This is a genomic window from Psychrobacter sp. DAB_AL32B (genome assembly GCF_002224105.1).
Classification (GTDB): Bacteria; Pseudomonadota; Gammaproteobacteria; order Pseudomonadales; family Moraxellaceae; genus Psychrobacter.
This window is the reverse complement of sequence record NZ_NEXU01000052.1, coordinates 1-57,671: the sequence shown is the minus strand read 5'-3', so window position 1 is coordinate 57,671 and position 57,671 is coordinate 1. Positions and strand designations below refer to the sequence as shown.

45 protein-coding genes (1 of these 45 running past the window's edge) are annotated in these 57,671 nt (G+C 42.0%); 19 read left to right on the top strand and 26 right to left on the bottom strand.

The features are described 5' to 3' along the window. From CAN34_RS06110 to CAN34_RS06090, 5 genes are all read left to right on the top strand, one after another. A protein-coding gene (locus CAN34_RS06110) for a metallophosphoesterase (RefSeq protein WP_089554894.1) crosses the window boundary here: on the top strand, positions 1–569 show its 3' portion. 376 nt of this gene lie to the left of the window's left edge; only the last 569 of its 945 coding nucleotides appear in the window; its start codon lies beyond the left edge, outside the window; it ends in the stop codon at positions 567–569. Positions 570–689: 120 nt separating this feature from the next. Beyond that, on the top strand, positions 690–1,250 hold the full coding sequence (gene purE / locus CAN34_RS06105) for a 5-(carboxyamino)imidazole ribonucleotide mutase (RefSeq protein WP_089554893.1): 561 nt from the start codon (positions 690–692) through the stop codon (positions 1,248–1,250). Positions 1,251–1,460: 210 nt separating this feature from the next. Further along, complete coding sequence (locus CAN34_RS06100) at positions 1,461–2,795, top strand: 5-(carboxyamino)imidazole ribonucleotide synthase (RefSeq protein ID WP_089554892.1); 1,335 nt, start codon at positions 1,461–1,463, stop codon at positions 2,793–2,795. Then, the gene (locus tag CAN34_RS06095; RefSeq protein ID WP_021814375.1) at positions 2,795–3,244 is read left to right on the top strand and encodes a YaiI/YqxD family protein; all 450 of its coding nucleotides are present in this window, start codon (positions 2,795–2,797) and stop codon (positions 3,242–3,244) included. The genes CAN34_RS06100 and CAN34_RS06095 overlap by 1 nt, the downstream gene beginning before the upstream one ends. A gap of 200 nt (positions 3,245–3,444) precedes the next feature. Beyond that, on the top strand, positions 3,445–4,083 hold the full coding sequence (locus tag CAN34_RS06090; protein ID WP_089554891.1) for an NAD(P)H-binding protein: 639 nt from the start codon (positions 3,445–3,447) through the stop codon (positions 4,081–4,083). A gap of 91 nt (positions 4,084–4,174) precedes the next feature. Here CAN34_RS06090 and epmA read toward each other — a convergent pair whose 3' ends face one another. The 3 genes from epmA to CAN34_RS06075 all read right to left on the bottom strand — a co-directional run bounded on the left by epmA (position 4,175) and on the right by CAN34_RS06075 (position 7,677). Next, on the bottom strand, positions 4,175–5,203 hold the full coding sequence (gene epmA, locus CAN34_RS06085) for an EF-P lysine aminoacylase EpmA (protein ID WP_089554890.1): 1,029 nt from the start codon (positions 5,201–5,203) through the stop codon (positions 4,175–4,177). 60 nt (positions 5,204–5,263) lie between these two features. Next, entirely contained in the window at positions 5,264–6,379 is a 1,116-nt protein-coding gene (locus tag CAN34_RS06080; protein ID WP_089554924.1) for a 4-phosphoerythronate dehydrogenase, read from the bottom strand. Positions 6,380–6,534: 155 nt separating this feature from the next. Then, positions 6,535–7,677: an AI-2E family transporter gene (locus CAN34_RS06075; RefSeq protein WP_089554889.1), complete on the bottom strand. Its 1,143-nt coding sequence runs from the start codon at positions 7,675–7,677 to the stop codon at positions 6,535–6,537. A 768-nt stretch (positions 7,678–8,445) separates the two neighbouring features. On the opposite strand from CAN34_RS06075, the gene CAN34_RS06065 reads away from it, so the two are divergent. Together CAN34_RS06065 and CAN34_RS06060 are read left to right on the top strand one after the other, a co-directional pair. Then, positions 8,446–10,149 carry an NAD+ synthase gene (locus CAN34_RS06065; RefSeq protein WP_089554887.1) on the top strand — a complete coding sequence of 568 codons (1,704 nt, stop codon included), beginning with the start codon at positions 8,446–8,448 and terminating at the stop codon, positions 10,147–10,149. 242 nt (positions 10,150–10,391) lie between these two features. Continuing rightward, positions 10,392–11,669 (top strand): hemolysin family protein, encoded by a 1,278-nt coding sequence (locus tag CAN34_RS06060; RefSeq protein ID WP_089554886.1) that lies wholly within the window; start codon positions 10,392–10,394, stop codon positions 11,667–11,669. A 166-nt stretch (positions 11,670–11,835) separates the two neighbouring features. Here CAN34_RS06060 and CAN34_RS06055 read toward each other — a convergent pair whose 3' ends face one another. Then, the gene (locus tag CAN34_RS06055; protein WP_089554885.1) at positions 11,836–12,600 is read right to left on the bottom strand and encodes a YggS family pyridoxal phosphate-dependent enzyme; all 765 of its coding nucleotides are present in this window, start codon (positions 12,598–12,600) and stop codon (positions 11,836–11,838) included. Between the two features lie 354 nt (positions 12,601–12,954). On the opposite strand from CAN34_RS06055, the gene CAN34_RS06050 reads away from it, so the two are divergent. Together CAN34_RS06050 and CAN34_RS06045 are read left to right on the top strand one after the other, a co-directional pair. Next, complete coding sequence (locus CAN34_RS06050) at positions 12,955–14,010, top strand: type IV pilus twitching motility protein PilT (protein WP_089554884.1); 1,056 nt, start codon at positions 12,955–12,957, stop codon at positions 14,008–14,010. 330 nt (positions 14,011–14,340) lie between these two features. Further along, positions 14,341–15,462, top strand: a complete 1,122-nt coding sequence (locus tag CAN34_RS06045; protein ID WP_079690793.1) for a PilT/PilU family type 4a pilus ATPase — start codon at positions 14,341–14,343, stop codon at positions 15,460–15,462. Positions 15,463–15,639: 177 nt separating this feature from the next. Here CAN34_RS06045 and fur read toward each other — a convergent pair whose 3' ends face one another. Beyond that, on the bottom strand, positions 15,640–16,074 hold the full coding sequence (fur, locus tag CAN34_RS06040) for a ferric iron uptake transcriptional regulator (protein WP_089554883.1): 435 nt from the start codon (positions 16,072–16,074) through the stop codon (positions 15,640–15,642). A gap of 325 nt (positions 16,075–16,399) precedes the next feature. Here fur and CAN34_RS06035 point away from each other — a divergent pair, with 325 nt between their 5' ends. Further along, on the top strand, positions 16,400–16,816 hold the full coding sequence (locus CAN34_RS06035) for an outer membrane protein assembly factor BamE (protein ID WP_089554923.1): 417 nt from the start codon (positions 16,400–16,402) through the stop codon (positions 16,814–16,816). Positions 16,817–16,841: 25 nt separating this feature from the next. On the opposite strand, the gene CAN34_RS06030 is transcribed toward CAN34_RS06035, so the two are convergent. From CAN34_RS06030 to CAN34_RS06015, 4 genes are all read right to left on the bottom strand, one after another. Further along, on the bottom strand, positions 16,842–17,240 hold the full coding sequence (locus CAN34_RS06030; protein ID WP_089554882.1) for an RnfH family protein: 399 nt from the start codon (positions 17,238–17,240) through the stop codon (positions 16,842–16,844). Beyond that, a complete protein-coding gene (locus CAN34_RS06025; protein ID WP_089554881.1) occupies positions 17,228–18,370 on the bottom strand; it encodes a hypothetical protein in 1,143 nt (380 codons plus the stop codon). Before CAN34_RS06025 ends, CAN34_RS06030 begins: the two co-directional genes overlap by 13 nt. A 251-nt stretch (positions 18,371–18,621) precedes the next feature. After that, the gene (locus tag CAN34_RS06020; RefSeq protein WP_089554880.1) at positions 18,622–19,290 is read right to left on the bottom strand and encodes a cytochrome c; all 669 of its coding nucleotides are present in this window, start codon (positions 19,288–19,290) and stop codon (positions 18,622–18,624) included. A gap of 324 nt (positions 19,291–19,614) precedes the next feature. Continuing rightward, entirely contained in the window at positions 19,615–19,950 is a 336-nt protein-coding gene (locus CAN34_RS06015) for a cytochrome c5 family protein (protein WP_089554879.1), read from the bottom strand. Positions 19,951–20,336: 386 nt separating this feature from the next. Here CAN34_RS06015 and yihA point away from each other — a divergent pair, with 386 nt between their 5' ends. Next, on the top strand, positions 20,337–21,110 hold the full coding sequence (gene yihA, locus CAN34_RS06010; protein ID WP_079690788.1) for a ribosome biogenesis GTP-binding protein YihA/YsxC: 774 nt from the start codon (positions 20,337–20,339) through the stop codon (positions 21,108–21,110). A gap of 89 nt (positions 21,111–21,199) precedes the next feature. Here the strand turns inward: yihA and CAN34_RS06005 are convergent, their stop codons facing one another. Beyond that, positions 21,200–21,910, bottom strand: a complete 711-nt coding sequence (locus CAN34_RS06005) for an HAD family hydrolase (RefSeq protein WP_089554878.1) — start codon at positions 21,908–21,910, stop codon at positions 21,200–21,202. 132 nt (positions 21,911–22,042) lie between these two features. Further along, positions 22,043–23,059 (bottom strand): RluA family pseudouridine synthase, encoded by a 1,017-nt coding sequence (locus CAN34_RS06000; RefSeq protein ID WP_079690786.1) that lies wholly within the window; start codon positions 23,057–23,059, stop codon positions 22,043–22,045. 1,229 nt (positions 23,060–24,288) lie between these two features. Between CAN34_RS06000 and CAN34_RS05995 the strand changes: the two genes are divergently transcribed. Next, positions 24,289–28,653, top strand: a complete 4,365-nt coding sequence (locus CAN34_RS05995; protein ID WP_089554877.1) for an Rne/Rng family ribonuclease — start codon at positions 24,289–24,291, stop codon at positions 28,651–28,653. 102 nt (positions 28,654–28,755) lie between these two features. On the opposite strand, the gene CAN34_RS05990 is transcribed toward CAN34_RS05995, so the two are convergent. Next, on the bottom strand, positions 28,756–29,685 hold the full coding sequence (locus CAN34_RS05990; RefSeq protein ID WP_089554876.1) for a DUF808 domain-containing protein: 930 nt from the start codon (positions 29,683–29,685) through the stop codon (positions 28,756–28,758). A 449-nt stretch (positions 29,686–30,134) separates the two neighbouring features. Between CAN34_RS05990 and CAN34_RS05985 the strand changes: the two genes are divergently transcribed. The 5 genes from CAN34_RS05985 to CAN34_RS05965 all read left to right on the top strand — a co-directional run bounded on the left by CAN34_RS05985 (position 30,135) and on the right by CAN34_RS05965 (position 36,084). Continuing rightward, entirely contained in the window at positions 30,135–30,989 is an 855-nt protein-coding gene (locus CAN34_RS05985; protein ID WP_089554875.1) for a DsbC family protein, read from the top strand. 232 nt (positions 30,990–31,221) lie between these two features. Further along, positions 31,222–32,565 carry a homoserine dehydrogenase gene (locus CAN34_RS05980; RefSeq protein ID WP_089554874.1) on the top strand — a complete coding sequence of 448 codons (1,344 nt, stop codon included), beginning with the start codon at positions 31,222–31,224 and terminating at the stop codon, positions 32,563–32,565. A gap of 127 nt (positions 32,566–32,692) precedes the next feature. Next, on the top strand, positions 32,693–33,874 hold the full coding sequence (locus tag CAN34_RS05975) for a thiolase family protein (RefSeq protein WP_089554873.1): 1,182 nt from the start codon (positions 32,693–32,695) through the stop codon (positions 33,872–33,874). Between the two features lie 422 nt (positions 33,875–34,296). Continuing rightward, positions 34,297–35,145, top strand: a complete 849-nt coding sequence (locus CAN34_RS05970; protein WP_079690780.1) for a DUF2382 domain-containing protein — start codon at positions 34,297–34,299, stop codon at positions 35,143–35,145. A gap of 276 nt (positions 35,146–35,421) precedes the next feature. Further along, the gene (locus tag CAN34_RS05965) at positions 35,422–36,084 is read left to right on the top strand and encodes a YsnF/AvaK domain-containing protein (protein WP_089554872.1); all 663 of its coding nucleotides are present in this window, start codon (positions 35,422–35,424) and stop codon (positions 36,082–36,084) included. A gap of 147 nt (positions 36,085–36,231) precedes the next feature. Here the strand turns inward: CAN34_RS05965 and CAN34_RS05960 are convergent, their stop codons facing one another. Both CAN34_RS05960 and secA read right to left on the bottom strand, forming a co-directional pair. Then, complete coding sequence (locus tag CAN34_RS05960) at positions 36,232–36,768, bottom strand: hypothetical protein (protein ID WP_089554871.1); 537 nt, start codon at positions 36,766–36,768, stop codon at positions 36,232–36,234. Positions 36,769–36,943: 175 nt separating this feature from the next. Then, positions 36,944–39,733 (bottom strand): preprotein translocase subunit SecA, encoded by a 2,790-nt coding sequence (gene secA / locus CAN34_RS05955; RefSeq protein WP_089554870.1) that lies wholly within the window; start codon positions 39,731–39,733, stop codon positions 36,944–36,946. Between the two features lie 357 nt (positions 39,734–40,090). Here secA and mutS point away from each other — a divergent pair, with 357 nt between their 5' ends. Together mutS and fdxA are read left to right on the top strand one after the other, a co-directional pair. Beyond that, complete coding sequence (gene mutS, locus CAN34_RS05950) at positions 40,091–43,189, top strand: DNA mismatch repair protein MutS (protein WP_089554869.1); 3,099 nt, start codon at positions 40,091–40,093, stop codon at positions 43,187–43,189. Positions 43,190–43,281: 92 nt separating this feature from the next. Next, the gene (fdxA, locus tag CAN34_RS05945) at positions 43,282–43,605 is read left to right on the top strand and encodes a ferredoxin FdxA (RefSeq protein WP_079690776.1); all 324 of its coding nucleotides are present in this window, start codon (positions 43,282–43,284) and stop codon (positions 43,603–43,605) included. Positions 43,606–43,718: 113 nt separating this feature from the next. Here fdxA and CAN34_RS14615 read toward each other — a convergent pair whose 3' ends face one another. The 12 genes from CAN34_RS14615 to CAN34_RS05885 all read right to left on the bottom strand — a co-directional run. Beyond that, positions 43,719–44,078 (bottom strand): prepilin-type N-terminal cleavage/methylation domain-containing protein, encoded by a 360-nt coding sequence (locus tag CAN34_RS14615; protein ID WP_089554868.1) that lies wholly within the window; start codon positions 44,076–44,078, stop codon positions 43,719–43,721. 137 nt (positions 44,079–44,215) lie between these two features. Continuing rightward, positions 44,216–46,069 carry an O-antigen ligase gene (locus CAN34_RS05935; protein ID WP_089554867.1) on the bottom strand — a complete coding sequence of 618 codons (1,854 nt, stop codon included), beginning with the start codon at positions 46,067–46,069 and terminating at the stop codon, positions 44,216–44,218. Positions 46,070–46,156: 87 nt separating this feature from the next. Further along, a complete protein-coding gene (locus CAN34_RS14610) occupies positions 46,157–46,510 on the bottom strand; it encodes a prepilin-type N-terminal cleavage/methylation domain-containing protein (RefSeq protein WP_089554866.1) in 354 nt (117 codons plus the stop codon). A 300-nt stretch (positions 46,511–46,810) separates the two neighbouring features. Further along, the gene (locus CAN34_RS05925) at positions 46,811–47,350 is read right to left on the bottom strand and encodes a type IV pilin protein (RefSeq protein WP_302476513.1); all 540 of its coding nucleotides are present in this window, start codon (positions 47,348–47,350) and stop codon (positions 46,811–46,813) included. Then, entirely contained in the window at positions 47,347–47,853 is a 507-nt protein-coding gene (locus CAN34_RS05920; RefSeq protein ID WP_089554864.1) for a type IV pilin protein, read from the bottom strand. The genes CAN34_RS05925 and CAN34_RS05920 overlap by 4 nt, the downstream gene beginning before the upstream one ends. Before the next feature lies 1 nt (position 47,854). Next, entirely contained in the window at positions 47,855–51,943 is a 4,089-nt protein-coding gene (locus CAN34_RS05915) for a hypothetical protein (protein WP_123891906.1), read from the bottom strand. A gap of 97 nt (positions 51,944–52,040) precedes the next feature. Next, on the bottom strand, positions 52,041–52,856 hold the full coding sequence (locus CAN34_RS05910) for a PilX N-terminal domain-containing pilus assembly protein (protein WP_123891905.1): 816 nt from the start codon (positions 52,854–52,856) through the stop codon (positions 52,041–52,043). Next, on the bottom strand, positions 52,853–53,965 hold the full coding sequence (locus CAN34_RS05905; protein WP_089554861.1) for a PilW family protein: 1,113 nt from the start codon (positions 53,963–53,965) through the stop codon (positions 52,853–52,855). The genes CAN34_RS05910 and CAN34_RS05905 overlap by 4 nt, the downstream gene beginning before the upstream one ends. Position 53,966: 1 nt before the next feature. After that, positions 53,967–54,557, bottom strand: a complete 591-nt coding sequence (pilV, locus tag CAN34_RS05900; RefSeq protein ID WP_165767619.1) for a type IV pilus modification protein PilV — start codon at positions 54,555–54,557, stop codon at positions 53,967–53,969. Next, positions 54,554–55,048, bottom strand: coding sequence for a GspH/FimT family pseudopilin (locus CAN34_RS05895; RefSeq protein ID WP_254423109.1), 495 nt, complete (start codon positions 55,046–55,048; stop codon positions 54,554–54,556). The genes pilV and CAN34_RS05895 overlap by 4 nt, the downstream gene beginning before the upstream one ends. A gap of 306 nt (positions 55,049–55,354) precedes the next feature. Further along, complete coding sequence (locus CAN34_RS05890) at positions 55,355–56,203, bottom strand: ComF family protein (protein ID WP_089554858.1); 849 nt, start codon at positions 56,201–56,203, stop codon at positions 55,355–55,357. Between the two features lie 27 nt (positions 56,204–56,230). After that, the coding region (locus tag CAN34_RS05885; protein WP_368039468.1) for a phospholipase A at positions 56,231–57,671 on the bottom strand (1,441 nt) is incomplete at its 5' end.

Sequence of the window (57,671 nt, the reverse complement as noted above, 5' to 3'; positions counted from 1 at the left end):
GGTTATATGAAATCCCATTATGGATTGAAACAGACTACGCTTGCTTTGTGCATGCCTGCTGGGATGTAGATAGTATGGCGGTACTAAAGCCGCTATTAACTGACGATAATTGCCTAACGCTGCAGGGGTTAATAGCCACGTCTAAAGAAGGTACTGCGCCATTTGACGCGCTAGAGCGAGTATTAAAAGGCGTAGAAGTACCGCTACCTGAGGGTATTGTGATGATTGATAAAGAAGGTACTAAACGCACGCGAGTACGGGTACGTTGGTGGCTTGAGGAGCTGAATAAACGCACTATTCATGAGGTTGCTCGTGCGCCTGCATCAGCCTTGGCACAAATTCCAAGTGACGTACTGGCTGAAAATATCGATTTCGCTCTCAAAACTGATAAACCAGTGTTCGTTGGTCATTATTGGCTAACAGGAGAACCTGAACCACTGAGTCCACAAGTCGTTTGTACTGATTATTCAGCAGCAGTAGACAGCGGTTATATGACCTGCTATCAGCTCGATACCGAACAGCCACTGTCATTAAAAGCCAGTAATTTTGTACAATACCTACACGATTGAGACGGTAATACAGCTCAGCAATATCATTGCTATTAACCCAGCTTCTGTATTAAACAGCAAACTTGGCTTTACGAATGCAGCAAAACTTTTGTATGATGGTCTTTTTGAGGATATCAAAGCATGAGCACCACATCAGCTACGGTTAACGCGATTGATCAAAACAGCCCTATCACCTCTCCTGCTGGGCAACCAAAAGTTGGCATTATCATGGGCTCACAATCGGATTGGGCGACCATGAGCGCCGCAGCGCAATTGCTAGCAGATTTTGATATTGCTTTTGATTGTGAAGTGGTCTCGGCACATCGTACCCCTGACAGATTGTTTGACTATGCCAAAAGTGCCAAAGGTAACGGCTTGCAAGTTATCATCGCTGGTGCAGGCGGAGCCGCTCACTTGCCCGGTATGTGTGCCAGTCAAACACCGCTGCCTGTCTTTGGTGTCCCTGTAAAATCATCGATGCTCAGTGGTTGGGATAGTCTACTGTCTATCGTACAAATGCCTAAAGGCGTTGCCGTTGGCACTTTAGCAATTGGTGCCGCAGGCGCGTATAATGCTGCCCTGCTTGCTATTCAAGTCTTAGCTTTGCATGATGAGTCGATTGCTAGTAAGCTCGATCATCTACGTCTATCGCAAACCGACACTATTCTTGCCAGCCCAACACCAGGTATTATCAATAACTAATGATCATTTGCTGCATTAAAGTGAATAGTAGCCGTCTTTATCTCTAATGACCATTGTTTGAATATACAAGTTCTCAACTCAAGCATTATTTTTAGATGAGCGGTAATAAACATAAGGTGCATACATTGCACCTTTTCCTATTTCAAGAAATTAATTGTTAGATTTTTATACCCCAAAAACCCTATTCATTTTTAATTCAAAGAGCCTGCCATGACTACAGCGAACGCTTATCCTGTTACCCAAACCATTCGTACTATCGGTATTTTAGGCGGTGGTCAGCTTGGTATGATGCTTGCCGAAGCAGCCATGCCGTTAGGCTATCAGTGCGTTTTTTTAGAAGACAGCGCTGATTGCCCTGCCAGCCTATACGGCCGTGTTTTTACTAGTGAGCAGTTAGAAGCATTTATTGAGGCTGCCGATGTCTTTACTTTAGAATTTGAAAACACGCCGACTACTACGGTTGAGCAACTGGCAAGCCTATCGCAATCTGGCAGCAAGCAAGGTATGTTTCCGCCACCGATTGCCCTTGATATCGCGCAAGACCGCTTAAAAGAAAAGCAGATGTTTAACTCGCTTGATATCGCAACTGTGCCCTTTATGGCAGTCAATTCTGAAGCCGAATTAAAGCAAGCGTGTGATGAATTGGGACTGCCTATCGTCTTGAAAACCAGTCGCGGCGGTTACGACGGTAAAGGTCAGTTTGTGATTAAGCAAGACAGTGATATCAAAGCGGCTTGGCAAGACCTCAAAGATGCCGTTAGTGGTAAAGGCTCTCTTACCGCAACGCCTGCCCCATTGATTGCAGAAGGTTTTATTAACTTTAGCCGTGAGGTTTCTATTATCGCCGCACGAGCACAAAACGGTCAGGTACGCTGTTATGATTTGGTCGAAAATTATCATCATCATGGTATTTTGGCCAAAACTCAAGCGCCTGCTGTTGGTACTAGTCATTTATTCAAGCAAGCAACCGATGCGATTACTACTGTCATGAATCATTTAGGCTATGTTGGCGTGATGGCGCTTGAGTTATTTGTGACCAAAGACGCTCGTGGTAATGACGCGTTACTTGCCAACGAGATTGCCCCGCGTGTGCACAACTCTGGGCACTGGAGTATTGAGGGCGCTGTCACCAGCCAATTTGAAAATCATATTCGTGCCGTGGTAAATTTACCATTAGGCGATACCGACAATATCCATCCAGCTATTATGGTCAATGTGTTGGGCCAGTATCCTGATATCAGTGCGGTGCTCAATATTGACGGCGTGCATTATCATAGCTACCACAAGGCTGAGCGTGACGACCGCAAAATTGCGCATATTACCTTGATGCCCAATGATGTGGCAGATTTAGAACCAGCTTTAGCAAAGCTTGTTGCCGTATTGCCCAATAAAGTTGGTCTTGATAAAAAACCAGCGGCTATTGTAGATAATAAGGTTATTACTGATACTGACCAAACCTTAGAAAACACTAAGCTAGGTATTGAAGATAGCCAAATAGATAGTGCCGTAGACGCTAAAGCAAAAGTAAATAAGGCTCAGAAATAATGCAGATTTGGGTAGATGCCGACTCGGTGCCATTAATTGCCAAAGACTTGATCATCAAAACCGCTGAGCGCACGCAAACGATGGCGATATTCGTCGCCAATCAGCCGATTAAGCTGCGTAAGTCACCACTGCTCGTCATGACAGTGGTGCCGTCTGGCTTTGATAAAGCCGATGACTATATCGTCGAACAAATACAACCAGGCGACCTCGCTATCACCAGCGACATTCCTTTGGCCAATGATATTTTAGACAAAGGCGGCATGGTCTTGACGACCCGCGGTATGGTTTATGATAAAAATAATATCAAGCAAAAGCTCAACATGCGTGATTTTATGGACACCATGCGTGGTACAGGCGTGCTCGAGCTACAAGAAATGAGCGGGCAAAAACCTTATGGCGACCGTGATAAAAAAGCTTTTGCTGACGGTCTCAATCGTTTGGTCCGCTAAACGTTGTTGGTTAAACTGACTCTAAAAATTACTCTAACCCTCTCTCTTACCTACGCGTTATTCCCTTGCAAACGGTATACATTCTATAACCAAACACTATGCAATCTGCACGCATCATAACGAAGCATGCCAGTTATTGTTGTTACGCTATCTGCAGTTTTTATACTATAAAGCGAACACATACAACAATAGGAATGATTATGAAGATTTTAGTGATTGGCGCAAGTGGTCGAGTGGGTACTGATTTGGTTAAGCAATTATTAGCAGATGATCATCAAGTTATCGGTACTACCCGTCAGGAAGAAAAATTATTTGATGACGATAATTATAGCCAACTAGACTTAGATATCACCGCCGAAAAAGACGCTATTCAAAGCCAAATTGACCAAGATATTGATACAGTGTATTTTGTCGCTGGTTCTGGCGGTAAAGACGTTCTAGAAGTCGATTTACATGGTGCGGTTAAAACCATGCAAGCAGTCCAAGATAAAGGTATCAAGCGCTACATTATGCTAAGCACAGTCTTTTCATTAGATACCAGCAAATGGAACAACCCGGGTATTGCTGATTTAAAAGAATACTATATCTGTAAGCACTATGCTGATCAGTGGTTGGTCAATAATAGCAGCCTTGACTACACCATCGTCCAAGCAGGGGCGTTAAAAGAACGCGCATCTACTGGCAAAATCACCATCAATGATGATGAAGCCGGTGAAAACTCGATTGAAGATGTTGCCAACACGCTAGCTGCTGTATTAAATAGCGATAACACCATTAAGAAAGTATTTAGTCTGCATAATGGTGAGACGGCCATTGATGAGGCTGTCGCAAAATTATAATAAAGCCAATCTCCATAAGAATTAAAGCAAAAAAAGCGAGTAAGTCGAAAGGCTTACTCGCTTTTTTTATGATGGACTGTTTAATAAATCATCAAGCCAAACCGCTTGGAAACGGAATCACCTTTTCTAAGCTCTTTACACCAGTTATAACCATGAGCAGTCTATCAATACCAACCGCAATACCGCTACAAGGTATCAAGTCATCAGACGCAGCCAATAGATGCTCATCGATAGGCATTTGTGGTAAATCGTGGCGCTGACGCAATAGATTATCCTGCTCAAAACGCGCTCTCAACGCCTGCCCATCTGCCAGCTCGTCATAGGCATTGGCAATCTCAATGCCATTGATATAGAGCTCAAAGCGCTTAGCAACTTTATTGCCGTCTTTGTCAAAATCTGTTTTTGCTAATGCGGCAGTGGCTGGCGGATACTCTATAATCAACGTCGGCAAATCGTGACCCAGATTTGGCTCGACCGCATGGCTAAATAGTAAATCTAACCAGCTTTGACGCCGATTTTCATCACTATTATCTGAGCTGCTGGCGTCAGCATTAAAATCAAAACCGGTCAGACCTTTATCTTCTGCTACCGCTTGTAAGGCTGAAAGGCTGGCTGTCAGCGGATGAATGCCGACAAAATCCATAAAGGCGTCGATATAGCGATAATGACTCATCACAATTGGATAGCCATAAAGCTTCTCCAATAACTCACCAAGCTCGGCCGCCATATTGTCTAGGCTATAATTTGGCTGATACCATTCAAGCATAGTAAATTCAATATTGTGCCGTACGCCTATTTCGTTATCGCGAAAGACGGGGCAAATCTGATAAATAGGTACTTGCCAGCTGGCCAGTAAACGCTTCATGGAAAATTCAGGTGAGGTGTGAAGATAATAAGTACAAGGTTTATCTTGATAGGTGACTTGCGCCGCAACTGACTGCAAAAAGGTATCGGTATTACCTGCTTGCGATAGGAGCGGCGTCTGCACTTCCAGCACTTGCCGATTGGTAAAAAACTGACGGATAGCGTTTATGAATTGCGCCCGCTGCTGCGCCATCGCCAAGGTCATGGTTGGGGCATAGCTGGGTTCAGATAAAGGCTGATTAATTGCTTGGCTCATTACTGTCTACTACGCCTCATGAATCCTAAAAACAGGGGTTTAAATGGTGATACTTAACTTTTAAGACTGCCATTCACGGCGTAAGCGATAGTCACGGCGCAATTGGTCAAAGTCAGCACCATTTACTTGCCCATCAGCTATTTTATTTCTTAATGAAGCATCATCTTGCCTAATGTCATAAAATTTTATCAGTCTATCTGGATGTGCCTTGAGCTCAGACCATAAAAACATATTGAGCGGTAATAAAGTATGCATAGATTGAGTGGGTATTACTGCTAATTTTTCACATAGGGCATCATAAATGATTTGCGTGCCGCGCAGCTTACCTTCAACCGTATAACCTGCGATATGCGGTGTGGCAATCGCCAGCTTGGATAATAAAGCCTCAGACACCTGCGGCTCGTATTCAAACACATCAAGTACCACTTGCCGCCCAGTATGCTCGATATCCGCTACAAGGTCACTTGCATCAATTACCGGTCCGCGTGCACTATTAATCAGCATGGTATGCGGCGACATCATTGCCAAAGACTTTGCGTTGATGAGATGACGTGTTGGATAATCGCTGCCGTTGCTGGCTTTATCCTCACCTTTTTTATCTGTTAAAGGGACGTGAAGACTGACTACATCGCTTTGGCTCAAAACCTGCTCAAGGCTAGCGTTATTAATGTCCGAAGTTGATAGCAATGGATCATAACCCAATACTCGCCAGCCCAAATCACTGGCATACTGAGCAAGCGTGCTGCCAATATTACCAAGCCCGATGATACCCAATGTTAATGGTGGCAGGGATTGCTGCCAATACTGCGGACGCAAGGTTAAGATCGCGGTCAATACATATTGCGCGACTGAATGCTTGCTACAACCAGCAGCATTGGCAAAAGTGATATTGCGTGTCGCCAAATAATCTTGATCAACATGATCGGTACCGATAGTCGCAGAACCGACAAACTTCACACTATGATTATCAGCTAATAATGCCTCCCCTACTAGGGTCACAGAGCGTATCAACAATACATCTGGCTGACATTCTGCCAGCAATTTCGCATTGATATCACGTCCAACAACACGAATTACCTTCACCTGCCGCTCAGCATCCTGTCCAAGTGTCGAAGCATTAAAAAAATCATCAAGGTTTGCGATATTACTATCAGCCACAATCGTGATATTTTTAATAGTATCTACCCTGTTTTCCATAGTATTCACAACCGTTTCATTTAATAGTGGTAAGCCTTTCTATTGATATAGGCTTTTTTATATAATCTATATTTACTGACAACTCATTTATTCATGAGAATTAATATTCTAACTGATCGTTTATTACGTCATTGTTAGTCAGCTGTTTTTTGATTCTGTTCATTGTTTTTGAGTATGTTTTGACCATCAGCTAACATCACTTCTTGCTGAGCAAACAACTCATTCTTATGCTGCGATATCCATTCACGCCATACGGCAAGTCCGATTGCTAACACCACAGGACCGATAAACAAACCCACAAAACCAAAAGCTGTCAAACCGCCCAACACACCAATAAAGATGATGATAAAAGGAATTTTGGTGGCGCCACTAATGACGATAGGACGGATAAGGTTATCAACCCAGCTAATCACTAGGATTCCCCATAGCGCTAAGCCAATACCTTCAACGGTATGTCCTTGGCTAAGTAGAAAAATCGATACGCCGCCCCAAACGAATGGTGTGCCAAATGGAATTAAGGCGATGATAAAAGTCAATATCGTCAGCAAAATAGGACTTGGTGCACCCGCAAAATAATAGCCGATACCAGCTAGCATTGCCTGAGCCAATGCAGTCAGACCAATACCATAGACTACCGCACGCGTAGTCGTACCAACAGAGTCAATATAACCATCGATACGATTGCCAATAATATTACGTAATGCTTGGCGGATTTGGCGAATCAAGCTGGTACCATCACGGTAAAAGAAAAATATCGTCATGAGCGCCATACCAAGCTTAGCAAAACCACCAAACACCACATCAAACGCGACTTTGCCATAGTATAAATGTGACTGCACCCAAAGACGAAAGGCCTCTAGCGTCCCGTCGGGATTTTTATTGATTCTCCATAGGATGTCTTTGACTTGCTGCCCTATAAATGGCAAATCTTTGATAGAGTCAGGCACATCCAAATACCCTACTTTAATACGATAGATTAAATTGCTAATTAGGCTTAACGCTTCTTGCTGCAAGATGAATATACCGACCACCAAAGGCACACCTATCATCAAAGAGATGCTCACGGTCATAATAGCCGCGCTCAAATTTGAACTAAACCTGACTCTTTGATGAAAAAAATTATAGATAGGAAAGGTGACATATGCCAAAATCGCCGCCCACAATGCCGGTACAATAAAAAACTGTACGACTTGGAAACACAACACGAACAGCACGATTAATAAGGTAATCGCCAGTAAGCGCTGAATAATAAATTCTTTTGTCCAGTTTTCAATCATATTGTATAAACCAAGGGCGGACAGCAGCAACCTAATATGGCTCTACTGTAAAGCTTATAAATGGGTCACATCAATTACCGACGAGGTCCGTAATTTTTATCCATTAGCGAGAGTTTTAAATAGTACAGGTTTGGGTAAATTTTTGCTTCGAATGTAGTTGATTTACTATCATAGTATGCAACAAAATAGCCCAAATAAATAAGGCTATGTTGTAATCTTTACTTACAACTTTCTTTATGCCGCATCTACCTCTAAATAGGTTAACTATCAATAATCGTAAAATAGCATTATCTGACCAAAAGCCTAGCCAGCCATTGCTTTTTTATTCATTTTTAGATCCGACATCTAGCCAGCTAAATCACTGGCCGGTTCTATTAGTAGCGGTAATTGATGTTATACTAAAGCAATTAATTTAAACTTTTAAATGCCGCTACGTTGGCTTGGCTTTATTTATTTTTATCTTAATAAGCCTTTAGCATTTTTAAAATTATTTCTCGCAATCCTCGTTTGTTAGCCTACTCTAGACGATAGTAATATCTAATTTTCAGAGCAGCGCTACCTATGTTGGTATTACAAATAAGCATGACATTCATGCCTATACAAGCGTTGCACTCATTATATCGATTCAATATTAAAGCATCGTATTTTGAGTGAATGATTGAAAATTCATATTTTGCGTCGATTTCGGAAAAATACTTTGATTTGGTTTTATTTGAAACCAAGACGGATTCAACAAATTTAAACAACCTATTGATAGGAACAATAACAATGTCAAAAGACACGACAAAAGACTCTGACAACCCCAACCTTACTTCTTCTAATGTAGCCAACAAGGCTTCTAAACCAAAAGATAGCGTTACTTTTGCTTTAGCACAATCACACTTTTTAGTGGGCGATATCAAAGCCAATGCCGAAAAAATGCGTACATTAGCGCTACAGGCACGTGAGCAAGGTGCCGATGTAATTATCTTTCCGGAGCTAGGACTATTAGGCTATCCGCCGCAAGATTTACTATTACGCCCAAGTTTATCAGGTCGTATCAAAAGCGCGTTATCGTCGCTAAGTGATATCGATGATATCGTGATGATTGTTGGCTATCCGCATGTCGATCATCATGGAACGTTTAACTCGGCAGCTATTTTACATAACGGTCATCAAAAAGGTTTTTATCACAAACAAATCTTGCCAAACTATGGCGTGTTTGATGAGCGCCGTTACTTTGACAAAGGTCGCAATCAAGTCTTATTTGACTATAAAGGCATGACCATTGGTCTGCTTATCTGTGAAGATTTATGGGAAAAAGGTCCTATTGCGGAGCTTAAAAAGCAAGGCGCTGACCTTATTGTGAGCTTAAACGCCTCACCGTTTGAGATTGAAAAACAAGACAATCGTAAAACGATGCTCGCCAAACGTAGCCGCGAAAATAACTTACCGATTATTTATCTTAATGCCGTTGGCGGTCAGGATGATTTGGTATTTGACGGTGGTTCTATGGCGATTCAAGCGGACGGTAGTGTCGCGCATGAAGCCTCACGCTTTATGAATCAATTGCTGCTAGCAACCTATGATGTGAAGACAGCAAAATTCGATACACAAACCAAAGCACCATTGTCATTGAGCCGTGAATCAGAGATGTATCAAGCTTTGGTCGTCGGTTTGCGTGATTATGTCAATCTTTCAGGATTTACTGGCATCATCATTGGCTTATCGGGCGGCATTGATTCAGCGTTAACATTATGTATCGCTGTCGATGCATTGGGCGCTGATAAGGTTTACGCGGTTATGATGCCGTACGAATATACCTCACAAATCAGCCTAGAAGACGCACAAGCACAAGCACGACGCTTGAATGTCTCTTATACCGTTTGTCCTATTTTCGATGCGGTCGAAGGGATCCGTCATACCCTTGCGCCACTGTTTAACAAGTCGCCTGCTGATACCACGGAAGAAAATATCCAAGCACGCGCGCGTGGTGTCGTACTAATGGCGCTATCCAACAAATTCGGGCATTTGGTTATCACGACCGGTAATAAATCAGAGCTGGCAGTTGGCTATTCAACCTTATACGGTGATATGGCTGGCGGCTTTGACGTCTTAAAAGACGTGTATAAGTCACAAGTCTATAAGTTAGCCAGCTATCGCAATCGTTTAGAAGACACACCTGTTATCCCTGAGCGCGTCATTACTCGTCCGCCATCCGCTGAGCTGCGTCCCGATCAAAAAGACCAAGACAGCTTGCCTGATTATGATGTGCTAGACGGTATCTTAATGTCATATATCGATGAAGATATGGGCTATCAAGATATTGTCGACAAAGGCTTCAATGCTGATTTGGTCGCTAAGGTTATCCAGATGGTCGATGGTAGCGAATATAAACGCTCACAAGCACCGATTGGCACCAAGATTAGCCATAAAGCCTTTGGTCGTGAGCGCCGTTATCCACTCGTCAATAAGTGGTCAATAAAAGGCTAAGCCTTGACGCTGAATTTATCATCAACAACCTTTTAGAGTGCTTTTTTAAAGGTTTGATAAATTTAAGTTTTTATATAATATAATCAAACTGTTTTATAATTAGCTGGGTGCTTGCCCAGCTTTTTTAGTTTTTGTGCATAAATAACTTCTCAACATAAAAATTCTTTTGTTTTAAAACCTTCCAACCATTATTTTCAATTGATCTACCTTATCTATCCTATCTATTTCTATCCGAGTACTTCATGAGTTTGCTAACCGCTAGTATCTTTCTCCTTTTATTGCTTGCCTTAAGCGCCTTTGTATCAGCTGCCGAGATTGCAATCGCAGCAGCGCGCAAAATTAAGCTGCAAATCATCGCAAAAGAAGGCGATGTTCGAGCATTTGACGTCCTTAAAATGCAAGAGCACCCTGGTAGCTTTATCACTGTTGTACAAGTGGTTTTAAACGCAGTCGCTATTTCAGCGGGTGCCGTGGGTGAGTCAGCAATTAGCCCATACTTACAGCTTTTGGTTAATAATGAAGCAGCATCATCGGTTATATCCTTCGTTTTGATTACCAGCTTATTCTCTTTACTCGCCGATTTGATGCCCAGACGGCTGGCAATGTCCAACACTGAGACTATCGCTATACGCCTCGTACGACCAATGATGCTATTGATTTTTATATTCAAACCCGTTATCTGGATATTTGATGGGGCAGCAAACGTCATCTTTGAGTTGTTAGGCATCTCAACTGTACGTCAAGACGATATGACGCCAGAAGACATTTATGCCGTCATGGATGCGGGTGCTGAAGCTGGCGTACTTAAAAAGCAAGAACATCATCTAATAGCCAACATCTTCGATATGCAGGAGCGTACCGTCACCTCAGTGATGAATCCACGTGAACATATTGTTTATTTCGATACCAAAGCCAGTACCGAACAGGTGGTTCAGGTGATGATTAAGCAGCCGCATAATAAATTCTTGGTCTGTAACGACGATGATTTAGAACATATCATTGGTTATGTAGAATCACGCAGCTTTTTAGCTTCGGTACTTGAGCAGCAAGAAGTTTGTCTAACGGACAAAGCGTTGCTAAAACCTGCCCTGTTTATTCCCGATACCTTATCGTTGTTTGAAGTGCTTGAAACGTTTAAATCAACGGGTGCAGATTTTGCCGTCATTGTAAATGAGTACGCGTTGGTCGTTGGTGTTATTACCCTCAAAGACGTGATGAGCATCGTTATGGGCGAGCTGGTAACCTTAGAGGAGCAGCCGATTGTCCAGCGCACGGACAACTCTTGGCTGATTGATGGCATGACACCCATTGAAGATGTAATTCGCTCATTGGGCATGGTCAATTTACCGCATAGCCAAAATTACGAAACCATCAGCGGCTTTATGATGTATATGCTACGTAAAATTCCTAAAAAAACAGACAGCGTCGAGTATGCCAATTATCGTTTTGAGATTATCGCGACCGATAATCTCAAAATCACTCAGCTGCTAGTGACAAAGTTTGAAGATGTCATTGAATAAATGCTGTGCTTCACCTTTGATAATTGCTTATTAGCTGGTGTCTTAAATACAAGGAAAGCGAATATCATAGTGCGCTACTATTATTATTTTTCTTGCTTGCTGTGCCTGCGCAGACAGAGGCTACGAAAAACCAATAACAGTAGCGCTATACTTTCTTAAAAGTCGATCAAGCACGCGCACCAAATATTGCAGTACCAACGCGCACCATAGTGGAGCCACTAGCAATGGCATCAGCCATATCGTCGCTCATGCCCATGCTAAGCGTATCCCATTGACTCAGTTCTGGGTGTTCACGCTTAATCTCTTCAAATAATTGCTTGGTTCGCTTAAAAGCATCCGTGTTTGCTTTGGCAGGAATTATCATCAGCCCGCGCAATTGCAAACGCTCATAAGCTTTGATGACTGTTATTAATTCTGGAAGTTGCTCTGGCAAACAGCCTGACTTGCTGTCTTCATTATCGATATTAATCTGAATCAGGACGTTTAGAGGTGGCAGCTCAGCGGGTCTTTGGTCATTAAGACGCTTAGCAATAATGTCACGCTCAAGCGTTTGCACCCAATCAAAATGCTCAGCGATATCGCGTGTTTTATTACGCTGAATACTACCGATATAATGCCAAACGATATGATCGCACTCTGCCTGTCCTTGCAACGTCTTGATTTTATCGATAGCCTCTTGCAGATAGTTTTCGCCAAAATCATGCTGCCCTTGACGCGCTAAAGTCGCAATCATTTCAACAGGCTTGGTTTTAGATACCGCAAGCAAGGTAACGCTATTTGTCTGTCTACCTGCTTGCTCACAAGCCTGTGCCACTTGCTTGCCTACCTGCTGCCAATTTTTAATGAGGGTAAGATTCTGAACGTCCCCTTCATTATTTATAAGATTGGCAGAGGCGTTAGTTATATTTTTTTGATGAGAAGTAGCATTCATAAAAAACTCTTATAGATTAAACACTGAATTATTTTAAAAGACGATTGGCATATACTGTTTTTATGGTAGAAATAAATTTTAATAAAAATGACGTTTATTGACCTGAATAAAAAAGTGCTTATAAGCTATTTTTACATTTTATTCAGTTAGTAGATGGTTAAATAGGCAGAGTCTTGTTATGATATTGTTACATGGTTTAACATATGCTGCTAAAAACGATAGCAATAGTAACAATCATAGTCCAGCCTAGCCTATCTTAGAGAGATTGGTTTAAATAATGTCATATAATCATGCTTATTGCTTGCTTCTATGTTGTTTTGGCTTACCCTTATTTATTGATAGGAATATCCGATTATGGCTAAAAAAAACAATTTAAGCATCGAAGATTTACTACGCTTTACAGTCAAGCATAAAGCCTCAGACTTACATATTTCAGCCGGCATGCCAGCGATGATTCGAGTCGACGGCGAGATGACCCGTATCAATATGCCAGAAATGACTCATCAAGTGGTGCATCAGCTTATCTATGACATCATGAATGATAGGCAGCGTGCTGACTTTGAAGAATTCTTTGAGACGGATTTCTCTTTTGAGATTCCTAATTTAGCACGTTTTCGGGTAAATGCTTTTAACCAAAATCGCGGTGCTGGCGCAGTCTTTCGTACGATTCCGTCAAAAGTTCTCACCATGGAAGACTTAGGAATGGGTGAAGTCTTCAAACGCGTCTCCGACTTTAAGCGCGGCGTAGTGTTAGTAACCGGTCCAACTGGCTCAGGGAAATCAACGACGCTGGCGGCCATGATTGATTATATCAATGAAACCCGTAAAGAGCATATTTTGACCATTGAAGACCCAATTGAATTTGTTCACGAGTCTAAAAAGAGCTTGATCAACCAGCGTGAAGTACACCGCGATACGTTAGGTTTCGATGCAGCACTGCGCTCAGCTTTACGTGAGGATCCCGATGTTATTCTAGTTGGCGAGCTACGTGACCTTGAGACCATACGCTTGGCCCTAACCGCAGCTGAAACTGGTCACTTAGTCTTTGGGACTTTGCACACCAGCTCCGCAGCAAAAACCATCGACCGTGTCATTGACGTATTCCCTGCTGCTGAAAAAGATATGATTCGTGCGATGCTATCGGAGTCGCTACAAGCAGTGATATCCCAGACGCTCTTACGTCGTCAAACTGGTGGACGAATTGCTGCGCATGAGATTATGCTGGGTACGCCCGCTATTCGTAACTTGATACGTGAAAACAAAATTGCCCAAATGTACTCTTCTATCCAAACGGGTGCAGGTGACGGCATGATTACCCTCGATCAAACGCTTAAAAACCTAGTATCAAAAGGCACCATCAGCAAAGACGTCGCACGACCTTATGCTAAGCAGCCTGAGGCCTTTATATAATATTGGTTTATATTATTAGTTATATAGTCGACCCACTCTAAGAGCGATACAGTGTTGCTGGGATAAATTTCTCGAAGCCTCTGGAGTGCAAAGCACACAGCAAACAAGGAAAAGTTATCCCAGCAGAATGCTATTTTGAGTGTATCTCTTTTATTTTTAGCTGGTTGTAACCTTAGTTTTTATAACCTTGAACTTTAGCAAATAACACAATGACAATGACAGATTTTTGATCGGCTTTATTTTAATGGTCATTATTCGCGATTTTCAAAAGTTTATTGAAGCAAATTTTACTCTACTTATTGCACATTTTATCGAACATATAGGTACGTTATGGACATTGATAAACTTTTACAATTGATGATCAATAAAAACGGCTCCGATCTTTTCATTACGGCGGATGTCGCGCCTTCCATGAAAATCAATGGCAAAATTCTGCCCGTTGGTAAAACGCCTTTAACGGCTGAGCAAACCATGAGACTGGTCAAAGGTGTGATGACGCCCAGCCAGCAACAAGAGTTTAAAGAGACGAACGAATGCCAGTTTGCGATTACCGATCAAGCCCAGCAAGCACGTTTTCGAGTCAGTGCCTTTATACAGCGAGATATGGCAGGGATGATTTTACGGAAAATTGAAAATAAAATCCCGACGGTCGAAGAGCTGCGTCTGCCGCCAGCGCTAAAAGAGCTGGCAATGAAAAAGCGCGGTATTATTCTATTAGTGGGTGCAACGGGTACCGGTAAATCGACCACCCTTGCAGCGATGATTGGACACCGTAATCAAAACTCTCATGGTCATATTATTACTATCGAAGACCCCATTGAGTTTGTACATAAACATCGCGGTTGTATTATTACCCAGCGCGAAGTCGGTATCGATACTCACTCTTTTGAAGCCGGTCTAAAAAACACCTTACGCCAAGCGCCTGATGTAATTTTGATTGGTGAGATTCGCAACCTCGAAGTTATGAGTTATGCAATCCAATATGCAGAAACGGGGCATTTGGTATTTGCAACCTTACACGCCAATAACGCCAACCAAGCGATTGATCGTATCATTCACTTTTTTGAAACCAGCCGCCACAACCAATTGTTTATGGATTTATCCCTGAATCTTCAAGCTATTATTGCTCAGCAATTGATTCCAACGCCTGACGGTAAAGGACGCCGTGCTGCTATTGAGATTTTATTAAACTCTCAGCTGATTAGTGACTATATCCGTAAAGGCGAAATTCATGAAATCAAGGATGTCATGACGCGCTCACGCGATAGCGGCATGCAAACCTTTGACCAAGCGCTCTTTGATTTATATGAAAATGGTGAGATTACTTACAAAGAAGCAATTCTCCATGCTGACTCTCCTAATGATTTGCGCTTAAAAATTAAACTTAGCAGCAAAAATGGTAACGCTAATTTAGATGAAGGCGCCGATAGTTTGTCGTTAGATATCACTTAACGATTATTTTTCAGCAATATTCATAACGTTTAATACTCATAACGTTTCATGCTCATAAAATTAACACCCAAAAAAAGCCCTTATCATATATAAGGGCTTTTTTTATGCGTTTTCTATCATTAGTGAGCGTAAAATAATACACATAAATACAAGCAAATTATCATCAATTTAAAATGATTACTTAGCGCTGTCTCTACAGGCTTGGTTATTACAAATACCATAGAGCACCAAGGAATGACCCGATAGCTTAAAGCCATGTTCTGCCGCTACTTTTATCTGCTCTTCTTCAATGATATTATTATGGAACTCGATAATCTTGCCACAAACATCACAAACCAGATGGTCATGATGCTCTTCTTGGGTAATTTCAAACACTGATAAATTATTTTCAAAATTATGGCGCTCGACAATACCTGCTTGCTCAAACTGAGTCAATACGCGATAGACGGTCGCTAGACCCACATCTTCGCCTTGTTCAATTAGTGCCTTATACACCTCCTCTGCACTCATATGATGCAACTCGGCACTCTCGAGCAGCTCTAAAATTTTGATGCGCGGTAATGTTACTTTTAAACCCGCTCTACGTAAATCTTGATTGGTAAAAGAAGCCATAATATCCCTTCTGACTATGAAAGTCTTAGCAAATAAATTCAAAAAACACGAGATAAACAATCGTCAATGGTTAGCAGTTATTGATTATGAAAAACTTAGAATCATACAGAATTAGCTACTAGTAAGCATATTTCTAACACATTTTTTTCTAAAAACAGAACCACAAGTCTATGAATTTAAAATATAAATAATAAATGACCTAAGATATCGTTTGGTAAATAATGTCGTAAGTGGTAGGCAATTGCAAGTAAATGACGTATCATTTATCCAAGATTTTCGGCAAGACCAACATCCACCGTCCTTAGCCGTACCTAACCCATTTTTTATGAGTCATCTTACCATGATAAAGACCTTAAATTTACGTCCGTTAAGCCCTGCAAGCACATTACGCAAGATTGTCATTACCAGCATGCTTAGCGCCTCTGTTGCTATGTCTGGCTGCTCATTACTGAGTGTTTACAAGATTGATTTGCCGCAAGGAACACCTATTACTCAAACGCAAGCGCAAAAACTGCAAGTGGGTATGAATCAAAATCAGGTACTTTATATTCTTGGTAGCCCAGCGATTAAAGACACGCTAGAGCCTAAACGCTGGGATTATATTTATGACTATCAAGCAGGGACAGACGGTCGCCGCAAAGGTATCGCTGATGTTAATAATGCCAGCCAGCATTTAGTTATTTACTTTGATGATAATGGTATAGTCACCCGCATTCAAGGTGTAGAAACACTACCTAAATAATAGCTTTAATAACAAGCTTTAAGTATCAACCTCGAGATTTACTTTTACGCTGAGACATAGGATCAGCGTTTAAGCTTCTATAGACCTCTATCCGGTCAAAAGGTTGCAATAGATAGCTGAGTGGCTGCTTTTGCGCATAAATTCCGACGTGCCAACGTTTAGCCGTTGGCGTTACAATATCAGCTACTTCTTCGCACCATCTTGCCAACCCTTCAAACTCTGTCAACCAACCTGCTTGCGCCAATGCCTCATACAAAGTTGTAGCATAACTGACTTGTAAGCTTAGATAATGCTGGCACTGCGCCTCTTCAGCATACGCTAAATACACTGTCATCATAGTCGTTTTTTGAATACTACCTTGCTGAGAATCCGGCACAGCATTAGGGTTATTAACTTGACCTTCATCCGCTATTAGCTTAACCACTGCATCACCCAACCTATCAATGCTAACAATAACGCCAGCGGTACAATCAAACGTATTGCGATTCGCCACAAGTTATAAAAAGCTTCATTGCCAAAGTTCAAAGACTTACGCAAATGGCTGATTTTCATCTGCCAACCTGCAAAAACAGACAATAATAATACCGCAATACTACTGATAATAACCAGTATACCCACCAGCCAAATGGTCGGTATGGCAACAACTAAGAGCAGCGCTATAGTAAAAGTTAATACCAAGCTTACCAGCAATCCAAATTGATGCGCTAATTGCTGAGTACTATAGTATAGCAAGTAGCTAACCACGAACAGCACGCCAACCCAGTATAATAGCTGACCTATTGGCGGTAGCGCCATACCACTAATAAATAAAGCCACCACCCCAACCAGCAACTGCAATATCCAAATAGGTAGCACCAGTTTGGTTGCCCGATATTCACTTACTTCATGAGCGTGAGACGATTTTTGCGCATTATGATTGTCGGCTCCTACCGCAGTTACTGCTTGTTTGGTCACTAGATTTTGACCGAACCAGTATAAGCCTGTACCCGCGCCAACACTGACCAACGCCAATGCAACCGCCCTTGCCCATTCGCCTAAGCTGACATTGGTCATCGCAAAGGTAATGTTTGGCAAGCCGTTTGCCAGCCCGAACAGTAAACCAACCAACATTAAACCCAAACCAATTGGTAAAGGCGTCACACCTAATAAGCTTAATAACACAGCAATGACCATTAAACCTGCAGCAATCGCAAAGCTTGGGACATCAGGCGCACTATTAAGCTCAGTTAAAGCTGTTAATATGCCAGTGCTTGCACCAGATATGACGAGCGCGGCAATAATGATAGAAACTAAGGCGGCAAGCCAACCAAACCCTCGCCATAGCGAACTGGCATCCGCCTCTCGAGTGAGCTTTTGCATACCGGCCAAAGGATCTTCCGCACTGCGATAAGCCAATGCTATCTCAGCATAAATGACTGGTAGCGAAACCAAAACCATAGCTAGTAGCCACAGTAGCCAAAAATCAATCTCACCGATTGACGCCGGTGCAAACCAGCGAAATAGCAATAACGGTAGCAGCGCTGCGATAAAATAAGAAGCATAGCGAATCATCATAATCTAAATCCAAGCGATTCAAGGTGAATAACATTTAATGATACAGACCAATGAAAAATGATAAACGCCACTCGGTCTGTTCATAGTTGGCTTATGTAATATAAAGACCTGCAATTATATAAGGACTGACAGTTATAAAAAAACCCCGAAATCGGGGTTTGATGACTAAATAATAATATGTGCAGATCAAATGCCTATTCATAGTAAAAATTAGCAATAATATGAATTAGGCAAACTACGTCTATCAAAGATTAATGAATAGCGCTCACATAGTCTGACAAAATACGAATATCGCGATCAGATAGCTTAGAGGCGACGGTTTGCATCATCCCCATCTCGCCCTCTTTCGCTGCATCATTGACACGCTTCTGCTCATCGCTATCAATATCATCTACACGACCAGCAGCACGGAAAAGCTTTAACTGAGTAGCAATATATTCCGCGTGTTGTCCGCCTAAACGTGGAAATGCTGCCCAAGCGTTACCCGCTGCATCTGGACCATGACAACCTGCACAACCGATGACACCGCGTGACTTATCACCGCCTAAAAACAACTTAGTGGCTTCTTGCGTGGTGGCAGGATTACCGAATGCGACACCCCAAGGTTTTTGGCTAGCATAATAACCTGACACGTTCGCTAAGTCTTGCTGAGATAAATTAGCCACTTGCGACTGCATGATGCCGTTTTTACGGTAGCCTGCTTTAAAATTAACCAATTGTTTATATAAGTATTTTACATTTTGACCGCCAAGGTTAGGCTGGGCTGGCACAGGGCTCACCCCATCAACACCATGACAAGCAGCACAGACTGTTTCTGCGATTTGTTTGCCGGCATTAAGATCATATTCAGGAACAGTGATAGCAGCTTGTACGCTGAAACTTGCAACACATAAGCTGGCGGCAGCGATTAACTTTTTCATTGATACAAATCCTACTAACTCGATGTAAGCATTATCTAGAGTGATTGCATTATCAAGAGACATCATATTTGCAAAGCCATTATTTAGCCAGCTAAGCTTTATATTTTGTAGTCTTTGTCACAAGCAGCCCGAAAGCACTTACTAATATCAGGGTTTATTTTGGATTATTATAGCAAGACTTTTTACTATTTGCCTACTTAATCGTAGTATTAGATAGTTTTTCTACTCATAGCCTCAGTGCTTGCTTAATAAAAAATAAAAAGCGCAAAAGGTTCTGTGACCTTGCGCCTTATATTTACTATTTAAGCTTTTGATTTTTACTTACTACTTACTCATATACTCAATAAGCTTGCGATAATCATCATCGCTACAGTCTTCGCACAATCCACCCGCTGGCATTTGAATCATGCCGCTTTTAACAGAATTGATCAGCGCTGGCATGCCTTTTTGTTTTATCAGCTGTTGCCACTTGGCACTGTCGCCTTTTTTGATGGCATTTAAGGCGCCACTATCATGACAAGCCGCACAAGAGTCACTATAAGTCGTAGCAATATCCGCTGCACCTGCATTACTTATCATTGCAGTACTGACAATCAGCGCTGCGCCAGTGCTGGTAAGCAAGCGGTAACTGTTGGCAAAAAGTGTGGTAATTGACAACATAGGGCACCTCCTTTCGTTTATGCATTTGCGTAATCAGCGATGCTATTAAACGTATTTTATTGAACCTATCTTCTTAGATATTGTAACAACATATGTCGAATTAATATATATAAATATAGTTTAGCTTTGTTAATCTCGTTTAATAAGGCAGATAGCTTCGCTAAGTGCTGGTTCATTTTAGTGGTATGCTCTGATTAATATAAGGCTAATAGCCGTTATTTCAATAACTAAGCGCATTAATAGTATAGAATAGTCGGTAATTTAAAACGCTTATTTTATGAAAGATTGGTTTTTAGTTGCTAGCTGCCAAAGAAGCTACGCTAGTCACAGACCAACTGCAAAAATTTTAACTACCGTATCTATATTTTAACAGTAATGAGTCATTTATGAGTACCCCGTTCAATGATGTCGCCGCGAAGCATGCGGATTTTAATACCAAAGCCCGTCAGCGTATTCAGCAAACTGAATTTATGACGTCAGCGCCGACCTTTCGCCTTTGTCCTGCAGATATAGGGTTAGAGGTGGCATTTGCTGGTCGTTCAAACGCTGGTAAATCTTCAGCCATTAATGCGCTTACCAATCAGCGCCAATTGGCACGCTCGTCTAAAACACCTGGTCGTACGCAGATGATTAACTTTTTTAGTATCGGCGATACCGATAGGCGTTTGGTGGACTTGCCAGGTTATGGCTATGCCGCCGTACCGCTTGAGATGAAAAAAGAATGGCAGGTTGAGCTAGAAGAGTATTTGGTGTCGCGCTCAAGCCTTGCAGGTTTGGTGCTGATGAGCGATATCCGTCATCCATTGAAATTCTTTGATGAGCAAATGCTACGTTGGGCAAATGATGGTAAGCTGCCAGTTCATATCTTATTGACGAAAGCAGATAAGCTTAAGTATGGTGCCTCTAAAAATGCTTTGCTTAATACTCGTAAACGACTGAAGCAACTGGGTTTAAACTGTAGCATTCAGCTGTTTTCAGCATTAAGAAAAGAAGGTCTTGATGAATTAGCAGGCGTTATGGGCAACTGGTATGAGTATCAGCTCGATGCAGACAAAATTATTGAGTCGTCTTTTGCGTTACTAGAAGGCGCTGAGCTAGAAGACGCAATCGAAAAGGATGCGGTCCAACAAAAAGATAGCTCTAAAGAAGAAAGCAAATAGATCTCATAGTCTTTAATAAAAAAGGGTTTATCGTTATTAGCGATAAACCCTTTTTTATTGTCATTTTACTTATTTAAAATCTTTTTTATTTAAGCACACAATAGCTCAGCCAACGCTTGCGGCGTGTCGACTTGATAACTTGGCTGCTGTGCGGCAAGATCGCTACTGCTTGCTGTACCATAATTAACCGCAATACTGGTCATACCCAAACTATTGGCCATTTGAATATCGTAAATGCTATCACCGATAAATACCGCATTGGAGATTTGCTGCTCGGTATACTGCAAAATATCCGTCAGCATTTGCGGATCAGGTTTGGAGCCTGATTCATCAGCGCAGCGCGTCATGACAAAATAATGATGGCTATTAGAGGCATCCAAGACACGATCCAACCCTTTTCTTTTTTTACCTGTGGCGACAGCAAGCTTACGATTTTTCTGCTGTAAGGTTTGCAGCATATTTTCTATCGGTGCAAAAAACGGCGTACGATGACTGTTAGGGATATAATAATCCGCATAACTTTGCTGAATCGCCTGCTTCTGCACATCGGTTGCTTGCGGATATAAGATCTCGATACCTTTCATTAAGCTGAGTCCGATAATATCCTTGACTGCTTGATCGGTCGTCGTAAAACCATGCGCCTCGCCCGCCACATGCATAGACTCAACAATTAAACCAATCGAGTCCATCAGCGTACCATCCCAATCAAATATGATTAATGTCTTATCTGCTAAACCATGCTTGACTGATAATTGAGAATTTTTGATAGAGGTTATAGTAGTTGTAGATGGTTTACTCATGAATTTACCTTAATGAATAGTAACAAATGGCAGATACGAAAACGTCACGGCAGCTTATTGTTGATAATAAGATATCGTGACGTTTAATATTGATGCTTAGAGAATTTAGATTGAAACCAAATGACTTAAAGCTTATTTAGGCAGGCTGGTTTTAATATCTTCTGGTATCCAATTGAGCATCTCGTCTGGTAAAGGCGCAGTAATAGTCTCATAACCTGGAATATCTAAGCGCCATGCATGTAAGCACAGACGATGAACGCCAGATTTATCATGTACGTGGTACTTGTCATCGCCTAAGATAGCATGCCCGATATGCGCTAAATGTACACGGATTTGATGGGTGCGTCCGGTCAACGGCTTGGCTTCAATCAAACTGACTGGCTGATCAGCGATTGTAAAGCGACCATGGATGACAATATCTGTCTGGCTTTCTTTGGCTTGTGGATCTTGCGCATCCACCTTGACACGGCGCTCACCGCTGGCAAGCGTATAGCGTAGCAATGGCGCATCGATACGTTGTTCGTTAAGCGCAGGCTGCCCTTTTGCAATACATAAATAATGCTTTTGAATGGTTCTGTCGACCAGATACTGCTGCAATGTTTTAAGCGTCGAGCGTTTCTTAGAAATCATCAGAAGCCCAGAGGTATCTTTATCAATACGATGTATCAGCTCTAAGTATTTTTTACCCGTTACTTCACGCATGGCTTCAATGACACCAAAATCAAGACCACTACCGCCATGAACCGCAATACCTGATGGCTTATTGAGCACGATCAAGCCTTCATCTTCGTAGACCACACGTGCCAACAAGCTCTTGGCAAATTCGGTACTGATGATAGGTTTTTCGCGAGTAGCAAGTACTACCGGCGCAATACGTACCACGTCTTCACGCTGCACTCTGTCATGCGCTTTACAGCGCTTATTATTGACTCGCACCTCATCTGAGCGAATCATTTTATAGATATGCGGTTTTGGCAAACCCTTTAAGCGATTAAGTAGGAAATTGTCTAAACGCTGGTCATGTTGATGACGCGTGACCTCAAGATAGTTCACCTTACCAAAGTTACTAATCTCATCGTCAGCACTTTGTGGGCGCGTTTTACTATTAAAGATGGCTGGCGCTTCGTGGATAGGTTCGTCGTTTGTCATTTTCGAGTTCGTCATTTTTAGTTAGGTATTTACACAAAGATTTGCTATAGTTTAGCATGTTGAGCGCCAATACGGCAGAGGCTACGACAATAATTCATTGTTGTTTCAGACAGCGTATCGCTATTTTACGGCTTGCTAATAACTTGCTGGTAAAAATAGTTAGACTATATAACCTGCGAAGGTTGGGCGTTTCATCTAATTTTAAGGGTGTTATAGCAACAGATATACCCTATAATGCCCAATGAATTGTAATAACCATGCTGATATTTATCAGTAAATCATTTTTTTAGTAAAAACTATTTATTCTTACAAAGCATTTCTTACAGAATATTGTGACAATAAATAGATAGCATCGCCTTAATAAGTTTGGCAAAAGCCCTTTTATTAAGTGATAACCATATACCCTTTACTCACTACCCGCATGATAACGACTTGCTTTGATAATTTATTGTCTAACAGTCCTTTAGCCGCGTGCAGTTGAGCAAGTATGGGTCGTTGAGAGTGCAATCGAGTATTAACACTGTGAATCTCGATAACTGCCTAAGTATTAGTGGTCAAACAGAGGACGATAAGTAGAATAGACCTGAGACACCGCGCCGATAAGCCGGTCATTTATTCTGTTTGCCAAGTACGCCCCGCTGATGACTGAAGCAGCAACACCTCGCTTTGAGACGCCTAAGATATTATTAACGTTATATCTAAAAGAACGATAAATAAAGAATGACCAATTGCTTCACCTGAATGGATAACCGCTGAGTAGGACTATTTTATATAATAGTTATTATCGACAGCGATATTATTGCTAGACCTTGATTGATTAATCGTGACAGCACGATGCTTTTTTAGTATCAGTAATACCTTTATAACTCAGTAACTATCCACCGCCGCTATGACAAAGTGCGCTGACCACCAACGTAGATAAAAATACTGATAATAAAAGATCACTAACCTGCTCGTGCATTAATCGTTATGACAAGCCTGCTTATAATAAGATATAGATGCATTATAGCCTTACACTCTATACCCTCTATATTGACGTTACCGCCATTAGCCTCGCTAATGACTTTAGGTCAAAAGCTTTTGAAAAAGCCACTGTGCTTTATTAACGCCATGCTTTACGTTCTACCGTTAATTAACATCCGCTCACGCTAATTTTGTTATTAGCAGCGCTTGCCACTTTGCTCTAAAGCCTGTCTCGTCGTCGTTATGCGTACTCATAGGATACAATTATGAAACGCATTTTGATCAACGCTACCCAAAACGAAGAAATTCGTGTTGCCCTTTGCAAAGGCAACCATCTATACGATTTCGATTTAGAAAACCGTACCCGCGAACAAAAAAAATCCAACATTTATAAAGGTCATGTGACCCGTGTCGAGCCTTCGCTTGAAGCCGTTTTCGTAGAATATGGCTCACAGCGTCAAGGCTTTTTGCCGATTCGTGAAATTTCTGCCGAATACTTAAGCGGCAATCCACGTGACGAAAACATCAAAAAACTGATCAAAGAAGGTGACGAGCTCATCGTCCAAGTTGAAAAAGAAGAGCGCGGTAATAAAGGCGCTGCCCTTTCAACTTATGTGTCATTAGCAGGACGTTATCTTGTCTTAATGCCGAACAACCCTCGCGGTGGCGGTATCTCGCGTCAAATCTCAGGTAAATTACGCGAAGATATGAAACGCATGCTAGGCAGTCTTGATTTGCCAAAAGGCATGAGCGTTATCATTCGTACTGCTGGTATTGGTAAGACCCAAGAAGACTTACAACACGATTTAAATCATTTGCTTAATATCTGGCAAGCCATCCAAGAACAAAACCAAAAATATCCATCACCACGCTTGGTTCATCAAGAAGCGGGCGTGGTTACGCGTGCTGTCCGCGACTATCTACGCGATGATATTGCTGAGATTTGGATCGATAACGAAAACGCCTATATCGAAGCCGCTGGTTTTATCGATGCGGTCATGCCAACACAAGCAGAAAAACTGCGCAAATATACCGATTATGAGCCAATGTTTTCGCGCTTCAATATCGAAAAGCAGATTGAAACCGCTTATCAGCGCGAAGTTCGCTTGCCATCGGGTGGCTCGATCGTTATCGATCAAACTGAAGCGTTAGTTTCTATCGACATCAACTCCGCTAAATCTACCAAAGGCTCAGACGTTGCTGAGACCGCTTATCATACCAATCTAGAAGCGGCTGATGAGATTGCTCGTCAATTACGTCTACGTGATATGGGCGGCCTAATTGTCATTGACTTCATTGACATGAATGACAATAAGCATCAAAAAGAAGTTGAAAAACGTCTGATTGATGCCACTAAATATGACCGTGCCCGTGTACAATTTGGTGATATTTCTAAATTTGGTTTGATGGAGATGAGCCGTCAACGCCTGCGTCCATCACTAGAAGAGTCAACTGGCTATATCTGCCCTCGTTGTCATGGCAACGGTATGATTCGTGACCTGCGTTCATTATCATTATCAATTATGCGTCAGATAGAACAAATCGCGCTTAAAGAACGTCAAGGTGAAGTCCAAGCAGAAGTACCGACTGATATCGCAGCTTTCTTATTAAATGAAAAGCGCGATGCCTTAGTTTATCTAGAGCAAGACAGTGGTACGCGTATTACCATCTTGCCACACGCGCATTTAGAGTCGCCAAACTTTAAACTCCACTTTAACCGCGATGGCTTTGCACCATCAAGTTATGAGCGTATCACCGATACTCAGCAGCAAGAATATAGCGAGCTTGGCTATAACGTTGATTGGCAAACAGCCGAAAAAGAACGTCCTGAACAGCAGCCTACCCGCCAACCACGTCCAGTAGCGGACAACAGTACCAGCAGTCAAGCACCGGCTCGTACTAATGCACAACCGAGCACGCCTGAGCAGCAGCAGAATAGCACCAGTCATAGTAATGAGCATCGCAACAATACCAATACCAATACCAATACCAACAATGTTTCGTCAGCACGTGCGCCGCAACCACAGAACACCCCAAACGTTGCGACCACTTCTGCTCCAGTAGCGGCTCCATCTGCTAATGTTGCTGCGGCCCAACCGCAAGCAGTCGCTTGGTTGTCTAATTTGTTTGCCCAAGCGCCGCAGGCACAGACCACAAACAATATCAGTAGCCGTGATGCAGCTGATGCTATTGAAGCGCTTGTAAATACCGGCGCACAGAGTCTAGGCTCGTTTGGACAAGTGGATAACAGTGCGTTAAATGATGCTAATCAAAGCGCATCAGCACCTCAGCAAGACAATAATCATCAAAATAGTAATGAGCAAAACAATAGCCAACCGTCAAACAATAACGGTCAGCGTCAGCAGACACGTCATACCGATAACGCTACTGATGATAGTAATACTGGCGATAGCAGCGACGCTGAAGATAGAAGAAGACGTAAGCCACGTAAATCAAGACCATCTAAGCCACGCCAAAGAAAAGAGCAGGCAGATGAAACTGACAATAACGCCGCTAGCAATACGACTGACAGCAACCCAACTAGCGTTGATGATAAAGCTGACAACCAAGATAAACGTCAGCAGGATAATAGACGCCCTAGTGATCGCAACCGCAACAATCGCCAAGACAACCGTCAAAATGCAAGCGAGCGCAATGTTAGCGAAAGCAATGCCTCTGAAAATGATAGCAATAATAGCAATGAGACCAAAGCCGCAGAAGAGCAAACTCGTGCTAAACGCAAATCAAATAGCCAACGTAGCTCACGCGGCAAACTCGATCGCGGTGAGACGTTAACAACGGCTAATAGCCAGCAAAGCAACCAACAAAGTAATAAAGACGTTAACGGTAGCAAAAATCAATCCAATGCCCGTCGTAATCAAGATCCTAACGAAGTTGTATTGCAGGTCAATGCAGCTGCCACTGAACTCAAGGCAGCAGAAGTTGTGCACTTGTCTTTAGATGACAGTAAATCTGTACCAGCAACACGTCAGGTGACTGCAAAGCATCATTCAGTAAATGATAGCAATGTCGCTGATATCGCAAAAGAGCGTCAAGAAAACACTGCTCAGCAGCATGCTGATAAGCAGACCGCGGTCGAGCAAAGTATCATTGAATCGTCTGAGGGTATAAATAATGACTCTGCTGATAGTGCGCAAAACAGCAGTACGCAAGCCCATGCTGCTGAAAATAGCGATGCTTTAGTAGACCAAGCAAAAGTAGACGAGGTACAGATAAGCGCTACTGACAACAAAGCACAAAAATCTGTCTCGACAGACGACAGTAAAGGCGACGATGAAAAACCCTTGGTAGCTGAGACAGCAACCTCAAAAGTTAGTGCTGATAGCCAAACCGACAGTACGTCTCATGAGCAAAAATCAGTCGAGGCCAAACCAGAGGATATCGCGCCAGTAGCGGAAGCTCAAAAGGTAGAAGCTGATGATAACCGCATTGATACTGACCAAGTTGATACTAACCAAGTCGCTATCGATGCTAGTAGCACCAGTCACTCAGCGCTTGAGCTTACTCATGACGCGTTGTTTGCTAAACGCTACATTACCGCCGCTAAATTTGGGCAAGCCAGTAATGATCCACGCGTGGTACGTCGTCAACAAACTCAATCACAAGCCACTCAAACGTCTCAAAAAGATGAACAAGCCATTGTGAGCGTACCGACCATTCGTGGTACGGTTGGTGAGTTTATCCGTGCGACTCTACCAGAAGCTGAAAGTCGCTTAGCCGCAGACGGTGTCATTAACTGCTTTAACGCTGCCATTGCTTTGCATCTAGAACAGGCACACGTTCAAGTCGTGGTCAATGATAAGGTTGCAAACACCAACGACAATCAACGTGCGACTGGCGAAACTGCCAATAACAATTTTGATTTTAGCAACTACGGCTATCAACCATTAGCAGCAGATTATCTCGCACGCTTTGAAGCGATGACACAAGCTGTCAGTCAGTTTGCAGCAACGCAAGGTAAAACAGACGTAGAGCCGCGCGCCATCGATAAACGGGCAAGCAACGACCCACGTGGTCAGCATCCTGATTATCAAGAGCCAGTAGTATTGGCTGTTTCTGACGAGCCGATCAACGAATCAGTGCAAGCTAATAGCAAGATTGATGCTCACAAAGTAGAAGCGACAGCGCTGGCAAATCCAGCGCAAGCATCCGAGGTCAGTACTGATAGCGAACAACTGCTACAGGTAGAACAAACGCTAGAAAAAGTAACCACTGAGCAAACTGAGGTTGAAGTCACTCCTGAGGCTAAAATCACTAAGGACGAAGCTGCTGATGTCAACGATGTGGAAATCGAAGAGACTGGCATCAATGTTGAAGCTGCTGAGGTTAAAGATGCTAACCTCGAGCAAAGCGAGACTGAGCAGCCTACTGAATCAATAGTAGAGCCATCTACGAAAGAGGAAATTCAGGCAGCAAAGTCAAAAACGACGATAGCCAGTTATAAAAATATGATTGAAAACGTGGCTGAGCAACTGCTACCGCAAAAAGGTATGTTTAATTTAACGACCCCTAAGGTGCCAAAGGCTCGCACTCGTAAGCCTAAGGCTGAGCATAAAAAGCCAACGCAAGCTGAAAAATCAGAGTCCGATAATTCAGATAGCGACAGCTAATCGCAGTCAATTAAAAGTAGCCTTAAATGCAAAAGCCCCAAAGTTGTCAGCAACTTTGGGGCTTTTTTATACTTAATCGAACCTGCTTAACTGACTATGGATTTAATGCGCAGAAGAAGCATCTTTGTCTTTATTTCGTATTTTACCAATGACAGTAACAATAATAACGACTACAACGCCAATAATTAGACCAACCAGTCCATTCAATAACATAGTCGTCAGACTTTCAAAGACGCCAGTCAAATGCGCTATATCTTCAACTTCGTGGTGCAAAAAGCCAATACCATGCACTAAGATGCCACCACCTACTAAGAACATGGCTAATGTGCCGGCGATAGATAAAAACTTCATTAATTTTGGCGCAGCGGATAATAGGAACTGGCCTATCTTTTGTTTTATATCGCCCGATTTATTCATCAAATAAAGCCCTAAATCATCAATCTTGACGATAGCAGCGACCAAGCCATAAACGCCAACCGTAATAGCAACAGCAATAATAGCGAGAACCAAGCTTTGCTCTAATAACGTCGCACCAGCGGCTGCACCAAGGGCAATCACAATAATCTCAGCCGATAGTACAAAATCTGTGCGTACCGCGCCTTTTATCTTTTCCTTTTCAAAAGCGACCAAATCGATTGTCTCATCGGCATTAGCACGTAGGCGCGCGTTTTGCTCTTCATCATGCGGCAAAAGATGCGGCCAAAACTTATGAATCACTTTCTCTGCGCCTTCATAGGCCAAATATAAGCCGCCACACATCAACAGTAGTGTTACTAACGGTGGATAAATAGCGCTAATCAATAGTGCTGATGGCACTAAGATAAGTTTATTGACGAATGAGCCTTTAGCCACTGCCCACACGACTGCCAACTCACGATCTGCTTTGACACCAGTCACTTGCTCAGCGTTAAGTGCTAAGTCATCACCTAAGACGCCAGCCGTTTTTTTGGCAGCAACCTTGGTCATCAGTGAGACATCATCTAATATCAAGCTGATGTCATCAAGTAGGGTTAATAAACTGGCACCTGCCATGGACGTTCCTTAAAATTAAATACATTTAATGAAATAGAAAATCTGAAACAATAATTATTAAATCTGATAGCTGTCTAACAGCTATAGACCATAGTATTTCTTGTAGCCTACCTAGACATAAAGCCATATGACATAGCACAAATGTATCCTATCTCTTATTATATTTTTTATTATGAAGGCTTTCTAATAATTTATTTAGCCAGACAATAAGCTGGCTTTTAGTCGTGATTTATAAAAATATGTTAATATAGAGCACTTTATACTGATTGATTCTGCAATTTTTATTTGCGAAAATCATTGAAAAACAATCTATTAACAACAATCTCATTAATAATCTTATATCGCAGCCCTTATTTAGCAGCGCTTATTTAGCAAAACCATTACCACTTATCCCAATATCTTTTGTCATGAACACACGATTAGGCATACCTGCCTATAGGAAACACCATATGTCCTTATTCCATTCTAAAGCTACGCTCACTAACAAAAAACTCTCTCGCAACCACCTATCTCGTGCCACGGCTGCGGCATTGCTGGTTATTATTGCTGCTGGCTGTTCTAATAATGCCGCAGATGCGACCAGTAACACTAATGTTGTCAATAGTGCGCAAGCCAAAACCAGTACCACTTCGATATCTAAAGATAGCAATGCCGATGTGGTCAAATCATTACAAACCAATTTAAAAGCTTCAGGTATTGAAGAAAATATCCTCTCAGCCGTACCAACCGATATGGACGATATTTATTGGGTTACTGCTGATGGTTTACCTTCTTTCTTTACCGATAAGTCTGGTAAACATATTATTCAAGGGCAAATTATCGCCGTTGGTGATGACGTGCCTGTGGATATCAGCGGTGCTTTGGTTGCCCGAACTGCACAACAAGCTCTAAAAGCGGTCGATAAAAAAGATATGGTTATCTATCCAGCAAAAGGCGTGACTAAGTCAGTGGTTTATTCCTTTACTGACGCTGATTGCCCTTATTGCACCAAACTCCATGAGGAAATGGACGAGATTAATGCCTTAGGCATTGAAGTACGCTATTTAGCGTGGCCGCGTAGTGAAGGCAGTATTCCAAAGATGGAAGCTATCTGGTGTAGTGAAGACCGTAAAGCCGCTATGGACCAGGCGAAAATGGGCGCGAACGTACAAGCAGCTAGCTGTAACAGTCCTGTGCAATCGCAAATGGCGCTTGGTAGAAGCCTTGGTGTTAACGGTACGCCGGCTATCTTTACTGAATCTGGACAGCAAGTGGGTGGTTATTTACCCGCCGCCCAATTGGCACAAGCGATAGATGCTAGCTAATCGGCTATCCTATGATATTGCTGACTTTGGCGACATTGAGAGTGGGTAGACGCCATCAGCGCTTGTCGGTATGATACGATAAAGCGCTAGGCAAAATTAGCCGCATATTTTTATCTAAGTCCTTCTTTATGCAAGTTCTTCATATAAGTTTTTCTTTATCTAATTAATTTGATAATCTAAATACTTTCATAGAAGCATTTTTTATCCAACTCTTTAATCTCTTGAGGATACTGTGAGCAAATCCATCAAACTAGCGATACTTGGTTTAGGCACCGTCGGAACGGGTGTGATCAATCTAATCAATGACAATTTAGATGAACTAAAACGTCGTAGCGGACGCGACATTATGATTACCGAAGTCGGTACTCGTCGTCAGCGTGATGATATCGATCCTAATATTATTCAAAACAGTGACTTGATGGCAATCGCTGCCAGTGACAATGTCGATATTGTCATCGAAGTGATTGGCGGTACTACTCTCGCGAAAGACGTCATTATGCACGCCATTAAAAACGGCAAGCATGTGGTTACGGCGAATAAAGCATTATTGGCTGAGCATGGTAATGAGATTTTCGCTTTTGCTGAGCAGCATAATGTCCATGTCGCTTATGAAGCAGCGGTAGCTGGCGGTATTCCGATTATTAAAGTCATGCGTGAAGGATTAGCTGCCAATAAAATCGACTGGTTGGCTGGCATCATTAATGGTACTGGCAACTTTATCATGACTGAAATGCGTGATAAGGGTCGTCCATTTGCAGATGTGCTAAGCGAAGCACAAGAGCTCGGTTATGCAGAAGCAGACCCCACCTTTGACGTTGAAGGGATTGATGCGGCGCACAAACTGGCACTACTTGCCTCTATCGCCTTTGGTATTCCGCTACAGTTTGATAAAGTTTACTGTGAAGGCATTACTGGTATTACCTTACAAGACGTCAACTATGCCGAAGAGCTTGGCTACCGTATCAAGCACTTAGGTTTTGCTGTGCGCCGTGATGGTGCAGGTAATGATGAAGCTGCCGGTATTGAGCTGCGTGTACACCCAACACTTATCCCGCAAAACGCCTTACTTGCCAACGTGAATGGCGTAAAAAATGCCGTGTTGGTAAACTCTCACCCACTTGGGCAAACGCTCTATTGTGGCGACGGCGCAGGTGCAGGCGCGACGGCTTCTGCGGTGATGGCAGATGTCATGGACTTGGTTCGTGTCTTAGGTAGCAAAGATGACAATGATGTAGGCAATAACGGTCATCATGTCCCACACTTAGCCTTTATCCCTGAGCAATTATCGGACACGCCGATATTGCGTGCTGAACAGATGATAACCGGTTATTATTTACGCGTTCATGCTTATGATAATCCTGGGGTATTGGCCGATATCACGCGTATTTTAAGTGATGCTGGTATCAATATCGATGCCATTTTACAAAAACCTGCCCATAAACTTGGTCAAGTGCCTGTAATTATCCTGACGCTACCTGTGGTTGAGAGTCAGATGAATCTGGCCATTGAAAAAATTGAGAAGCTAGATACGGTTACTGATAAAGTGGTACGTATTCGCTTAGACGAGCTGGCGTAAATCTGACACTTAAAAACTTGGCACTTAAAAAGCCAAATAGCTAATAAGCGCTTAATCGTTCTTAAGCGTTTAACTTTTATCGAAGTAACATACTTTCATTTAAAATATATATAAAGGGATAATAACAATGTCAAATGATGCAGTTGTAATTTTAAACGGCGCACGTACTCCAATGGGTGGCTTCCAAGGCGCACTTACAGAGGTAAGCGCAACAGACTTGGGCGCTACTGCTATCAAAGCGGCTGTTGAGCGCTCAGGCGTTAACATCGATAGTATTGATGAAGTCATCATGGGTTGTATCTTGACCGCGGGCTTAGGTCAAGGCCCTGCTCGTCAAGCGATGCGTAAAGCAGGTTTGTCTGATACAACTGGTGCAGTTACGATCAACAAACTATGTGGCTCAGGTCTAAAAGCAGTCATGCAAGCCCATGACGGTATCAAAGCTGGCAGCTTTAATGTCGCTGTTGCCGGTGGCATGGAATCGATGACCAATGCCCCTTACATCATGCCAGGTTCACGTGGCGGTTATCGCATGGGACATAAAGAAGTCAAAGATCATATGTTCTTAGACGGTCTAGAAGATGCCGAAACCGGTAAGCTGATGGGTCAATTTGCTCAAGAAATGGCGAATGAAAAAGGCTATAGCCGTGAGCAAATGGATGATTTTGCTATTGAATCGCTTAACCGTGCATTAACAGCTATTAAAGAGGGTCATTTCGAAGATGAGATTGAGCCCGTTACCTTTAAAACTCGTAAGGGCGAGCAAACGGTTGATACTGACGAGCAGCCTGCCCTTGCCAACGCTGAGCGCATTCCTACCTTGCGTCCAGCCTTTGCAAAAGATGGTACCATCACGGCGGCAAATGCCAGCTCAATCTCAGACGGTGCTGCCGCAGTGGTATTAATGAAAGAGTCACAAGCCAAAGCTGAAGGTCTTGATTACCAAGCGCGTATCGTTGCGAGCGTTTCTAACTCTCGTCATCCAAGCGAATTTACTATTGCTCCGATTGGTGCAATTGAAAAAGTTTTAGCAAGTGCTGGCTGGTCAGTAGCTGATGTCGATCTATGGGAAATCAACGAAGCCTTTGCCATGGTTACTATGGCGGCTATGGATGAGCTAAACATCGAACATGCTAAAGTAAACATTGAAGGTGGTGCTTGTGCGCTCGGTCACCCAGTAGGTTGTTCAGGTGCTCGTATTTTAATTACTCTTATCAACTCTTTAAAGCGTACTGGCGGCAAAAAAGGCGTTGCGACTTTATGTATCGGTGGTGGTGAAGCAGTAGCCGTTGCGATTGAACTTGCTTAATATTTAATCGTTTTAATTATCGAGCTGCTAGAGTCGATAATACTATTTGATATTTTTACTTATTTCCAAGACCTACTAACCGCATTGCTTATGGCTTTGCGGTTTTTTTGTACTTATAAATTACAAATATGCAGGAGCTATTTATCATAGTAAGAAAACGTTAACTTAAATTTATATATGGCTTGTGCCATTTACAGCCTATTACACGCAATTACCTCAAGTGCACACTTTGCTACCTTGCTCATATATCGCCCTGAAAATTCAGCTGTTACGATGGTTACAAGTTGATGCAAAGACGGCTTAACGTACTTTGCTACCATCCTTAGTTTAGTAGAACTACTTATTAGCAAAACGATTATTCGTTTTCTAGTAATGTAAATTTAAAATAATTATTAATTTACTCATACAAAAGGAAGATAATAATGAGCCAACTAATTCGTTTAAAAGATATTCAAGCGACTCACCACGACCTTATCGGTGATGACTATTATGATCCAACAGGCAAAACAGCCTATGGGGTTAATGAAGAAAAAATTGGTAAAATCGATGGCGCATTGGTAGAAGACACCACTGGTCGCATCCGTTATTTAATCGTTGATGTAGGCGGTTGGTTCAGCTCAAAAGAAGTGCTAGTACCAGCAGGTTTGGCACGTATCGTTGGTGATGATGTCTTCTTTGATAGCTTAACCCAAGCGCAAGTAGAAGCAATGGAAGTGTACGACCACGATTATCAATATAGTTACAAAGATCAGTATGAAAAAGACCGTCAATCGTTTGTTGCTGATACGGTTCCAGTTGCAGAACGTATGGAAATTGCCGACCATAACTATGACGCGCCAAATACGCTAGAGCTATTAGAAGAGCGTTTGACCGTGAATAAAGATCGTATCGTCGCAGGCTTGGTAAAAGTTGGTAAGCATGTCGTTACCGAAGAGCGTAATATCGATGTCGATCTAGAAGAAGAACATGCCAATATCGAACGTACCAATGTAGATCGCCCAACAGATCGCCGTATCGGTGATATCGATGGTAATCAGACCATTGAAGTTGAGCTAGAAGCAGAACGTGCACGCGTGAATAAAGAGACGTATGTCACTGAAGAAGTAAATGTCGGTAAAACGTCAGAGCATCGCACTGAAACTCTCGTAGAAACCATTCAGCGTGAAGAGCTAGATGTCGATGGTGATGGTAATGTAATTGACCGTGATGGTAACCTCTTCACTCGTGATGACATTACTGCCGAAGACGTACGCCGCGCTCGTGGTATGTAACACGCTACTCTTTCGCATAGCTGCAAGATCTGATTAGTGGTTGAGATATCTGTTTATCTTAAACGTACTATTCAAAGCACTGTTATTTAAAGTGTTGTTATTTAAAGAACGACTATTTAAAGAACCACTATGCGATAGAAATTAGCAGCTGAGCCTACCCGCTCAGTAGATAAGGCCAGAGCTCCGTCTCTGGTCTTTTTTTATATCTAACCGTTTTTTATCCATATTAACTTTTACATATAATATCTTTCATATATAAAAATAAGGAATATGACCATGAACACCAATAGTGAAAATAATTATCCTGACAATAACTACCCTGACTTTACCGATAATACTGCTAGCGGTACCAAAGATGATTTAATATCATTCGACTTATCGTTACCTGAAAATAATCAGGAGCAAACGATATTAGACAATCAAAAAGGCAGTCTTTCAAACAACCTAATAGATACTGATAACGGTGGTTATCTAGAGTTATTAGAAGAGCGTCCAGTCGTCAATAAAGAACGCTTAGATGTTGGTAAAGTAACCGTTACTAAGCACTTCCGTACCAAAACAATCCAAGTACCTATTGAGCTGGTCGAAGAATATGTGACCATACGGACGGACTATCACGATACCGAGAGTCAAGATTTATTGTCAGGTAACTATGATGATAAAGATATCTTGCGTCACGTTGAGCCATCGTTAGATAGTAAGGCGGTCGTTACCATCAATGGTAAACAGGTTGAGATTGGTGATGAACCGATTGAGATAATCCTGTCACGTCAAGTAGCGACTATCACCAAAGACACCTATGTCATTCAAGAAGTAGCTATTGAGAAAACCACACATAGCCATACTGACAATATCGAAGTCGAACTGAAACATGAAGAGCTAGACGTCAAAGAAGAAGGGTTTTTAGCGCATGAGCGTAATGCCGCTCATAAGAGATAAATTATTTTTAAAGAACTTATCTCTCAAATGCAAAAAAGCAACGCGAACGTTGCTTTTTTTATAAGGCATTATAATCAACATAACATAAAATCAACATATCGATCATCCCATGCTACGTTGAAAATAAATTAACCATAAAAACCACTCTTACATGGCATTTTCTGCTGTTTTCTTACACTCATAAGTACTTATATTGGCTGCATCCGTACCAGCCGTACGCATCACGCCCGTTTCACGTTCTTTATGAGCCACGCGCCACTGTACAAATCCTTCGCCACCATCGATAGCAGTTGCTGCTTCAAATACCTCAGGGTTGCTGGCATCATTGGTTTTCGTCAAGGTTACCGTTCCTTTGGCAGTGCCAATAACCACTTGATTGTCAGTATCTTTGTAAGTCGCTTCAACCGTCAGCTCAGGTGAACATAAGTACGTTATCTGATTCACGCCTGTATTGACCGAAGCAATCGTATCATCTTCCACTTCACTAGCAGGCGCATCTACAACGACATCACTTGGTTCGGCTGGCTCAGCGGACATGGGCACTGACTGCTCTTCACTGATACTATCTTCCAAACTTGGCTCAGTCTCCTGCTTTGGTTGGCAGGCACTAACCGTCATGGCACCAGCCAACAAACCTGTTATAACCACAGAGGTACGCAATTGTTTTAGTAATTCTAAATTCACAACACTCTCCAAAATAAATACATTAAATACTATAGCGTGTTCACAAATTCGCGCCTATGCTGAATTTGTAAGCAATCGCTACAATGTAGATGATAATTTTATTTAGCCCATAAAAAAGTCCCTGTTCAAACAGGGACTTTTTTATCATAGCTTACCAATGTTTGCTTATCAATATTTAGATTTTACCATGACATTGTTTGTACTTAAGTGCTGAGCCACATGGACAAGGCGCATTACGACTGATGTTCATCCCAGCATATGGATTTGGCTCATTAGCATTGTTGCCACTGCCCACCATAGCACCTGCTGCTGCCGAGCCGGCAAGATTACGGTTTTGTGCTGCCGCTCTATCATTAGCGCCATCTAAGCCGCCATCCATGTTATCGATATCATTGTGCTCAAACTGCATTTGCATATGTGCAGCATTTTCACGCTGCTGAACTTCTAATGCCTCTAGCTCTTCTTTGGTTGGAATATGCACACGTGATAAATCTTGTACCGTCTCAGATTTAATCGCCCCAAGCATCATCTGGAAGAGCTCAAACGACTCACGCTTGTATTCTTGCTCAGGGTTTTTCTGCGCATAACCACGTAGATGAATGCCTTTACGCAGCTGATCCATCTGCGTTAAATGCTCTTTCCAATGCTTATCTAGGCTTTGGAGCATGAAGTGACGCTCAAGCTGAGCAGCATCTTTTTCACCCATTTGCTCACGGCGACTATGATAGCGATCTAAGGCAGTTTGGATAATTTTGGCACGTAGTCCTTCTTCATCCAAGCGGCGATCTTCATCTAACCAATCATTAATAGGCATTGTAATCTTGAATTCGTTCTCAAGCTCATCCTCTAGACCATCGACGTTCCATTGGTCATCGATAGAGCCTGGCGGAATAAACTGGTTAATCATGGCGTTGTAGACTTCTTGATGCATGATTTCAATGGCTTCGAGCAAATCCATCTCCGCCAATAAATCATCGCGCTGACCATAAATAACTTTACGCTGTTCATTGGCCACATCATCATATTTCAGCAAGTTTTTACGCGCATCAAAATCGCGACTTTCCACTTTACCTTGGGCGTTTTCAATCGATTTAGAAACCATTTTATGTTCAATAGCTTCGTCTTCTTTTAGGCCCATCGCTCGCATCATATTGACCACGCGGTCACCGGCAAAGATACGCATCAAATCATCTTCTAATGATAAGAAGAAGCGCGACATACCAGGATCGCCCTGACGACCCGCACGACCACGCAGCTGGTTATCAATACGGCGCGATTCATGACGTTCAGAGCCAACAATATGTAAGCCACCAGCCGCAACGACTTGGTCATGTTGCACTTGCCACTGGGCTTTTAAGCGCTGCATTTCTTCTGGGCTAACAGATTCTGGATCTTCAATAAACGACTGCCAGTTACCGCCAAGGATAATATCCGTACCACGACCTGCCATGTTGGTTGCGATAGTAACCGATTTTGGGCTACCCGCCTGTGCGATGATTTCTGCTTCACGCTCGTGCTGCTTAGCATTCAAGACATTATGCTTCACGCCTTCTTGATCGAGCAGATAAGACAACTCTTCACTGGCTTCAATCGTCGCCGTACCAACCAATACTGGCGCACCTTTTGCTTGAATCTCTTTAATCTCGCGGATGATACCCTTATATTTTCCTAACTTGGTTAAGAAAATTTGGTCATCCATATCGATACGAGCAATAGGCTCATGCGTTGGAATAACGATGACATCTAAGTCATACGTTGATTTAAATTCTGCCGCTTCGGTATCAGCAGTACCAGTCATACCAGATAATTTGTCATACAGACGGAAAAAGTTCTGGAATGTCGTCGTCGCAAGCGTTTGGTTTTCTGCTTGAATCTCGACGTTTTCTTTGGCTTCTACCGCTTGATGCAGGCCTTCTGACCAGCGGCGACCGGGCATAGTACGACCGGTATTTTCATCAACGATAACCACTTCGCCATCATCGACGATATAGTGAACGTTTTTGACAAAAACATGGTGCGCACGAATGGCTGCTTGTACGTGCGCGAGAAGTGGCAGACGAATTGGACTATATAAACTTTCGTTTTCACCCAGCTCACCGACTTCGATTAAGAAGCGTTCAATTTTCTCATAACCTTTTTCGCTAATTTCAATCTGACGATTCTTCTCATCAATCCAGAAATCTTCTTCTTCATTATTTTTATTGGCTTCTTCGTCTTTTGAACGTATCAGCACTGGAATAATAGTGTTAATAAGTGCATACATGCGCGATGAATCTTCGGCTTGACCGGAGATAATCAACGGTGTACGGGCTTCATCAATTAAGATCGAGTCAATTTCATCAATAATACAAAAGTTCAGTGGACGCTGCTTTTTTTCGGCTAGGCTAAAGACCATGTTATCGCGTAGGTAATCAAAGCCGTATTCGTTATTGGTACCGTAGGTAATATCTGCTTGATAGGCATCGACTTTTTCTTGTGGCGGTTGCTGCGAATAAATCACGCCAACGGTCATGCCCAAAAAGCCAAATAACGGACGATTTAACTCAGCATCACGCGCGGCCAAATAATCGTTGACCGTCACCAAATGTACGCCTTTGCCACTGATAGCATTGAGATACATCGCCAAGGTGCCCATCAAGGTTTTACCCTCACCGGTTTTCATCTCAGCGATTTTCCCTTCGTGCAAGGTAATACCACCGATCAGCTGCACATCATAGTGACGCATGCCGGTGACGCGTAATGATGCTTCACGGCAGACAGCAAACGCTTCTGGTAATAATGCATCTAAGCTTTCACCATTTTGGTGCCGTGTCTTAAATTCTTCGGTTTTTTGTTGTAATTGCTCATCAGACAGGGCTTGTACTTGAGCCTCTTGTGCGTTGATCTTGCTGACCACTTTGCGCATACGCTTGAGTTCACGGTCATTTTTGGTGCCAACGACACTGCCTATAATCTTTGATAACATAATTTTTTGACCTATGGAAATATTCGATAATTAGTGCGCATTAGCCAACGCTTAGCTTGCCGCTTTGTCATCATCCGGCTAAGTGCTATCCAATTCAAGTTACTAGCCAATTCAAGTTACTAGCCAATTCAAGTTACTAGCCAATTTAAGATAGTCTAATAAAGGATCGCCTAATGAAGTATCGCCCAATTAAGTGTGACGTCATTATATATGGTTATGACGCCGATGGATACAAGGGCAGTTAGTAGATATTTGCCGACGTAAAAACACAGTAGGACGTGTTAAAATAGGGCTTATAAGCTTAGATTATTTAAGCAAATTATTTGAGAAAGATAAAAGCGATATAAGAGACCCTGCATGCCAGTCAAACCTTTTGCTCAAACCAATAAGACCATAAAATCGACTTCAAAAAACACTTCAAAATCTATGCCAGCGTCATCTGACTCATTGGTCATAGGCGATGCCGTTTATCATTTGGCAGACCATACACCGATGATGGTGCAATATCTGACCATGAAAGCCAACTATCCACAAGCATTGTTGCTCTACCGGATGGGCGATTTTTATGAGCTGTTTTTTGATGATGCCAAGCGCGCGGCGCAAATATTGGACATTACCCTAACTCGCCGTGGTACTGATAAAGCCGGCAATACTATTGCCATGGCAGGTGTACCCTTTCATGCTGCCGATAGCTATATGGCAAGGTTGATTGCCGCTGGTCAGACAGTCGTCGTCTGTGAGCAAATTGACGAATCTGCAAGCAATATATCCAATTCTCCTGCGATGGGAGATAAGCAAAAAAAAGATAAAAGTAAATCAGCGGCTGGCAGTATTATGCACCGTGAAGTGGTCAAAACCCTGACCGCAGGGACGATTACCGATGATGCGTTAATTGCGCCCAATCATACGCCTACTGTTGTCGCTATTGATATCTTGATTCCTAAAGCAAACAGTAAACAATCCTTACAAGCAGCCATCAGTCAGATGGACTTAGCCGCTGGGACTTTAACCACGCAAACGCTCAGCGCTAGCTACAATAACAGCCATGATGATATTGAAGTGCTACAGACCCAAATGCTGACGGTATTGGCACGCTTTGCCCCTAGCGAATGTATCATTAGCGAGGCGCTCGGTGAAAAAGTTGGAGAAGACTGGCTACTTTGGTTACGTCAACATCTTGACTGTCCTATTATTGAAGTGGCAGCCAATGATTTTCATCGTGACCATGCCTGCGCGACTTTATGCCAACAATTTGAGGTGCAACGTCTTGATGGCTTAGGGATTAGCGATGCGCCACTGGCTCAATCTAGCTGTGCGGCGCTGATACATTATGCACGGCAAACTCAGCAACGACATGTGCCACAAGTCAATCAACTTATCGTCGAATATAGCGATGATTATTTAATCATCGATGCCAATAGTCAGCAAAATCTTGAACTATTTACCCCCGTTAGTAGCAATGGTACATCATTAATATCTGTGCTCAATCATTGTCAAACGCCAATGGGGCGACGCTTACTCGTACAGCAAATGAAGCGCCCATTGCGTCAGAATGAGCGTATTAATTTGCGCTTAGATGCGATAGCCAGTCTTTTGCAGATAGACAATCAATCAACGCCGACTGAACAAAAATTAGAAAATGGCTCTTTAGTCACAAACTTACGCGAAACGCTCAATACCATCGGCGATATTGAGCGCATTAGTAGCCGTATCGGTCTGATGAGCGCTAAACCGCGTGATTTACGTAAGCTTGCAGATGGTATTGCTAGTAGCGCTCAGCTTACTCGCCTACTGACGGACTCAGGTATAAGCCATGAGCATACTGGCTTATTACCAATGCTGATGCAACAATTGCCCGAGCAGTTACCTACGGTACAATCCGTAGCCGAGCTAATCGAGCGTGCCATTATCATAGAACCACCTGCCCATATTCGCGATGGCGGCATGCTAGCAGCTGGCTATGATGATGAATTTGATCGTTTGGCTCATCTCCATGACAATATCCAAACGACATTAGATGAGATGCTAGAGCGTGCGCGACTGGATAGCCAATTGCCTAGCCTCAAAGTTGGCTTTAATAAGGTCAGCGGCTTTTATTTTGAACTGCCAAAGATGCAGGCAAAAAATGCTCCTGCACACTTTATCAGACGGCAAACGCTTAAAAGTAGCGAGCGCTTTATCACTGATGAGCTAAAAGTGTTAGAGACCGAATATCTAAGCGCACAAAGTTTAGCCCTAACTCGTGAAAAGCAGCTGTATAATGAACTGTTAACTATTTTAAACAGCCATTTAGCCGAATTACAACAGCTAAGCGCAGCGATTGCACAAATAGATGTACTTAGTAATTGGGCACAGCTCGCTACCACTTATAACTGGCAGCGACCAGTGATGGTTAACAAGTCAAAGAATAAAGACAGCTCAATTACTGATAATCCAACCAGCATTGATATTAAACAAGGTCGTCATGTCGTCGTCGAAGCTGCGCTGAATCCAACTAATAACGACAATACTGTTAGTAGAAGCAAGACTCAACCTACGAGCCATTTTGTCGCCAATGATTGTGCATTAGGCAGTGATGCAAATCCTGAGCGATTATTAATGATTACTGGTCCTAATATGGGCGGCAAATCAACCTATATGCGCCAAACGGCATTGATTGTCCTACTTGCCCATTGCGGTAGCTTTGTCCCAGCAGCTAGTGCTTATATTGGCGATATCGACCGCATCTTTACTCGTATTGGCTCGGCCGATGATTTAGCAGGTGGTAAATCAACCTTTATGGTTGAGATGATTGAAACGGCTAATATTCTCAATCAAGCGACCAATAAGTCGCTGGTACTCATGGATGAAGTCGGACGCGGCACGGCAACCACAGACGGTCTAGCCATTGCTCATGCTTGCGTCAATCGATTGGTTGAGATTGGCTGCCTGACATTATTTGCCACCCATTATTTTGAACTGACAAAATTGGCAGAGACTACTGAAGACAGCCACGCCAGTATTCGTAATGTGCATGTCGCTGCCAGTGAAATCGACGGACAACTATTGCTACTGCATCAAATCGAAGATGGTGCAGCAAGCTCCAGCTTTGGATTACATGTGGCGAAAATGGCAGGTATCCCGACCCAAGTGCTCAATGATGCCAAGCGTTACTTAATAGATAACTTAAAGATAGACAACCTTAAAGCGGATAACGAAAAAGTTATTAGTGATAAAGTTGATGACAAAAATGACTTAGCTAAGTCATTAAAGGATAAAAGCTCACCCGCTCAACCTAGCTGGACAGAGAAAGTAAATTCAATGAATGTTAAAGAAAATCAAAGTACAATTAACATTCCACAGCAAAATCAATTGTTTAGCTTACAAGACGAGCTAAGTTCGATTGATCCTGACAGTCTAACACCCAAGCAAGCGCATGATTTACTGTATCATCTGAAGAAAATCATTAGTCATTAAAGGGATTTGTCAAATAGGCGTAAAAGCGTTAAAATACGCCTTATTTCAAACCATTCTATTTAGCCTTAAGCCAATAACAGGTAGACAGTACTATGACCTTTGTCGTTACAGAGAACTGCATTCTTTGCAAATATACCGACTGTGTGGAAGTCTGTCCTGTGGACTGCTTTTATGAAGGACCGAACTTCCTCGTCATTGACCCTGATGAGTGCATTGACTGCGCGCTATGCGAGCCTGAATGTCCTGCCAATGCTATCTTCTCAGAAGATGAAGTACCCAAAGGCCAAGAGCAATTTACCCAGCTGAATGAAGAGCTGGCGCAAAAATGGCCAAACATTACCGAGATGAAAGGGCAATTGCCAGAAGCTGAAAAGTGGGATGGGGTGGAAGGTAAGATCCAGTATTTAGAGAAGTAGCTAATTATTTAAAACAGCTCAATGTATCGAGACTATAAAAACCACCTAATGGACATTAAATATAAAGGGCTATTAGGTGGTTTTTTATGTACGTACGAAAGTAAAATTAGATCTTAAGGTAATACCACACAAGGCGACCCATTAGGAATATCACATTCGATACGCGCATTTGAAGGAGATTTGGCAATAGCAACTATCTTTTGCTGTGTCAAGACAGTCCATTGAGCGGCATCAGTAATAGATTGGCATGCACTTATGACTGGGCGCGAAGGTTTATCGTCGTTCTGATCATTAAGCATATAGAATACATCATTGCTATACGCTTTCGCCTCTGCGAGACAAGACTCTTGCTGAGCCACTTGAATATGTTGGCGATAAATAGGTATAGCAATTGCAGATAATATACCGATAATCACCACTACTAGCATCATCTCTATTAATGTAAAGCCAGGTTGCAGCTGCTTATTTAGCATAGTTTATAAAAAGCATATTGAATGAGTACTTTATACAGCAGAAAACGTGCCAGTTTGTTTACATTTAACTACTTAGCAACCCTTCCCTAATAATTGTTATATAATAAACTAAGACACTTACTGAGCGCAGAATATTATTAATCATCAATGACTGGTATTAGGCAGTGTTCAGACTGTAGGCCATACATTGCGGAAGCAACTGCTTTATCACATAACTCTATTGTATGTTGCTGTAGGTATCCTAGCTCGTCTGAATACTTCTGAGTAAGACGTATCAACCCAGGTAATACTCGAGGATAATAAAGGGCCGTTTTATCTAGCCATAATCGAGCTTCATCAGCCTTACCCATCCTTTGCAAGTAAATTACATGAGCCGTCGTGTGTGTGTAATATGGAAATACTTGCATGTTATTAGTGATTAGTTTATCAGACCTTAGCATTTCCTCCTTACTTTCGATATCAGGATTTACTTTGGATGTATCTAGCTTATCAGCGTATTTATAATAAAAAGGAATATACCTACCTTGTTCGCCTATAGCCATACTTTGGGCATTATGTATATCACCTCCTAGTGCAAAAATTTTGCCGACCTGTCTTTCATGATCAACTAATATGATTACTAAGAGCAGCATACTCAAAGCAGTGTAAATGATACCAATTTTTATCAAGTTACTTTTCTTCTTGACTGATTTAATATTACTTCCAACAGACTTTTGCTCTTTCTTATAGTCATCAATAGTCACTCGTCTAACTATCAAAAAGAATACAATAAAGAATACAACAAGAAAATTACTATGCCATAAAGGTAGCTCTACCATGCTATGGAGTAAACTAATGGAACATATCATCAACAGACCAAATGTTACTACATCTGATGTATATCTAAAGAATGCTTTTAATAATATGTATAATACTGGTAAAACAAGCAGTAATGTACCTAGCAACCCTACTTCTGCCAATAATTGTAATAATATATTGTGGCAGTGAGAAAAGTAATTATTGGCTCGAGGCACTCCCATAGTAGCTACTTGGTCATGATACCAAAATGATTGAAAACCATACGTACCCCATCCGTGACCTAATAATGGCATATCTAAAAACGCTAGCCAAGCCTTTTGCCACTCAAGCCAACGTGATAAGTACTCACTATCTCCCAGAAGTCTATCCGTCCCACTGCTGATATCTGAAGATATAAATGGGAAAGTAAATTGAGCAAATAATGCGATGACAAGTGCGATGAGTACATTACGAGAGAATATTTTAGTGTTTTTTTCTTGTGCTATAAGTAGCTGATAACCCGCCATAGCGGATAATCCTATTATATACAATACAACAGTCCGAGAGGCTGCATGTGCCATAGCGAGGGAATAGCATAAGATCAGTATCCACATTTTTATGGAAGATAGCTTACCCATACGCTCCAAAGTGATACTTGCGATAAGCCCCCACATAATGATATGACTAAAATTATTTCGTTGACCGACTTGACCACCATTACCCGAAAATAATATCCAACCTAGCTTGTCTTTTAATGCTGGATCTGTAATCCCTAACTGGATTACATACAAAACTAGTTGAATACTAGCTAGTATGGCGATACCCCATAACACGCTAGAAGTAATAATTGTAAAGTAAGATCTCGGAACACTAAGAATAGCCGTAAGCAATAGCGCTATTATTATGAAAAAACCAGAAGTATAAAAAGAGCTTCCTAAATAAGGAGACTGTAGTAATAAGTTCTGTAGGGGCAAATATAGCGCAAACGCCAAAAGACAAATAGTTATAATAGATGGCTTTAAACTATTGATATTGAACAGTAAATAAACAGCGAATAGCGCACTCAACATCCCTACTGTTATGTCCATATAAAAATTTATGTATGGAGGATAATACCAAGGTAGCAAAAAGGGTAACGTTAGCAATAAAGTAATTAATAATTTGACTATAAGTTCGGGTTGCCCTTGATTAATAGATAGCGTATTCAACTGCATAACTTAGAACCCATAGTAGATAAATACATAAAAAGCCGACAATGTCGGCTTTTTTCAGCTTATAAAAAATCATATAGTAATTTAAAGTTAGTCGTCAACTGCACATGTACCGCCACCAGCAACGTTACAAGTAGTCTTTTTATCACCAGTTTTAGGCGTAAACTCAACTGAAGCAGTATCTATTTTAATTGTGTCTGGAGTAACAGACTTACATGCACTCTTATTGAAGCTAGCTACAGCTATTTCACTTGATCCTTCTGGATCTTGTAGATCTACAACAACTGTATTAATCCATGATTTAGCTTCAGCCAAACAGGCACGCTCTCCTGAACGCTGAGTATAGTTCTGATAAGCTGGGATAGCGATTGCAGCCAAAATACCGATAATAGCAACAACGATCATTAGTTCGATTAATGTAAAACCTTTTTGAGCAGTGTTCATAAGAACTCCTTTGGGGTATATAAAGATAAGTGGCTATTAGTGCATTTTATCTCTAGGGATATAATATGTTTCTCTTGTTATAAATATTGCATATAGCATGCCAAAACCTGCATTTGTAATGTGTGTTTTCGCTAAATGTCTCATTAGTCTCAATATTTCTGCGTAACTGTGCGATAACTTCATAATAGCTGATGCTAAATGTTACGCTTACCCTACTAAATATTGTCAATTTATGTCATTTTTGAAAGTAAATAGTAAGCTAAGCTGACGTTTTTTGTCAATTAGTAGTGTAGGCACTATTTATTGCCACTCATTATCCATACCGCATGTTTCAACAGCGTTTATGATTCGGCATTTTTCGCCTTGATTATCTAAGGTGAGATTGACATCATTTGCCATACGCTGACCTGCAACTGGAGTTGCTCTAATCGTCCAATCACGCCCTCCTAATGTATCAGTACTCGTCGTCCAGTCTGCCTCTCCCCATGTTCCTGTCCCTACTATAACTGTATAAAGCGCATTACCTGTAACAGGAAAGTTAACACTACCATTAGTAGCTACCGTACCTGACAACACAGAAGATAACGGTATTCTGTCATAGCGTTTATAATTTAGTTTATTAGACTCGATACGACTGGCAATTTGTTGCATCTCAGCCATCATATCTGCACGGTTGGTGCGCTCGACATATCCTTGATAACTAGGATAAGCAATAGCGGCTAATATACCTAATATAGCAACCACTATCATAAGCTCTATCAGCGTAAATCCCAGTTGGCTTGGACGTAATCTTGATTGATAAGTCTTTTCTGTAGGACACTGTTTAGATGATATTGTCACCAAGTTGTCTCCCCTGTTCCACAATTGGCATCAGTAATATTAAAGCTGACATTGTTTGCACAGCGCAATCCTTGGCTGTTGATCATAAAGCTGTCCGCCCCTGTTAGATTAACGGGTGTCGCCATCATGACCCAGCCCATTGCTCTCTCGCTACCTTGGTGTAAAGTGCTGAATGCTGCAGGACTGCCGGCAATATGCCCAAGTTTAATAATATAGCGTGGATTATTAGCAGGTAAATTAATAGCCCCTGTGCTTGGAGCAATAGTGTCTGCCTTCGGCACAAAGCCTTTATAAGTTAAAGCTTTGGCTCGCCACTGCTCCAACTCATTAGACAGCATTAACATCTTACGCTGTGCGTCCGCTTCTGAGTTACGAATAATATAAGATCGATAGCTTGGTACAGCGATGGCAGCCAAAATACCAATAATCATCACAACAACCATCAGCTCTATTAGAGTAAAACCCAACTGCCGAGTGGAACAGTTATTCGCTTTAGCTGACATATCAGTGTTCCATCCAACTTAAAGGATTGAGGCGCTTATCAACGTTAATACCACTATTAACTCCGCAGTCAGGACCTGTACAGGTAGGAGGAACAGGCTGGCAATTACCATTTGGACAAATTAATTTAGGTTGACAATCATCGCCTTCGCAGCGATTTACAAGGCTGCCAAAAATATTAGTATCATTATATTGAGTAATAATATTATCTACGATACCTGAGCCCGCATTAAAGGTTGAGCGCGCTGTTAATACATCATTACCTGAAGCATCAAGGCAGGCACCATAAGGTAGACAAGTACGCTCACGTTGGGTTGAGCCTCTTACCCCAGCACTACATGCCTTGATTTCTTGCCCTTCATCAGGGTTAAAAGAAGAAGATATCAGTACGCCAGCAATGGCATCTGGCTCATTAAACATCTTGATTTTGTATTTACCACCTACTGCAGCTCCATTCCCTAACCATTTGGTAAACGGCATGTACCAACCTTGAATAACATTACCCTGCATTCTTTTCTTAATGCCGTTTGCGCCTATATCTGCGTTGGCAAATTTTAGCTCTTGAAGTTTATTACTATCAGTAATCAGTCCAGGAACTTTAATAACTGGTGTACGTAGGCTTATTACGGGTGCTGTTCCCGTTGCTCTGTAATAAAACAGATCCTCACGCGCCAAATCTTTATCCATAACACTGTACAGCGCATCAGGCTTACTTCTTTCTGCCGTCACTGGGTTACTACGGTCTCCTGTACCAACCGTTATCATTGTTTGCACACCGTTATAACTACCACTATTACCACTAGCATCTTTATATGAGTTTTTACCATTATAGAAAGTAATCAGTGGACGCTCATAAAAACGTGGCGGCGCATCACCAGTATCAGCTTGATCGCTGACGTCTAGTACTTTTACCACGCGATCTACTTTAAAGCTATTAGTCTCATTATTGTTGTTAATATCGACGCGCCAAACTTGACCACCTAAGTCAGCAAAGTAGATATGATCTATCAGACCGTCGTAGTTACGATCTAAAGCTCTGATTTGAGTAACCACGCTGTGCTTTAGATCTGCTGACTTGGAGTATTGTAATGAAGTAGAACGAGAAGTACTACCGTCTCCACTCCCTTGATTATTTGCCCACCATAATAATTTACCATTATTTTTAGCAGTATTCACCTTCTCTTCTTTATTAGACTGGGTTTCGACTTCACCCATTTGTACCATATATACGGCGTTGCCTTGTGCCGATGGTTTATTATCACATTGGGTATCTGTTGGATAGCTAGTATTTAATTTAAATTTCGGGTCTTCATAGCACGTATCATAGCCACCCGGTAAAAAGCTAACCATGACCTTTTTACCATCACTTTTTACGTAACCAAGTGTCGGCTTGCCCCATGATTGACCCATTTTTGCAAAGGCTTTTTGCTCAGGACTTCCTATAGTTGCCGTGCTGGTAGCATTATTTATGGTACCACCTAAAGTAGTGGTATCACCTTTTTGACGATTGGCATAGTTAGAACCCACACCATAAATAATTTTGGGTGCATTAACATCTGAAACGTCCAACGCATAATACATCGAACCGCCCATACGCAGACCACCTAAAGCAAAGCTTTGGTCAGACTCATAAGTATTGGTTGTAGTTGCTGCTTCACCCTCATCTGTAGTAGTCGACTTGGTCGTGTATGAAACATAAGTCAACCACGGGGCATCTACACCATAAGGATAGCTACCATCTTTGGCAGTACCGTTACTTGTCAGCGCATCAGGCTGTAAATCTAGGATTTGTTTGGGTATAAAAGTAAAAGTCTCTTTACCCGTGCTGTCATCTAACATATGTAGCGCACCGTCCATAGAACCATAGATGATATAGTCCTTTCGGCTACTCTGATCAAACTGCCCCGAAGCATCAACATTCACTTTCTGAGTGATCAACTGAGGTATAGAATGTAAGACTCCACCGATATTTTTTAACCACTTATTCTTTGTTGCACTTATTTTCACACCGTCTTTCACTGTCGTGGTTTCAGGTTCGCTGTATCCCATAAAGTGAAGTAATGCCCGCTTCTTCTTATTACTTTCCTCCGTCTCCATCAACGTATCGAAGTTCACGGGCTTATTATCTGAACTGACTTTAAGATTGATTAAACTACCACCACTATCGACAAATAAATTTCTATCACCAATAGTATTGCCTGACGCGTTTTCAAATACTTGTTGATAGGCGCCACCGACTTGCGGTTCACCTCTATCAGGTCTTTGGGCATCAGGACGGGTACCATCGAGAGTATTCCACAAATCATGAGTGTTTTTTGCAAATAGTCCTGTGTTATCAGAAAATACGAATTTGCCATCACTACCTTTTAGAGTATTGTTTTGAACCTTATATTTTTTTAGATTACCGTTCCATAACAGTGGTGACTTAGGAATAGGCTCAAGTATCGGTAAATAAGCAAATTGACGTGACTTTAGTCCGCCCAAGCTATCAAGCGGTACCGACATGGTACCTGCTGATATTGGATCAATTTCAGCCTTACTGACATCTTCAATGAATTTGCGAACGCTATTAGCAATATCTACTGACTCTTCAGTATAATAAAACCCGCCTTCCCCATAGCCTTCGCCTTTTTCACCAAGTTTACATACGTTCTTCGCATCTTGGCTAGAAACATTTCTATGATCACATTGATAAACTTGTGCCGTTTCTACAGCACCGCTAGGCCGAGTAATAGCTTTAGTTACCTTTCCTTGCCCTATAAGCTCTTTAAACACACTCCCAAAACCTACTGTTGCGGTTGCAATAATAGTCTCTTTAGGGTTGTCTTTACTATATAGCGCTTTGGCATACTCACCAATACATTCCCAAGCGGGTTTACCATTAGAGGTATTATTTTCAAATAAGCTACCTCTAGATGTCAGACCAGAGCTGCAAGTTCTGCTCATCAATACAGACCCTGTCTCTAAACTGGTATTCATCAGATCTCGAGTATCTTGCTGATTAAAGGTGTTATTAGGCTCACCATCTGTTAAAAAGTAAACACCATAACCGTCACATTGTGTTGCCTCGTCAGGTATGGGTGATTGGTAAGTTGAACCATTTGGTTGTTTTTTAGTATTATCTGCCGAAAGATCAAAACCGCTGTAACTATAATCTGTCCAATCTTTTGTGACTTTTTTATAGTAATATCCTCCATTACTTACAACATAGGTATAATCAGAACTCCCTATTCCTAAATAATAACTAGGATTTAATTCATTATATTTGACATTATTTTGGCGTCTATTATATCCTTGGTTACATTCGTAGCGCTTAAAACCAGCAGCCGTATTTAAATTTGAACTGGTTCCCTTGCACTCATACAAATCGTATTTACTACCATCCTTGACATAATATCCGGCTTCTATATATCTTGCTTCATTCTCTAGTTTATAAGTGCGCGTACCTAGCATATAGGCACCTGCTTCTGCATAAGCATGGGCTGTTGGCGTATTAGTTTCTGATTTTAAAGCGATTACTCTATTAATAAGCTTTTTTCTATTAGCTAGTGTTAGCTCTTTTACTGGCTCTTGAATTTCACCGCCACCTTCAGCAAACTGCTTAAGAAAGAAAGTTCCTAAACCAATTTTATATTTACTAATATCTACATCTCTACCAAATGCGTTATCACTTTTTGGATTAGCAAACATAGGAACGAGCGCCATTTTTAAACGCGACATACGATCATAATATTTAACATTATAATCATAGTAGCTACGATAAAAATCTACTTGATACTGAACAGAGTCAACGACTCTGCTACCATCATCACTATAAATATCTTCTTTTATCTTTTCATTAAAAAGACCACTTCGGAAAGTAGCACTCGGATAGTCTTTACTAATACTATTGTAATTCATACTCCCAGAGTTATCTAACATCATCATGATGGAGGCGTTACCATAGGTTGCGCCCTGATATATTTCTAAATCAGAAGTATGACCGGCACTGCTTGCCATACAGCCTAAGACGACAGTTGATAATAGTTTTAAAGACCAGCCCTTCATGACAGGATGGGATGCATTTTTTGTTCTGCTATCTAGGATTTTCATAATAACCACCCATATAATTTTGATTTTTTGTAGAAAAACCACAACCTTCATCTAGTCTGTGACGGCCAATCATTTAAATATATAATTTTTGTCAGCTTCAAGAAATGCATGTAACGCCGACAGGCTGATTTAGATACGTCTGTTGCTGGGTTTGAAATGGAACTCCCAACGCAGTCAAACATTTATCTACTGTAATAACTGTATTATCACCTGTGCGCGGCTGTTTAAGGCAACCTGCCACAGACGTAGTACCATTACTAGTAGCATTACCCAGTGACGCATTTGATAGTGCAGGTATGACCGACGTCACGTAGCCTGTAAATGTCGTACATTCAATCGTAACATTACCGCCTGTTTCAGGCTTTTCAAAGTCGTTAGATAATGTGCCCTCTACTTCCCTATTAAATACACCTTCGTCGTCCGTAGCGATAGGCCTTACAAACGTCATTTGCGTAATCACACGACCTTCACTTACATAGTCACTGCTATCACTCGGGTTGCAATAGCCGTTATTTCTATCAGCCACTAAAGCATTGTCTTTAGTAACCTCACTAATTTCAAGAATACTGAACAACTTGCTACTACGTGGTCTAACACAAAAGCTGACTGCACGTCCTTCTCGCTCTGTACCCGACATATAACCTTTAAGTGTATCAACGTCACCTCGGCGCTCACTCAAAATACGATCTTCCTTTTCCACTTTCATTAAAGCTGCATCATTTGCTTGAAATAGCAACTTATTTACTTGGTCTGCAGTCGCGACCTTTAAATCTGTTGTGCTTTGCCTAACTGCAATCGCTCCTACAATCATAATAAGTACTAGTGTTAATAGCACAACAATCAGTACTGCGCCGGACTGATTATGCAGAGTCGTAGACATTTTAGGATTACTTACAAAAGACTGTTTCATCATAGTCCTCCTCTTGCATTGCGTAATAACACCGTACTTTCATAGACACTACGTAAATAGGTTGGTCCCGCTGTAGCCGCTCCATTCAGTGCGACCTCTGCTTTATCAAGTATCGTAAACCTCAAGTCACTATTGGCTTGTGAAGTCACTGTTGGGTTATCTGAACGCGCTAGTACACCTATTTGCAAGCTAACGATACGCTGGTTTAATTCAAGACTGCCACTGGCAGGAATAGGCATATAAGCCATCCGGGATCTATCAGGAAAAGTTGCAAAGCCTGTACTCGATGATACCCCTAACATGACTCTGAAATAATCGACGTTAGATATAATGATTGTACCGACATCGGCTAGATTATTGCTTTTCACAGTAGCTGGTACTGCTGGTACAGTAGGTGCAGTAGGTGTGGCAGGTATAGCAGGTGTGGCGGGTGCGGTATAACTCGCTATATCGATACCGGTTGCACTACCAGCATTAGTCTCATCATAACTATAAATTGCCGATGCACAGGCTAAGCCGGGAGTAGCAGGAGTCATCGTATTATCCATACGAACAAAATAACGCTCAATCACATAAAAATCTTTCGGTATAGTAGCGCCTTCACAATCAAACATACCTTCTTGAGCAGATTGATATTGAATAGTTAGCTGATCACTATTTGCGATACCAGCTAAGTTGCTAATGCTATTAGTGGATTCACTGCTTGATAACAAGTCTTTTGAAATAGCATCACTTGATAAAACTAAACCAGATAAGTTACCCTCTAACCATTTATTCGCAGTACCATCTGGTGCATCTGGTGCGGTGAGTACCACACCACCCTGGGGTGTTAGATGATTCATAAAGTATTCATCATGAGCACTCGTCGGCTTGGCCCCATAGTTAGTACGTCTTAGATGCTGTTGTATCTGAGAAAAGCCAAAAATAGAGTTGTCTTGGATTTGTGAGCTTGCTTCTTGACGACGGCTATTAACTGAGCTGGTATAAAAAATCTGTAAAGCAGCAGCAGAAATAAGAAGGCCTAATACTAGAGTAATCATAAGCTCTACTAACGTGAAGCCTCTTGCACCCATAACATAATGATATTCATTGGAGAATTTTTCTGGCTTCATATCATATCTCCATCATCATACACGTGGCTTTAGAGTGGTAGCTACCACCAGCTTGTTCTACTACGTCTTCATCATTGACCACTCGTTCAGTTAAACAATCTGCATCGCTGTCTGTACCAATAGTAGGCGTAGTATCACCCCATGCCGCTATCAAACAATAAGAATACATAATACTGCTAGACGCACCAGAGCCTATACCGCCGGTATTAGGGCAAGGGTGCATCTGGACCTGAAAGTCATAGTTCTGCAATTCAGCTTTTAACTTATAGCTTTCAGCTTCTGCAAGCTGCTCTGGTGTACATAACACAGTTACTATCACCCCGTCTAAACCACATTTATTACTAGGTGCAGTATTGGTATATGCCGCCTTGAGCTCATCAGCATACTTTTCGATAGCAGAAGGGTTGGCATGGATTTTTTCTGCTATATTGCGCATCATTACTAATGACTGAGAACGCTCGAGCGATTCATCGGTAATCTTGATAGCGTTTCCTTGAAGTGCACTATAACCTAGGACTGCCACCATTAGTAACAATAGCGCGACCATTACTTCGATCAGACCGACACCGCGTTGGGAGCTCAATTTATTCATGTACATGTTCCTCCCGTTTGGCTGGTTATTTTAGCTACTTTATTGACTACGATCTGTCTCGATGTCGCGTTAAGATTATTATCGCAAATAGTAAAAGTACGCACCTCAGTAACGCGTTTGCTAGGCTCAAAAATAACGGTAGTCGTACTTAGTAAAGGTCTAATGGTATTTTGGGCAGTATAGCTATAGTTGGCAATTACACTTGTATCTGAACTAGTGATAGTGATGACTCTAGGATTACTAGTATTGTTATAGCTCAAAGTTACATTTTGGCGACGAATAATGCTTTCAGCCTTAGCTTCTTTTAACGCATTTGCAAGTGTAGCCGTTGTTGACTTCACTCGCTGATTGGCAAGCTGGTTGCTCATACTAGGGGCAGCGATACTCACAATAATGGCAAGCACGACAATCGTTACCATCATCTCAATCAGGGTAAATCCTGAACTGGTCATTCGTAATTTCTCTGGTAGATTGTTCGCAGATGCGTTCACATCAAACCCCTATTTATAACTGCCAGCGTTTCTAACTAGAGCTAGATTCACATTAGCAATGAGCACCTAATATTTAAATGAGCAGTCACCCAGTATTTTTTATATATTCAACAATAAATATGCAATTTTTGTTCCATAAAGTGTATTAGCTATCCAGCTTAAATCCTTATCTTTGACCTGTTTACAGAAAAAACTACTTAACGTTTGCAACATACATAGATGTAAGACGTCTAATTATTGGATAATATAACGTTAAGGTAACATATTCGCAACATAATAGTAATTGAGCGTAAACAACATGAGGAGCTATGACTGGCTACCATGCGCCAAAGCATAGGCAGAAAGATGATATTTATTATAGGTTTGAGGGTTGGTCGTCATTACTGTTTCAGAAGAGAGCGAAAGTGCACGCCCTAATGCTTGCAGACTAGCACCTGTAGTGGCAACGTCATCGAATAATAGCAAGCGCTTAACGGGCGGCTTTTCGATTAGAGCAAAGGCATTGTTTAAATTACTTAAGCGCTCTGCACGTGTGAGTCCTTGCTGACTGACAGTGTCGTCAATACGCTCGACACCTTGCCACAAAGGAATCTGCCAATGCTTAGATAGTTGCGCGGTCAAAATACTGACAGGATCAAATCCACGTTTGATGAGACGCTGATTAGTCGTTGGCATAGCAACAATCACACTATTGTTATAATGGCAGCCATGAGGACGTGGTAGTTGGCGTATCGCATGCAGCAACAATGGCAACTTGGTCATATCTTCATGATGCTTAAAGGCTCTAATAGCTTGGCGCATCGGATAGTCATAGTAGGTCGCTGCTTGAATCGTTAGCGTTGTACCGGCAGCGATATCGACTTCAAATGGCTTGGGCAACCACGCAATACTGTTATGGCAGCTGGGACATAGCAGTCCGCTACCAAAACGGCTACTCAGTTGCTGGCATATATTGGCAAAAGACGAATAATTGCTTGTTAAGGAGCGCAGTGTAGTGTCAGCAATTACTAAACTACTAGCATTTGATAGGGAGGGATTCTGTAAGTGCTGCGATTGTGGCGTACTGCGATAAACATGGCATAACTGGCAGCGTATGTCTACATACTCTGCCAGCCATAGTCCGGCTTGGTAAGGCGCTAAGCCTACGCGGCGCATAACTTACTGTCGACATGCGCGCTGATATTAGAAACCTTTCCAGTCATTAAGTACGATACCAAAACCAATCGAGGTGTTTTCATGGTTATAATCGACGATGGATTCGCCATAGCCTTGAAACAGCTGCACAAAGCCATTGACGTTTTCCGTTAATGGATAAGTATAGTCAATTTGCGCTGCGCCTTTATTGGTGCCTGGATTGTAGCGCAAAGTACCACTCAGGCTTTGCTGCTTAGGTAAGTCATATAAGAACTTGATATCGCCATAGCCCATGTAATCTTCGATATCTGGATTGTCATCACTGTCACTACTTTCGTTATTGACTCGCGCCCATAGTCGCGGTATGACTGATAACTTGCCCCACTCTGCCCCTGCCATTAGATAAGCACGGTTCCATGAGCGTGATAATGGATCATCTTGACCATTTGAGTGGTGAATAGCACCTGCTCCCAACATGCGTAGTCGTCCACCAAAAGGCAAATTTGCTGTCACAGGCTGTGTCAAAAATATTTCAGGCTGATAATCGGTGGCGCGAAATGGTCGTGAGTTATCTTCATTATAGACCTGCCAATGCGACTCTTGGGTATAACCAAACCACAAGTCAGCATTGGTATCAAACAAGTCTTCTGCAACTTTGGTCTTTAAAGACAACTGAAACTTTAGATCCGTATTACGAGTTTCATTAGAAGTAAAAGGCTTGGGGTCCTGCGATGGCGTACTTGGATTTAAATTGGGATCAAAGGTATAAAACAATGGCATGACATAGGTCGGTCGATAAGGTCTGACTGTCCACTTTCCACGTTCACTGTTTTTATCAAGATCATAGGCTAAGCTTAGCGGCGTGTATTTTTCAATATCCGCTTGAGTCACGCCGACATTTTCTAATACTTCTGCTTCTCTTTGCGTCAGTCCAACGGTATCTAAATTTTCAGTCGCAGCTGGCTGATTCGCCCCTACACTATTCACAGTGCTATTTGAAGTACCCTTGCCAGTAATTGTGCTCGTTTCTTCTGCCAGTACTACTTGTGGATTACCCGAAATAGTACTTTGAAAAGTCTTTGCCAAATCTACTGGCTGTTTGCTTGTGACATAACTTGGCGTCTTGCCTTGTTCTGCAACCTTATCAAAGCAGGCCAAACGGGCGGTACTAGTCTGTACTTGCGCACACTCAAAAAATAACGTTGCTTGTTGGGCAACAAACTCTTTACTTACTACTTTACGAGTTTGAGCAGCGGTATTCGCAGTTATGGACGGCTCATCAGCACCCTGTGACAGCTCATACTCTTCATATTCAAACGCCGCTTCTGGTAATGGCAACTCATTATAAGTCTGAGCCTTATTAGCAGCCTGTGCCTGTACCGTTAAGCAAGTGAGCGCTATCCCAACAGCGATATTTAGATAATGCTTAGTGGTTTGAGGTATGTTATATTTTTGCGCACTGAGAAGGCTTAAAGACTGGCGCTGCGGA

Excerpts from the sequence above, each read along its gene's own strand:
- CAN34_RS05975 (WP_089554873.1), top strand. The coding sequence starts at position 32,693 with ATGTCAAATGATGCAGTTGTAATTTTAAACGGCGCACGTACTCCAATG.
- CAN34_RS05935 (WP_089554867.1), bottom strand. The coding sequence starts at position 46,069 with ATGCAGTTGAATACGCTATCTATTAATCAAGGGCAACCCGAACTTATA.
- CAN34_RS14610 (WP_089554866.1), bottom strand. The coding sequence starts at position 46,510 with ATGAACACTGCTCAAAAAGGTTTTACATTAATCGAACTAATGATCGTT.
- CAN34_RS05995 (WP_089554877.1), top strand. The coding sequence starts at position 24,289 with ATGAAACGCATTTTGATCAACGCTACCCAAAACGAAGAAATTCGTGTT.
- CAN34_RS06055 (WP_089554885.1), bottom strand. The coding sequence starts at position 12,600 with ATGAATGCTACTTCTCATCAAAAAAATATAACTAACGCCTCTGCCAAT.
- fur (WP_089554883.1), bottom strand. The coding sequence starts at position 16,074 with ATGGCTTCTTTTACCAATCAAGATTTACGTAGAGCGGGTTTAAAAGTA.
- CAN34_RS06100 (WP_089554892.1), top strand. The coding sequence starts at position 1,461 with ATGACTACAGCGAACGCTTATCCTGTTACCCAAACCATTCGTACTATC.
- fdxA (WP_079690776.1), top strand. The coding sequence starts at position 43,282 with ATGACCTTTGTCGTTACAGAGAACTGCATTCTTTGCAAATATACCGAC.
- pilV (WP_165767619.1), bottom strand. The coding sequence starts at position 54,557 with ATGAATAAATTGAGCTCCCAACGCGGTGTCGGTCTGATCGAAGTAATG.
- CAN34_RS06090 (WP_089554891.1), top strand. The coding sequence starts at position 3,445 with ATGAAGATTTTAGTGATTGGCGCAAGTGGTCGAGTGGGTACTGATTTG.
- CAN34_RS05965 (WP_089554872.1), top strand. The coding sequence starts at position 35,422 with ATGAACACCAATAGTGAAAATAATTATCCTGACAATAACTACCCTGAC.
- yihA (WP_079690788.1), top strand. The coding sequence starts at position 20,337 with ATGAGTACCCCGTTCAATGATGTCGCCGCGAAGCATGCGGATTTTAAT.
- CAN34_RS05990 (WP_089554876.1), bottom strand. The coding sequence starts at position 29,685 with ATGGCAGGTGCCAGTTTATTAACCCTACTTGATGACATCAGCTTGATA.
- CAN34_RS06015 (WP_089554879.1), bottom strand. The coding sequence starts at position 19,950 with ATGTTGTCAATTACCACACTTTTTGCCAACAGTTACCGCTTGCTTACC.
- CAN34_RS05970 (WP_079690780.1), top strand. The coding sequence starts at position 34,297 with ATGAGCCAACTAATTCGTTTAAAAGATATTCAAGCGACTCACCACGAC.
- CAN34_RS06045 (WP_079690793.1), top strand. The coding sequence starts at position 14,341 with ATGGACATTGATAAACTTTTACAATTGATGATCAATAAAAACGGCTCC.
- CAN34_RS05905 (WP_089554861.1), bottom strand. The coding sequence starts at position 53,965 with ATGAAGCCAGAAAAATTCTCCAATGAATATCATTATGTTATGGGTGCA.
- CAN34_RS05910 (WP_123891905.1), bottom strand. The coding sequence starts at position 52,856 with ATGATGAAACAGTCTTTTGTAAGTAATCCTAAAATGTCTACGACTCTG.
- epmA (WP_089554890.1), bottom strand. The coding sequence starts at position 5,203 with ATGAGCCAAGCAATTAATCAGCCTTTATCTGAACCCAGCTATGCCCCA.
- CAN34_RS06095 (WP_021814375.1), top strand. The coding sequence starts at position 2,795 with ATGCAGATTTGGGTAGATGCCGACTCGGTGCCATTAATTGCCAAAGAC.
- CAN34_RS05985 (WP_089554875.1), top strand. The coding sequence starts at position 30,135 with ATGTCCTTATTCCATTCTAAAGCTACGCTCACTAACAAAAAACTCTCT.
- CAN34_RS06020 (WP_089554880.1), bottom strand. The coding sequence starts at position 19,290 with ATGAAAAAGTTAATCGCTGCCGCCAGCTTATGTGTTGCAAGTTTCAGC.
- CAN34_RS06060 (WP_089554886.1), top strand. The coding sequence starts at position 10,392 with ATGAGTTTGCTAACCGCTAGTATCTTTCTCCTTTTATTGCTTGCCTTA.
- CAN34_RS06065 (WP_089554887.1), top strand. The coding sequence starts at position 8,446 with ATGTCAAAAGACACGACAAAAGACTCTGACAACCCCAACCTTACTTCT.
- CAN34_RS05915 (WP_123891906.1), bottom strand. The coding sequence starts at position 51,943 with ATGAAAATCCTAGATAGCAGAACAAAAAATGCATCCCATCCTGTCATG.
- CAN34_RS06025 (WP_089554881.1), bottom strand. The coding sequence starts at position 18,370 with ATGATGATTCGCTATGCTTCTTATTTTATCGCAGCGCTGCTACCGTTA.
- mutS (WP_089554869.1), top strand. The coding sequence starts at position 40,091 with ATGCCAGTCAAACCTTTTGCTCAAACCAATAAGACCATAAAATCGACT.
- CAN34_RS14615 (WP_089554868.1), bottom strand. The coding sequence starts at position 44,078 with ATGCTAAATAAGCAGCTGCAACCTGGCTTTACATTAATAGAGATGATG.
- CAN34_RS06050 (WP_089554884.1), top strand. The coding sequence starts at position 12,955 with ATGGCTAAAAAAAACAATTTAAGCATCGAAGATTTACTACGCTTTACA.
- CAN34_RS05890 (WP_089554858.1), bottom strand. The coding sequence starts at position 56,203 with ATGCGCCGCGTAGGCTTAGCGCCTTACCAAGCCGGACTATGGCTGGCA.
- CAN34_RS06075 (WP_089554889.1), bottom strand. The coding sequence starts at position 7,677 with ATGATTGAAAACTGGACAAAAGAATTTATTATTCAGCGCTTACTGGCG.
- CAN34_RS05920 (WP_089554864.1), bottom strand. The coding sequence starts at position 47,853 with ATGTCAGCTAAAGCGAATAACTGTTCCACTCGGCAGTTGGGTTTTACT.
- CAN34_RS06000 (WP_079690786.1), bottom strand. The coding sequence starts at position 23,059 with ATGACAAACGACGAACCTATCCACGAAGCGCCAGCCATCTTTAATAGT.
- secA (WP_089554870.1), bottom strand. The coding sequence starts at position 39,733 with ATGTTATCAAAGATTATAGGCAGTGTCGTTGGCACCAAAAATGACCGT.
- CAN34_RS06005 (WP_089554878.1), bottom strand. The coding sequence starts at position 21,910 with ATGAGTAAACCATCTACAACTACTATAACCTCTATCAAAAATTCTCAA.
- CAN34_RS06035 (WP_089554923.1), top strand. The coding sequence starts at position 16,400 with ATGAGTCATCTTACCATGATAAAGACCTTAAATTTACGTCCGTTAAGC.
- purE (WP_089554893.1), top strand. The coding sequence starts at position 690 with ATGAGCACCACATCAGCTACGGTTAACGCGATTGATCAAAACAGCCCT.